This is a genomic window from Nonomuraea sp. SYSU D8015, assembly GCF_008065375.1.
Classification (GTDB): domain Bacteria; phylum Actinomycetota; class Actinomycetes; order Streptosporangiales; family Streptosporangiaceae; genus Nonomuraea.
The window spans coordinates 172,844-228,664 of sequence record NZ_VJYI01000008.1 but is presented as its reverse complement, the minus strand read 5'-3'; the positions used below and the strand labels follow the sequence as shown (position 1 = coordinate 228,664).

Here is a 55,821-nt window from a genome sequence, read left to right as displayed (position 1 = left end):
GCGCGATCGCCACGCTCGGCTTCCTGGGCGTCGTGCTCGCCCCCAACCAGCCTCTCGGCATCGTCGCGTTCGCCCTCACGGGGATGGGGCTGGCGGTCGTGGCGCCGCAGTCGTTCTCGGCGGCCGGCAAGCTCGACCCGGCCGGTACCGGAGTGGCCATCGCCCGGGTCAACCTCTTCAACTACGTCGGCTTCATCGTCGGCGCGGCGCTCGTCGGTGGCATCGCCGAGGCCGCCGACATGAGGGTGGCGTTCGCCGCGCCGCTGGTGCTGGCCGCCGTGATCATCGCGCTGGCCTCCGGCTTCCAGCCGAAGCCCGCCGTCGTGCCACACAAGATCTACTAGGCGGGCTGGAGCACGGAGACCGCCGCGGGCCGGCGGCGGTCTCCGGCTCGTCGAGACACCCCGTCCACCGTGTTCCTCCCGGAAGGCAGGGATGTCCCGGCTCGGTGTGGCGCTCGGTCATGACATTCTGATCTTCAGTCCCCGTACGGCCTCGGCGGCCTTGTGCGTGGGCAGCCGCGCGAACCCCACCACGACGGCCGGTGGTCCCGGCGACTCCCGCATGGGCCCCACCGGCTCGGCGGACAGCCCGAGGTCCTTCGCGGCCCGCACCACGTCCTGCTCCTCCCACCCGCTCGGCAGCTCCAGATACATGTGCAGCCCCGCCTCGATGCCCTTGACCTGCACCTTCGGCAGCTCCTCCGCCAGCGCGGCGACCAGGGCGTCCCTGCGGCGACGATATTCACGGCGCATCCGCCTCAGGTGCTTGTCATAGCCGCCGGTACGCAGGAAGTGGGCCAACGCGTACTGCTCGATGACCGGTGAGCCGAGGTCCAGCTCGCCCCGGGCGCGCCGGATCGCCTCGGCCAGGTCGGCCGGCGCCGCCACCCATCCCATCCGCAACCCCGGGGCGAGGGCCTTGCTGACGCTGCCGGAGAGGATCACCCGGTCCGGGGCCAGGCCCTGCAGGCACCCGACCGGGTCGCGGTCGAAGCGGAACTCGGCGTCGTAGTCGTCCTCCAGGATCGTGCGGTGGCCCGCGTGCGCCCACTCCATCAGCGCGGCGCGACGCCGCGGGGACAGGACCACACCCGTCGGGAACTGATGCGCCGGGGTGACCAGGACCGCGTCGCCGCTGAGCCGCCGCACGTCCAGGCCCTCCTCGTCCACGGGCACCCGGACGAGATGCGCGCCCGCCCGCCTGAGCAGTGGGAGCTGGCGGTGGCTGGTCGGGTCCTCGACCGCGAGGCGAAGCCCGCGATGCTGGGACAGCACGTGCAGGACCAGGCTGAGGCCCTGGGCCACGCCGCCGACGACGATCAGGTTCTCCGGGCGCACGTCGGCCGCCCTGACCCTCCTGAGATAGCCGGCCAGCTCCTCGCGCAGCTCGGGCACACCGCCAGGGTCGCCGTAGTCGAGCGCGTCGGAGGGGACGGTGGTGAGCACGTGCCGCACCGCCGCCAGCCAGCGTTCCCTGGGGAAGTGGGTGAGATCGGGAGAGGTGGGGCGGTGTCCGTAATAGGGGTTGGCCCCCGTGCGGCGCATCGGTCTCACGCGAGTGGGCGCTGCCGCTCTCGGGGGCTTGCGCGCGTTGTTCACGGCGTTCTTGGGAGTGACCTGGGTGCCGACGCCCACCCTGGAGACCAGGAAGCCTTCGGCGACGAGTTGCTCGTACGCCTCCACCACCACACCCCTGGAGACCTGGAGGTCGGTGGCGAGGTCGCGGGTGGCGGGCAGGCGCGTGCCGGGTGCGAGCCTGCCGCGGCGGATGGAGTCGCGCAGTTCGGACGCGATCTGCCCAGCTATCCCGCCCTTTTCACGATTTATCTGGATATGGAGGTCAGCCATATTGGTCCTGTCTTTCGGCGGGACATTGGACTGCTTGTGTGAACCATTCTCTCCTTAGCATCCTTCGCATGAGAAACGGCATCCTTGGCGCCGCCTCGGCCATGTTCCTGGTGGGGACGCTGGCCGGGGTGTCCGGACTCGTCGACGCGTACCCCATATACGGCGGACAGGCCGTCCGGTATCTCGTCGCGGCGGTCATCTTGCTTCTCATAACGAGGGTTCTCGGCCTGCGGTTCGTACGGCTGACGCTGCGCGAGAGCCTGTGCCTGGGCGGGCTCACCCTGCTCGGCCTGGTGTTCTTCAACGTGTGCGTGGTCGAGTCCACGCGTGCCTCGGGCCCCGCGTTGGTCGGGACCATCCTCGGCACGGTGCCGCTGTGGCTGGCGCTGGCCGGCGGGCGTCCCGCGCCCCGGCTGCTGATGGGGGCGAGCGTGGTCGTGGCGGGCGCGACGCTGGCCACGGGGCTCGGCAGCGGCAATCTGACGAGTCTGCTGTGGTCGCTCGGCGCGCTGGTGGGCGAGGTGGCCTTCTCCCTGCTGGCCATCCCGCTGCTGCCGAAGCTGGGGGCGATCCGGGTGTCGGCCTACTCGACGGCGCTCGCCGTGCCCATGCTGGTCGTGGTGGGGCTGGTGGAGGAGGGGACGGCCATGCTCAGGGAGCCGACGACGGCGGAGGCCCTCGGGTTCGCCTACCTGGCCGTCGTGATCACGGTGATGGCGTTCTTCCTCTGGTACACCGCGCTGCCCAAACTCGGACCCGGGCTGGCGGGGCTGTTCGCGGGTCTCATCCCGGTGGGGGCGATCGTCACGGGAGTGGTGCTCGGCGTCGCCACGCCCACCACGTACGACCTGCTGGGGGCGGGGCTGGTGATCGCGGGCATCGTCCTGGGCCTCACCGCGGGCCGGCCTTCCAGGGCCTCCGGTGGTACATCCGCGCGAACCGATGACGCCGCCGTGCCCGATCGCGCCCCGGCCGCCGAGGTCTCATGACATCGCGGAGCCAGCCGTCGACGACGATCGGGTGCTTCGGCGGGCCCTCCGCCAGGAGCGCCGCCGCCAACCGGGGCAGCCCGGCAGGTCGCACGACACCCGCCGTGGCGCTCAACTCGTCTGAGAGCCCACCAGCGGTGCCCCGCGATCGACCCTTTCTCGACGTATTGGAAGCCCGAGGTGTCGACCTCGAACGCGGGCATGCGGGCGTCTTCGCCACCAGCTTCTCCGAGACTCTCCCACCGTCCATGACAGATCCCAGCCGTGCGACCAGCGACAGCGGGCCCGCCGGACAAGGCTGATGCATGCCCTGGCACGCGCACGCCCCGTTGGATAGGGATATGACCTGCAATGATCATCGGGATAGCTCGCTGACCTGCGCGTTCATCATTGGGTCGCGTTGGTGAGAGTTGGGGGATGCGGACGTTCTGCGCACTGAGTGCGGACCGAATATCACGATCACGAGAGCACGAATGGTCCAGAGCCCTTCGACGTGACAGGCAATCGAGTTCGGCGAGTCCGCAGCCAACGACCCAACTAGTGCCGCAGGTTTGCCCCGTTGTGACGTACTGTCTGGTCGCCCCGGCGCACGCCGCCTGACACCACATGAAGCAGAGAAGATGACTACACAGAGCAATCACGTCGACCATGAACTGATCCAGGCTGCGGCGCATGTCGCGGCCACGCGCTGCCGGGGCGACAACCACACCATGGCGGCCGCCGCCCGCAACCAAGATGGCCGGATCGTCACGGCGGTGAACGCCTACCACTTCACCGGCGGCCCCTGCGCGGAGCTGGTCCTCATCGGTACGGCTGCCGCGCAGGGCGCTTACGACCTGGACACCCTCGTTGCCGTGGGCGACCGCGACCGAGGTGTTGTGCCCCCATGCGGCCGCTGCCGCCAGGTCCTTCTCGACTACTTCCCAGCCCTCAAGGTCATCGTCGGCACAAGTGACGGACCCCGCACTGTCTCAATCACTGACTTACTTCCCGAAAGCTACGTCTGGGCGGACCACCAGCTCGATGCCGAGGAGAAATGCACCACTTAGCACGAGCTGACACCCCCACGATTCCAGGGCCAAGGTTGCTTGACGCGGCGCTAGGTGCCGAGCTGGGATCGCTGTGGCTTTTCGAGTGCGGCGCGCAGCCGCTCCGCGTAGGCGCGGCGGCGGTCGGCGGGGAGCCAGTCGGGCTGCGGGGGCGTGCCGTACAGGTCGTCGCCGGGGTAGCGCGGGAAGAGGTGCTGGTGGAAGTGCCAGACATCTTGGTTGCCGGCGGGCTCGTTGTGCTGGCGGGTGGAGACGCCCGCGCAGTCGTAGGCGGTGCGCATGGCGCGGGCGAGCATCCGGGTGGCATCGAAGATCGCGTGGCCGTCGGCGGCGGGGAGGTCGTAGAGGTTCTCGTGATGGGCGACGGGGATGATCAGCAGATGTCCCGCGTTCCGCGGCCACCAGCGGGGGCAGATCATCGCGAAGACGCGCTCGTCGCGGTAGACCACGTCGGGTTCCCGGTCCGGGGTCAGGTGGCAGAACGGGCAGTGGTAGTCGGCGGGTTCATGGTTGTGCACGGGGCGCCTCCCTGGCTGCTTGTCGGCGTCCGTGGAGTCTAGTTTCGGCGAGGCTCGCCGCGGTTTGCGCCCTGAAGGGGGTGCGGGGAACTTCGCGGGTGACCGGCCACGAACCGCAGCCGGCGACCCACGGCACCTCCGCAAACCTTGGTCGGACGTCGCGCGAGGCGCTTAGGAACCGGTCGACGGCCACTCGGCGAGGTCATCGAGGATCGGTGGTTGGTAGCCGGGGCCTTTGAGTATCTTGCCGTCGGCTCGGCGGAGGACTCGGCCGTCCACGTCAAGCTGCTCATGTTGGACCGATGGACCTCGACGAAGACAGCCGGCAGGTCGATCCGCAGCGCATCTGCGGCGCCGTAGGTGACGTAGAGGACGTCGGCCAGTTCCTTGGCTACCGCCTTGTATGCGGTGAGCGGGTCGTCGCCGGTTTGCGCCGAAGATCGCACCCGCAACGCTCCAGCGGTCCTGCTCTCCGAAAGGCTCTCGCAAGAATCTGCGGACTGGACGTGGACCGCAGAGGGTGAACAACCCTCTGGCCTGCGTATCCGCACCTCGCTCAGACGTTGAAGCGGAACTCCACCACGTCGCCGTCGCGCATCACGTAGTCCTTGCCCTCGATGCGGGCCTTGCCGGCCGCGCGGGCGTTGGCGATCGAGCCGGCCTCGACCAGGTCGTCGAAGGAGACGATCTCGGCCTTGATGAAGCCGCGCTGGAAGTCGGTGTGGATCACGCCGGCCGCCTCGGGAGCGGTGGCGCCCTTGCGGATCGTCCAGGCCCGGGCTTCCTTGGGGCCGGCCGTGAGGTAGGTCTGCAGGCCCAGCGTCTCGAAGCCGACCCTGGCCAGCTGGCGCAGCCCCGACTCCTCCTGGCCGACCGACTGCAGGAGCTCCAGCGCCTCCTCCTCGTCGAGCTCGACCAGCTCGGACTCGATCTTGGCGTCGAGGAAGACCGCCTCGGCCGGGGCGACCAGCGACGACAACTGCTCCCTGAGCGCGGTGTCGGTCAGCTCGTCGGCGTCGAGGTTGAAGACGTACAGGAAGGGCTTGGCCGTCAGGAGATGGAAGTCACGCAGCTCGGTGCGGTCCAGGCCGCTCTCGAAGATGGTCTTGCCGGTCTCCAGGACCGCCTTCGCGGCCTCGGCGGCCTCGAGCATGGGCCGCTTGTCCTTGACGTTGCGCGCCTCCTTCTGCAGGCGCGGGATGGCCTTCTCGAGCGTCTGCAGGTCGGCCATGATCAACTCGAAGTTGATGGTCTCGATGTCGCGCTTGGGGGAGATGTCGCCGTCGACGTGCGTGACGTCGGGGTCGCTGAAGACCCGGATGACCTGGCAGATCGCGTCGGTGTTGCGGATGTTGGAGAGGAACTGGTTGCCCCTGCCCTGCCCCTCCGACGCCCCCTTGACCAGGCCCGCGATGTCGACGAACTCGACCTTGGCGGGCAGGATGCGGGCCGAGCCGAAGATCTCGGCCAGCACGGGCAGGCGGTCGTCGGGCACGCCCACGATGCCCACGTTGGGCTCGATGGTGGCGAACGGGTAGTTTGCGGCGAGCGCGTTGCCGGACTTGGTAAGCGCGTTGAACAGCGTGGACTTACCGACGTTCGGCAGACCGACGATTCCGATGGAGAGGCTCACGGAGCCCAAGTTTACGTGCTGAGCGTAACTAGCGTGTCGGGCGGGAACGGCGCGCCGGAGTCCTGCAATCATCGATTGAGTGGATGTCGTGTCGCTTCTCCTCGGTCTGGCCGTCGGTCTGCTCGTCGGGTTCCTGGTGGCCAGGACGCGGGCGGCGGTGCGGGTGGCCGAGGCCGACGCGCGGGCCAAGGCGGCCGCCGACAAGCTGGTCTACGTCGAGGAGCAGCTGGCCGAGCGCTTCCAGGCGCTGTCCACGCGCGCGCTCGACGTCAACAACGTGCGGTTCCTGGAGTTGGCCGAGACCAGGCTCGCGGCCAGCCGCGCCGAGGCCGCCGGCGATCTGGAGCAGCGCAAGCAGGCCGTCGAGCATCTGGTGGAGCCGCTGAAGGACGCCCTGGCGCGGGTCGAGGCGCAGCTGCGCGACACCGAGTCGGGCCAGCGGGCGGCGCGGGCGGAGCTCGTCAAGCAGATGGAGTTCGTCCGGCAGAGCAACGAGCAGCTGCGTTCCCAGACCACCGCCCTGGTCAGGGCGCTGCAGCGGCCCGAGGCCCGCGGCCGGTGGGGCGAGCTGCAGTTGCGCAGGGTCGCCGAGATCGCCGGGATGCAGCGCTACTGCGACTTCGACGAGCAGGTCACGGAGGGCTCGATGCGGCCCGACATGGTCGTGCGCCTGGCCGGCGGCAAGAACATCGTGGTCGACTCCAAGGTGTCGCTGGCGGCCTATCTGGAGGCCGCCGAGGCGTCGGACGAGTCGCTGGCCACGGTGCGCCTCGACGCGCACGCCAGGCACGTGCGCGAGCACATCGACCGGCTGGCCGCCAAGTCCTACTGGCAGGCATTCAACCCGTCGCCGGAGTTCGTGGTGCTGTTCATCCCCGGCGAGGCGTTCCTGGCGCCGGCGCTCGAACGCGACCCCGGGCTGCTGGAGTACGCGATGACGCGCCGCGTGCACATCGCCACCCCGACGACGCTGATCACGATGCTGCGCACCGCGCACTACGCCTGGCAGCAGGCCGCGCTCAGCGAGAACGCGCGGGCGGTGTTCGAGCTGGGCAAAGAGCTGTACGAGCGGCTGTCGTCCCTGGGCAGGAACGTCGATTCGCTGGGCAGGGCGCTGACGCGGGCCGTGGAGGCGTACAACAAGTCGGTCGGCTCGCTCGAGAGCCGCGTGCTGGTCACCGCGCGCAAGCTGCATGACCTGGGCGTGGTCGACGGCGATCTCGACTCTCCCGAGATGCTCGAAGACCTCCCGAGACCCCTCGCGTCCCCCGAACTACTCGAAACGTCGCCTCTGCTCTCCGGCTCGAACGGTAAGTTGGCCCACGGGTCGCAGTGAACGGGGGGTGGACCGGTGGGTGAGAGGGGCAGGCGCCCGGCTGTCAGGTTGACCGCTCGCGGCGCCATCGCGCTCGCCCTGGTCGCCACCCTGGCGGGCTACGTGCTGGCGGCGCTGCTCGACATCCAGCAGCTGGTGGGCGCGGTCTTCGTGGCGTCGAGCCTGCTGGGCATGCTGCTGGTCAACCGGCGCGAGCTGCTGTCACTGGTGGTGTCGCCGCCGCTGGTGTTCTTCTGCGCCACGTCGTTCGTGGAGCTCGGGCGGGCGTTCGGCTCGGTGTCGATCCTGCAGTCGCTGGCGCTGGGCCTCTACACGTCTCTGACGCAGGGCGCGCCGTGGCTGTTCGCCGGCTCGGCCGTCGTGCTGGGCGTGGCGTGGCGGCGCGGGCTGTGGGACAACGTACGCGAGCTGCGCGAAGAGCTGAAGGCGGGGGCGGCGGAGGCGCCGCGCCCGCGTCAGCCTTTCGTGCCCGAGCCCGAGGGCTACTTCGAGCCCAAGGTGTACGGGACGCCGCGTGGCGAGGACTAGGAGACGACCCTGAGCTGCCTGCGCAGCTCGTGGGGCAGTGCGAAGCGCATGCTCTCCTGCACCGGCTCGACCTCGGTCACGTCGCCGAAGCCGCGCTCGGCCAGGTGGGCGAGCACCTCCTCGACGAGCTCCTCGGGGACCGAGGCGCCGCTGGTCACGCCGACCGTGGTGACGCCTTCGAGCCACTCGTCCTTGATGAATCCGGCGTTGTCGACGAGGTAGGAGGCGTCGGCGCCGTAGTCTTTGGCCACCTCGACCAGGCGCTTGGAGTTGGAGGAGTTTTCCGAGCCGACCACGATGACCAGTTGCGCCTCGGCCGCGATCTCCTTGACCGCGGTCTGGCGGTTTTGCGTGGCGTAGCAGATGTCGTCGCTCGGCGGGTCGATCAGGTTGGGGAAACGCTGCTTGAGCCGGGCCACGGTCTCGGTGGTCTCGTCGACCGAGAGGGTGGTCTGCGACAGCCACACCAGCTTGCTCGGGTCTTTCACCTCCACCTTGTCGACAGAGTCGAGCCCGTCGACGAGCTTGATGTGCTCGGGGGCCTCGCCGGAGGTGCCCTCGACCTCCTCGTGACCCTCGTGCCCGATCAGCAGGATCTCGTAGTCCTGGCCGGCGAACCTCTTCGCCTCGTTGTGCACCTTGGTGACCAGCGGGCAGGTGGCGTCGATGGTGCGCAGTCCGCGTTGCCTGGCCTCGGCGTGCACGGCGGGCGACACGCCGTGGGCGGAGAACACCACGATCGCGCCCTCGGGGACCTCCTCGGTCTCCTCGACGAAAATGGCGCCCCGGGCCTCGAGCGTCTTGACGACGTGGGTGTTGTGGACGATCTGCTTGCGTACGTAGATCGGCGCGCCGTACTGCTCCAAAGCCTTCTCGACCGCGACCACGGCTCGATCGACTCCGGCACAGTAGCCCCGCGGCTTGGCTACGAGGACTCGGCGGGAAGAGGGGGTCTGGGGCTCCATACTTTCTATGCTACGTGGAGCGGCCATCAGGCCCGGCCGTGCGTGGTCGCCCGCGGTTTGCCAGACTGGCCGTCCATACTGACCTCCCAGGGAGACGTCATGTCCTTCAGCGACGTGATACGCAACATTGCTAAAACCGTCACGAACAAGGACGAGTTGAAGGAGAAGGCCAAGGACCTTCCGCTCCTCGTCGTCCAGACCACCCTGAGCGCCGCCGGCCAGGCGCTGCTCGTGGTGGACCGGGTGAAAAACTCGATCAAGGGTATAGGCAGGAAGGAAGAGCGGGAGGAGGAGGCGTACGACTCCCGTCCCTCCGCCGGCCAGGTGGCCGCGGCGCCGGCGGACGAGGAGGTCAAGCCGGCCCGCAAGGAGCCGGTCATCTTCGCGCCGCGCCCGGGCGCGTCCGAGCCCAACGGAGTCGCCAAGACCAAGCCGGACCCGGTCATCTTCGCTCCCGCGAAGACCGAGACGGCCCCGAAGCCCGCCGCCACGACCGAAGCCGCTCCGAAGCCGGAGGCGGTCGCCGAGCCCGCCGCCACCACCGAAGCGGCCCCGAAGCCGACCGCCGAGGCCACCGCGACGACCGAAGCGGCCCCGAAGCCCGCCGCCACGACCGAAGCCGCTCCGAAGCCGGAGGCGGTCGTCGAGCCCGAGGCCGCGGTCGCCGAGCCGGAGGCCGCTCCGAAGAAGGCCAAGGCCGCCGTCGCGGAGCCGAAGGCCGAGGAGGAGCCCGCTTCCGCCGCCGCTCCAGAAGCCGCTGTCGAGCCCGCTGTCGAGCCCGCTGTGGCCGAAAAGCCCGCCGCCGAGCCGGTCGTGGTGGAAGAGCCTGCCGCCGAGGCGGAGGCCGCGCCCACGGCCGCCGAGCCCGCGGCGAAGCCGAAGGCCAGGCGCACCCGCAAGGCCGCCCAGCCCGCGGCCGCGGAGGAGCCCGCCGCGACGCCGGAGCCCGCCGCCACTCCTGAGGCCGGTGAACTGGCGGAGCCGCTGCCCGGTTACTCCGAGATGACCGTCGCCTCCCTGCGCGCCAGGATGCGCGGCAAGAGCGCCGAGCAGATCGGCGCCTTCCTGGCCTACGAGCGGGCGACGAAGGCGCGGCCCGAGGTCATCAAGATGTTCGAGAACCGCCTCGCCAAGCTCCAGGCCGGGGAATAGCCGCACTCTCGCGGGGGCAAGCCCCCGCGTCCCCGAAAACCGGGAAGGAAGGGACGTTCGTCTTTCGGGGAAGCAGGCTTCCCCGCGTAGTCTTCCGCCATGACCTCGACGAAGACCTCGCCCGAGTCCCCCCTGCCGATCCGCACGGTCCTGCAGATGGTGGGGGGCTGGATCGCGAGACTCGGCACGGTCTGGGTCGAGGGCCAGATCACCGATCTGAGCGCGCGCGGCGGCACGGTGTTCCTGACCCTGCGTGACCCGGTCGCCAACGTGTCGGCCAGGGTCACCGCTCCGCGCGGCGTCTACGAGGCGGCCGTGCCGCGGCCGGTCGACGGCGCCAGGGTCGTGATGCAGGTGAAGCCGGACTTCTGGGTCAACAAGGGCTCCTTCGCCTTCACCGCCCTGGAGATCCGCCCGGTCGGCGTGGGCGAGCTGCTGGCCAGGCTGGAGCGGCTCAGGCAGCTGCTGGCCGCCGAGGGGCTGTTCAGCGCGGAAAGGAAGCGGCGGCTGCCGTTCCTGCCGGGCACGATCGGGCTCGTCTGCGGCCGCGACTCCGCGGCCGAGCGGGACGTGCTGGAAAACTCGCGCCGGCGCTGGCCCGCCGTGCGGTTCAAGGTCGAGGAAGTGGCCGTCCAGGGCCCGTACGCGGTGGGCGAGGTGACCGAGGCGCTGCGCAAGCTGGACGCGGACGCCGAGGTCGACGTGATCGTCATCGCCCGCGGCGGCGGCTCCCTGGAGGACCTGCTGCCGTTTTCCGACGAGACGCTGGTCCGCGCGGTGGCCGCCTGCCGCACGCCTGTCGTGAGCGCGATCGGCCACGAGCAGGACAGCCCACTGCTCGACCTGGTGGCGGACGTCCGCGCGTCCACTCCCACCGACGCGGCCAAGAAGATCGTGCCCGACGTCGGCGAGCAGCTGACGCTGGTGCGCCAGTTGCGCGACCGGGGCCGCAGGGTGGTGAGCGGCTGGCTCGACAGGGAGATGTCCTGGCTGACGTCGGTGCGCTCCCGGCCGTCGCTGGCCGACCCCGTACGCGAGCTCGAACGCCGGGCGGAGCAGGTGGAGGCCATGCGCGACCGGGCCAGGCGCTCGCTGTCCGGCTCTCTCGACAGGGCCGCCGACGACCTGGTCCACCTGCGGGCGCGCCTGGTCGCGCTGTCCCCGGCGGCCACGCTGGAGCGCGGCTACGCCATCGTGCAGCATCCGACGGGCGAGGTGGTGCGGCTGGCCAAGGACGTGGCGCCCGGCTCGCCGCTGACCATCCGCTTCTCCGACGACCGGCTGACCGTCCGGGTGGAAAACGAGGGCGCGTAGCGGGTCGGAGGTCTACGTTCGGCACATGAGAGGACTCGCGCAGGTCGCCCAGCACGCCGACGACCTCGACAGGGCCACGGCCTTCTACCGCGACGTGCTCGGCCTGCGGCACATCGCCACCTACCGGCCGCCCGGGCTGGCGTTCTTCGACCTCGACGGCGTCCGGCTGCTGATCGAGAAGGGCGCGCCCTCCGCGGTGCTCTACCTGGCCTCTGACGACATCGAGGCGGACGTGGCGCGGCTGCGCGCCCACGACGTCGCGATCGTCGAGAAGCCACATCTGATCTTCACTGACGACGGCACCTTCGGCACGCCGGGCAGGGAGATCCGCATGGCCGCGTTCAGGGACTCGGAGGGCAACCTGCTCTGCCTGATGACATGAGCCCTAGAGACGGATCACGGCCGCGGCGAGGTCCGTCAGCCCGGCCTTGATCTCCTCGATCGTCATGCCCCGCTCCTCGCGCTGGAACGCGATCAGGCGGGCGTTGACCGGCGCGAGCAGCGCGTCGGCCAGGTAGGCGGCGTTGACGTGCGGGCATGCCTGGCTGAGCAGGGTGGCCAGGTGGATGTGATGCACGCGGTACGGCCCGCTGTACGTGCTCGGCTTCCTGCCCTTCTCCAGCAGCAGGAACAGCCCCTCCTGCGCCACGATGCGGTCGACCAGCGCGCTCAGGAACGCGTCGATCCGATCGCAGGGCGGGGCACCGGGCCCGAGCGGCGGCGGCCCGGCGAAGAAGTCGGACTGGAAGCGTCGCTCCTGCTCGTCGAGCAGCGCGTAGACGAGGCCGGTCCGGTCGCCGAAGCGCCGGTAGACCGTGCCCACCCCGACGCCGGCCGCGCGGGCCACCTCGTCGAGCGACAGCCCGTCGGTGCCGTGCTCGGCGATCATCCTGGCCGCGACCTCGATGATCCGCTGCCGGTTCCGCGCGGCGTCGGCCCGCTCCGGCTGGGGTTGCCCGACGACGGGCAGGTATCTGCGTCCGCGCACGGTTGGAGCATACCGGTTGTATCCGGAGAGGTCTCCGGTTAGTCTGCCAACCGGAGGAATCTCCGATTAGAGGGAGCAGAGGATGCCCAACGACTTCAACCAGCAGGTCATCGAGGAGTTCCGCGCCAACGAGGGCCGGGTCGGCGGCATGTTCGAGGGCGCGCCGCTGGTACTGCTCACGACCACGGGGGCCAAGAGCGGCAGGCAGGTCACGACTCCGGTGATGTATCTGGCAGACGGCGAGCGCTATGTCGTGATCGCGTCCAACGCCGGCGCGGACAACCACCCGGCGTGGTACCACAACCTGCGTGCCACGCCGCAGGCGACGGTGGAGGTCGGGACGGAGAAGTTCACGGCCAAGGCCGAGTTCGTCGAGGACGGGGAGCGCGACCGGCTCTACGCCAGAATGGTGGAGCAGGCGCCGGGCTTCGCGGAGTACGAGGCCAGGACGAGCCGCCGCATCCCCGTGGTGGCGCTGCTGCGCCAGGACGCCTGACCTGAGGACCCGCGGAAGCCGCCGTGCGTCAGGGTCTAAGGACCGCCGGTCCGGCGGTCGCCCGCGTATGCGGACCTTCAGAGGCGTCCTGCGGCTGCTCAGAAGGGTGCGTCGTCGGCATGGCCCGAGCCTGGCTCCGAGCGGCGGGCCATGGCGGCGGCCAGCTTGACCCTGGCCCCCTGAAGCCACTCCTCGCAGACCGCCGCCAGTTTCTCGCCGCGCTCCCAGAGCTCGATCGACTGCTCGAGGGTGAGCCCGCCCGTCTCCAGACGGCGCACGACCTCGGTCAACTCCTCGCGGGCCTGCTCGTATGAGGGCGTCTTCTCGTCTGCTGCCACGTTCACCACCCTAGACGCGCCGGCCGCCATCCGCCGCGCACCGCCGATCCGACTACTCGCCGCATATCTTCGCTACGCTGAGTCACCGACGGTCGGACGGCGGTGACGCCCGCTACGGCGTCCGGCGTCCCGGATCCCTCTGACGTCTGATCCGCGGACAACTGATGCGTCAACCACTTGGGGCCCCCGCGCGTCGAATCGTCACGGCGTTCACGCTGAATCGGGAGGCCCTCATGATCCGTCGCATCATCCGGAAACGACGCCCCGCGCCCACGCTCGCGGGCATCAGCCTCGAAGAGGAGCTCGCCCTGATCAGGGTCGAACTCATGTACGGCCTGCGCGTCAACCGGGAGGCCTACCTGCGCAGGAAGGTCGACGAGCGCAACGAGATGGCGAGCCGGATGCGTGATCGTGACACCGCCGGGATGCTGGCCGACCTGCGGGGCTCGCTCGAACGATCGGTGCGCCCCACGGTCGTCGACCTCCAGAGCCGGACCGGCGTCGTCGACCTCCAGAGCCGGACCGGCGTCGTGGACCTCCAAAGCCGCCGTCAGTCACGGTCCACGCAGGACCCCGAACCCGCCTGACGCGCCCCTCCGCTCGCTCCTCCGTACGCGAGCCGCCGATGAGAAATCCGTATGGATCGCCGCCGCGGCCGTGACGTGGCGCGACAACAGGGCGGCGGGCCGGCGAGCAGGTTTCCCGTCGGTGCGCCGCCCTGCGCGTGCCGTGAGAGTCCATGCCTATTTTGGTCAGGAATCCGTGGCCGCCACGCTAGGCGTTTTTAGGTGTTTGGCCTGGTCAAAAGGCGTTTCCACCGGGAAGTGACAGGAATCGGCACTGGAGCCTGTCATATGGGCCCGGTTTGCCGTGAGGGCGGTCGTGCCTGCAGCATGGGCGTGGCTTTCCTGGAACAATGGCGGAGACCGGATAGGGTGACTACTTCACCGCGGATGATGGGGATCGGCAACGGACGACACCGCGCCAGCCGGGGGGATCGGCGCGAGCGGAGGCGTGATGGCTCGTAGGTCTACCGTCCACGATCCTCGGATCGCTGACGGCCCCGGGCTTTCCGCAACCCTGGACACGGCTGACTTCGACGCGCCGCCACCCCGCAGGCCGCGCCGTGGTGGCTGGTCCGGTGGCGGTGGACGGTGGCTTGTGTGGACGGGCCGCATCATTCTGTGGGCCCTAATCGTGGTTATCGTGGTGAATGGGATTCGTGCCCCATTTGAGCGGTTTACCCAGCAAGACGCCGCAACGCCCAATGGCGCAGCGGTGGCCCGCAGCGGATTCCCCGCTGAGCAGGGCATGGCTTTCGCGGCCCAGTTCGCAGGGGTCTATCTCAATTTCACTCCCGAGGATGCGGACAGCAGGCAGCGCAAGCTGGCGGCGTTCCTGCCCGACGCCTCGTCCCCGCAGTTCGGCTGGGACGGCAACGGCAGGCTGGCCGCCGTCGCCATCCAGCCGTACGACATCGAGACGACCGACTCCAACAACGCCGTGGCCAGCGTGGCCTTCCAGTCCGGCCCCCGCAGGATGATGCTGTCGGTCCCGATCTACTACTCCGGCGCCGAGGCCGGAAAGAGGTTCGTCGTCTCCGGCCGCCCGGCGATCCTGCCCGCCCCCGCCCCGGCCGAGCTGCCCCAGGTGGCGCCGCCGGAGACCGACGAGGCGGCCGCCGCAGAGCTGAAGCCGCAGTTGGAGGGCTTCTTCAAGGAATACTCCTCCGGCAACGCCGCCGGATTGCAGCGCTACGTCGCCGCGGGCAAGAGCCTGCCGAGCTTCGATGGCCTGTTCACGTTCTCAGAGCTCCAGAAAGTCGTGGTGCCTGTGGGGGGTGCCACCCGAGAGATTCAGGCGGTCGTCGTGTGGGTCGTGTCGAACGGCGAGACCCCGCCCTCCCCGAACGCCACCGACCCCGCCGCGGTCGGCGCGCGCTTGGAGCAGGCCTACCGGCTCACCGTCGAGAAGCAGGGCGACAAGTGGTTCGTCGCCGACATCCGCGGCGCGGGCCGGGTCGTTGACTAGAGGCGCGGACGCACTGCTGATCGGTACCCCCCGGGAGGACGAGAAGTGACCTTGAAGACCCTAGTGCTCACCTTGATCGAAATGACGCCGACGCCCACGTCGACCGGCATCGACACCGGAGGGCTGGCCGACTTCCTGCGCGCGTTCTTCGCCCCGTTGTTCCTCGTTGTCGTCTCCGTGGTCGCGCTCTTCTTCCTCTTCACCCGCGAGATCACGCGATTCGTGCAATTCCTGATACTGGCCGTGGCCATCGGAGTGATCTTCTACGTTCCCAACATCATCGAGGTGACGGCGAAGGCGATCGCGGGCGCACTGGGCATCAAGTAAGGGTTGAGACCGTCCGGCGGCGGTCATACACGAGCGGGTGGAGAGGAGGACCGGGTGGACCTGCCCACGTATACGAACATCTGGCGCATCGAGAAGCGGCTCTACAAGCTGTACGACCTACGGCTGCCGATGCCGCTGCCCATCGTCTGGATCGGCGTCTTCGTCGGGGTGTTCGTCCCGTGGTCCCTCCTGCTGATCCTGGTGGGCGTGCCGGTCGCGATGCCGTGGCACGTGCTCTTCCTGGTGCCGCCTGGGATCGTGACCTGGCTGTCGACCCGGCCCGTCATCGAGGGCAAACGGCTCACCGAGCTCCTCGAGTCCCACCTGCGCTACCTGGGCGAGCCCAAGGCGTGGTACCGCCTCGCGCCCTTGGCCGAGCCCGAGACGATCACCTTCTCGGCGCGCGTCTGGCGCACCGCTCCCGCCCGTGCCAAGTCGCGGCGGCCGGGCAAGGCCCGCCATCCGCAGCGCAGGCGTGAGGACCAGCGGATCGCCGGCCCCCGCCAGGTGCGCCCCGCCGTCGCGGCCGCCGCCGCCGCGGCCGGCCAGGCTCCTGTCGCCGAGCCGGCGACCGGCGGCACCGGCTGGGGCGCCCGCCGCGGCACGGCCGCGCCCGCCCTGAAGGCCCAGGTACGCCAGGGCGCCCCTGCCCCTGCCACTGGAGGACCGGCGGGGGCTGTACGGCGCCAGGAGGGGCTCTCAGGGGGCTCTGGGCGCCGCCAGGACCTGCCGCTGGTCGTCGTCCACGGGGACGACGCGCCAGGCCCGGCATCGACGTCCGCACCGGTCGAGCGCCAGCCCACGGCCCTGAGAGCCGACGGTCGGACGGACCGGGGTCGTACGGACGGTGCCCGGACGGACCGCGATCGTGCGGACGGTGGCCGGACGGACCGCGGCCGTGCGGACGACGGGCGCAAGGACGACGGCCGGAGAGGCGGCGGCAAGAGGGGCGGCGGATGGCGGCTGCCCGGCCGCGAGCGCGCCCTCAGCGATGGCGAGGCCCAGCGGTCCGCGACCCAGCAGTCCGCGACCCAGCAGTCCGCGACGCAGCAGTCCGCGACTGGGCAGTCCGCTACTCGGCAGGCCGCCGGGAGCGGCGAGCCGACACACGGCGACCGTGGGAGCGACGGCGAAGGGATCGCCGCTCGCCGAGCCCAGGGCCTCGGGGTAGAGGGGCGCCGGGTCGAGGGCCGCGGGGCCGAGGGGCGTGAGATCGCCGCCGAAGAGTTGGCCCTCCGCGAGATGGGCGCCGCTCCGGTGCGTGCGACCCGAAGTGGTGCCGAGGACACAAGCAGTCGAGACGACGCCGGGAGCGCGGGCAGAGGAGGCGATGCCGAGCGCAGGGCCGGGCACGGAGCGCCGGGTGAGGCGGAGACCGCGCGCGGAACGGTCGTGCCGATCAAGACGGCGCAAAGCCGCAGGCCCGCAGCGGGGAAGCCGATCGACACGGAGGCACTGCGACGGCTGAGGAGACTCGCCGCCAGCGCCGACGCACCGGCCGACCCGGCCGGGCGCGTGGACGTGGCGGGCCGGTTGGAGAGCGAGCGGCACGAGGAAGAAGTCGCGCGGGACCAGCACAGGAAGGGGCAGCCGCCCAGGCTGGGCCCTGCGTCGGCGCCGGCGGGCACGCGACGGGTCTGGCCGCCGCTCAACCCGGACGCCAAGCCCTCGCCCCGCCCAGACATTCCCCGCCCTGGCTCCCAGACAACGGACCTCCCCGCCGCAGGCAGCGCGGCCCCGGCGCCCGGCGACACCGACACGCCGGCCCCGCCGCCGGTCGCCGAGGGCCTGGACAAGCTGGAGCCGGTACGCGACGTCCCGGGCGAGCAGCCTGCGGCGCGTGACGGACGGACCGAGTCGGGCCCCGTGGGCGAGATCCCCGGAGGAACGACCACGCCGATCGACGAGCCGAACGAACCGGCCGCCACGGTTGACCTGCCGGAGGACGGTGCTTCGCGGCCTGACGCGACTGCGGTGGCGCAGAGTGCGGCGACTGGCGACGCGTCGGTGGAGCCCGGCGGGACGGGCGGCAACACGTCCGAGGCGTCCATGGACGCGGATGGTCGGCCGGGACCGGAGCCGAGCCCCGTCGATCGACCGGCGGCATCCGCGCACGGTCGTCCAGGAGCTTCTGCGCTCGACCAGGCGGTGGCGTCCGTCCACGACCAGGCGGCGGCGTCCGTGCGGGACGAGACGGGCATTTCCGCCCAAAGCCAGGTGGCGGGGTCGGTCCGCGAGGCCGGGTCGGTCCACGAGTTCGGGGCCGACCACGAGCAGGCGGTGTCCGGGCAAGACGAACCGGGGGCGCAAGCGTCCGGCGAGGCGGCGGTGTCCGGACAGGGCGAGACGGATGCGGATGCGCCCGGCGAGGCGGCGGCATCCGCGCGCGACGGCGCCTTGCCTACGCGCGACGGGACCTTGCCTGTACGCGAGGGGGCCTTGCCTGCGCGCGACGGGGCCTTGCCTGCGCGCGAGGGGGAGACCTTCGCGCGCGAGGAGGCCTCCGAACGCGCCGGGTCCTTCACGCAGGATGCGACCAGCGAGCGGCGCGAGACCGCCGGGGAGCGGCGTGAGGCGGCCGGCCGCGGAGTGGTTGAGGAGCGGAGAGAGGCCGCCCGGCGGGAGGCGGTCGAGGAGCGGCGCGGGGTCGCCGGGCGGGAGGCCGGCGAGCGGTCTGGTGTGCGGACCGGGGAGTTGGTGGCGCCCGTGCCGGTGCCGAGGCCCGGTGAGGGGCGGGTGCGCAGGGTCGAGTCCGTCGTGGGGCGGGACTCCGGCGGGTGGCGGCGGATCGCGCAGGTGGTCGTCGGCGGGAGCGGGGTGCGGACCGACGGGTCGGAGATCGACGAGGCCAGGGCCAGGGCCGTGTTCAGCGGCAGCCGGAGGATCGTCGTGCTGGGCTGCACCGGCGGGGCCGGGCAGAGCACCACGGCGCTCATGCTCGGCCACACCTTCGCCCAATACCGCGACGACAGGATCGTGGCCGTCGACGCCAACACCGGCGGCAGCACCCTGACCAGCAGGATCCAGCCCGAGACCCCCGAGACCCTCACCTCGCTGCTGTCCGGGCTCGACCGGGTCAGCGGCTACCTGACGATGCGCGGCTACACCACGAGGACGGCCACCGGCCTCGAGGTGATCAGCGCGGACACCGACGCGGGCGCCGAGCAGCGCCTGGCGGACCGGTCGTTCTTCTCCGACCACCGGCTGGGCGAGTCCATGCGGCTGCTCGACCGCCACTACAAGCTGGCCGTGATCGACCCGGCCGCCGCGCTGGCGGCGCGGCTGCTGCCGTACGCGGACCAGCTCGTCCTGGTGGTCCCGGCGAGCGAGGAGGCGTCCGAGGCGGTGGCGATGACATACGAGTGGCTCGACGGGCACGGCTGCGCGGAGCTGCGCAGGCGTGCGGTGATGGTGGTCAACGGCGTGAGCAGGCGTTCGATGGCCGACGTCGAGCAGGCGGAGGCGGTGGCCAGGGGCAGGTGCCGGGCCATCGTCAGGGTCCCCTGGGAGGACGACCTGGCGCCGGGCGGTGCGGAGGTCGTCGATCCCGGGCAGTTGCGCGCGGCCGGGCGGCGGGCCTACCTCGCCCTCGCCGGTGTCGTGGTCGCGGGCTTCGCGGCACAGACCGTACGACCGAGCGAAGAGGAGTTGGCGAGTGACCCCCCGGGCACGAGAATCGGTGAGCGATAAGTGAACAAGCGAGCAGGTCTGGCCCGTTCATGCGCCGAGGGGGCGGCATGAGCAGGGCGTCCCGAGCGCACCAGCGCCTCGCGGTCCGCTATTTCGACGACCGCATCCTGCTCACAGACTCCTCCGCATGGGCGTACTTCCGCCTCCCGACGGTCAGCTACGAGTTCGTCACGCCGGAGGAGCGCGAGGCACTGGCCACCAACATCACGATCGCGCTGGCCGCGATCAGGATGCCCGACGCCGAGGTCCACCTGAGGGTCGCGCACCGCACGTACCCGGCTGCGGAGTGGGCCATGGCGCTCAACGCCACGTCCGACGAGGGGCCCGGCTGGCGCGACTACCTCGAGGAGATGTACCGGCACGTCTGGGCGAAGGACTTCTGGACGAAGGAGGTCTATCTCGGCGTTCGGCTGGGCCCGCGGGGCAAGCAGCTCGGCAGCGGCGTGCTCGCCCAGCTCTTCGGCTTCTACCAGAAGACGGAGAAGGCGCTCGGCATGGAGGACGATCACGTGCCCGACAGCGAGATCGGGCGGTGGACGGAGCAGTCCGAACGCTTGGGCCGAGCGCTCGCATCGAGCGCGCTCTACGCCCGTCACGCCACCTCCGTCGAGGTGGCGTGGTTGTTCCAGCACGCGGCCGCGGGCGCGCTCGGCGACCCGCCGCCGTCGGCCAGCCCGCGCCGGCGCTGGGGCAGGGGCGAGATCGAGTCGCTGGTCGAGGGCGAGATCCACAACGGCAGGTCGCTGCTGCGGATCGTGCAGCCGCAGGGCGACTCGTACGTGGCTCACCTGTCGTTCGCCCGCTTCCCCGACCTCATGCCGTTCCCGGACGGCGAGCCGTGGATGCACTTCGCCGACCAACTGCCGTTCCCGGTGGAGATCTCGTCGCGGATGCGGCTGATCCCGCCGGTCAAGGCGTCGAAGGACGTGGCGCGCAAGCTGGCGCACGCCCGCGACATGGACCAGCACATCCGCGAGGCGGGCGCGGAGGCGCCCCTCGCGCTGGCCGAGCAGATCGACGCGGCCCGGATGCTGGAGCACGGCATCGCGAAGGAGCGGCTGCCCTTCGTGTACGGCTGGCACCGCTTGATCGTGTCGGCCCCGACCGAGGACATCTGCGTGCAGCGGGTGGAGGCGGTCGTCGAGCACTACCGCGACATGGGCATCGACGTGGTCAACTCGACCGGCGACCAGTTCTCGCTGTTCTGCGAGTCGCTGCCGGGCGAGAAGGTACGCGTCAACGCCTACGCGCAGCGCCAGCCGCTGCGGACGATCGCGGGCGGCATGGCCACGGCCACCGTCGACCTCGGCGACCGGCTCGGCGAGGGCAGCGAGGGCTGGCTGGGCCCGTACATCGGCGAGACCGTCGGCCGCGCCCGCAGCATCGTGCACTTCGACCCGCTGCTGGCGGCCACCCGCAACCGGCCCACCGCCATCGCGATCACCGGCGAGCCGGGCGGCGGCAAGACCACGCTCGCGCTGCTGATGATCTACCAGATGGCGTTGCGCGGCGTGACCGTCGCGGTGATCGACCCCAAGGGCGACGCCGAGTCGCTGGTGCGGCTGCTGGAGAAGCGCGGGCGCAAGGCGCGGATCATCCCGCTCGGCTCGGCGGCGCCGGGCCTGCTCGACCCGTTCTCGTTCGGCGACGACATCGCGGCCAAGAAGACCATGGCCACCGAGACGCTGCGGTTGCTGCTGCCGCGCATGTCGGAGGAGCGCGAGTCGGCGATGATCCAGGCGGTGGCCGCGGTCTCCAACCAGCCCGACCCGTCGCTCGGCAAGGTCGTGGACCACCTGGAGCAGGCCGAGGACCCGGCGTCGAAGAACCTCGGCGCCGTGCTGCGCTCGATGTCGGAGATGCACCTGGCCAGGCTCTGCTTCGACCCGTCGGGCGGCGACCAGATCGACACGGAGGGGTGGACGACCGTGTTCACGCTGGGCGGGCTGACGCTCCCCGACGTGACCACGACCAGGGAGGACTACTCCTACGAGCAGCGGCTGTCGGTGGCCCTGCTCTACCTGGTGTCACAGTTCGCGCGCAGGCTCATGAACGGCCTCGACCGGCGTGCCCCCAAGGCGATCTTCCTGGACGAGGCGTGGGCGATCACCTCCACGCCCGAGGGCGCCAAGCTGGTGCCCGAGGTCAGCCGGATGGGCCGCTCCCGCAACACCGCGCTCGTGCTGGTCTCGCAGAACGCGGGAGACCTGCTGAACGAGCAGGTGACCAACTGCCTGTCGTCCGTCTTCGCGTTCAGGTCCACCGAACGGGTGGAGGTGGACCACGTCATGTCCCTGCTCGGGGTGGAACCGTCGGAAGAGCACAAGGCAGTGCTGCGCTCGCTCGGAAACGGCGAATGCGTATTCCGCGATCTGGATGGCAGGGCAGGCCGTATCGGAGTAGACCTGATCTCCGAGGAGCTTCTCCGCTGGCTCGACACGAATCCAACACACGACAAACCCGACGGCGCCGGGCATGATGATCTTCAAGGGGGCGTGGGCAGGGCGCAGGAGGTACGGTCATGAAGATCCGGCTATCCCGACGACTCGCGCTGGCTCTTGCGCTGGTCACAGCCATCCTGGCAGTGCCGCTGGCCATCGGCGGCATGTCCGCCCCGGCCGCCGCGGCCCCCTGTGACCTGTCGGGCCCGCTCAATCCCGAGATGGTCGGCGGCGGCACCGACGGCCTGATCCAGGCGCCGAACCCGGCGAACGGGGCGCCGACCACCAACTACGGTCAGTTCGGCATGAGCGGCCAGTTCTGGCACACCCACGACCTGGGCTGCGCCGACTACGTCGCCGTGCTCGGCAACATGTGGGCCAACGGCGTCTTCACCGCGGCCAAGGCCATCGACCGGCTGACGATCACCACGTACCAGGCGGCGGCAACCGAAGGACCGCTCCAGTCGATCAAGGACGTGGTCGACGACATCGTCACGAACCTCTCCAAGGCGATGTACTGGCCGTACCTGCAGCCGGTCGTCATCCTCGGCGCGATCTGGCTGGCCTGGTACGGGCTGATCCGCAAGCGGGCCACCACGACCGCCGAGGGCGTGATCTGGATGGTGCTGGCGGTCACCGTGGCGGTCTGGTTCCTCAGCCGGCCCGGCGACTTCACCGGCCTGGGCAAGGTCGTCACCGACAAGACCGGCGAGGTCGTCAACTCGGCCTTCTCCGGTCTGCCCGGCGCGGGCGGCGCCTCCTGTCTGCCGCCGCCCGGCGGATCCGGCGCGGAGGTCAAGGCCGGCGGCTACGCCCAGACCGGCACGCCGGGCGTCGACCAGAACGCCGACGCGCTGTGGTCCACGCTGGTCTGCAAGCCGTGGCTCGTGGGCCTGTTCGGCACCGCCGACCCGCAGCAGCCCATCGTGCGCGACTGGGGCCGCAAGGTGCTGGAGATGCAGTCGATCCCGCCTGCCGTGGCCGGTCAGCCGGCTCCTGACGTGGGTGCCCGCCAGCAGGAATACGCCGCGCTCGCCGAGAAGCTCAGGAACGACCCCCGCTACACCGTCTTCTCCGGCCGTGACTGGTCCAACCGGCTCGGCGTGGCCGTCGGCGCGTTGATCGCCGCCGTCGTGGCCGGGCTGCTCATCTTCCTGGTGGCGGTGTCGCTGCTGGTGTTGAAGGTGGGCTTCCTGCTGTTGCTGATATTGGGGCCGGTGTTCCTGCTCATCGGCGTGCATCCGGGCAGCGGCCGCATCATCGCCATGCGCTGGGTGGAGATGCTCATCGGCACGCTGCTGAGACAGGCGGTGCTGACGCTCGTGCTGAGCGTCCTCGTGTACGGGTATGCCCTGATCATCTCCACGGCCATGCCATGGGGCATGCAGGTGCTGTTCATGGCCCTGCTGACGATCGCGGTGTTCTTCTACCGGCGCCCGTTCCAGCACCTGTTCGCCTCGATCAACGGCCACAACGTCACCACCCGCATGCTCGGCGAAGCCGCGAGCTCGTCCGTGCTCGAACGCTCGGCGGGCGTGCTGCCGCCGGTCGCCCAGGCCCGGATCGGCCGCTGGGGGCTGCGCAAGGCCGAGCCCCTCATCAGGGCGGCCGCTGCTGCCAACCCGGCCGCCGCGGCGGCGACCACGGCCGCGGCCGCGGGGCAGGTCCGGGTACGCGGCGAGGAGGGCGACGGCACGTCCTCCGGCTCCCGGGTCCCGGCCACGGCGGCGCCGCTCGACACCGACCAGCAGGGCGGCAAGGCGGGCGCCAGGGCCCCGATGGAGCCGCGCAGGGGCACCGCGCCACCGCTCAACCTGGGCGGCGGCTCGACCCGCACGCCGGGCGCCGGCGGTCCCCGGGTGGGCGGCACGGGCGGCGCCAGAGGGGCCGGGACGGGTGGCTCGACGGGCTCCAACGGTTCCTCGTCCGGTGGCGGCTGGTTCGGCGGCCGGTCGGGCGGCGGCTGGGCCCCGCGCGGCGGCTCGTCGGCGGGTCCGCGTACCGGCTCGTCCCGTGGGTCGAGGTTCGGCGGCTCGGGCGGCGGGGGCACGCGCTCGCGCGGCTCCAACGGTGGCGGCCTGTTCGGTGGTTCGGGTGGGGGCTCGCGCAACGGCGGTGGCGGCCTGTTCGGAGGCTCCGGGGGCGGAGGCTCGCGCAACGGCGGAGCCAGGCCCACAGGAGGCGCGCCCCGCGGCGGCGCCAGGGCGGGCGGACCCCGCATCTTCGGCTCCGACGAGCCCGCGTCGCGCGCGTCGGAAGCGCCGCCGCTGTGGCTGCAGAGCAGCCGTGACGGTGGCTCCGACGACCGCCCGTCCGTGCCCTTCTGGCTCAAGCCGAACAACCCGGACAAGGACTGAACATGGCCCAGCCAGGTGACAGGCGGGGGCTGGCCTTCGCCGCCATCGTCGTGGTCATCGCCGCGGTCGGCGTCTACGTCACCCTGTGGCCGGGATCCGCCGACCCGGCCGAGCCGGCGCCGCAGCAGAGCCGCCCCACCAGCGTGGCCGTCGCCTCGTCCACGCCGCTGGCGACCGCCAGCGACGCGCCGTTCGACGTCTACGACTACCTGCCGATGAAGAAGGAGCACCTTGCCGCGGCGGCGGACCTGGCCCAGCGGTTCACCGCCGTCTACGGCACGTTCCGGTACGACGAGGACCCGGCGGCCTACGCCGAGCGGCTGAAGGCGTACACCACGCCTGAGCTCGGCGAGATCCTGGGCCGCACGATGACGTCGGCGGGCACCGTCGAGCAGAACCGCGACGACGAGATCGTCTCCACGGCCACGGCCCGGTTGAAGGAGATCAGGCAGATCGACAAGACCTCCATCATCTTCGTCGTCACCGGCACCAGGAAGGTCTCCGCCAAGAGCGGCGACAAATTGCTCAACGAGGACTACGCGGTCACGGTCCGCCAGTCCGGGACGGATTGGCGGATCTTCGACATCCTGCCGGCGGCCGAGGGCCAGGAGGGAGACCCGGGGTGAACGTCTCACGCGCACGTCTCGCCCTCCTGATCGGCCTGGCGGGGATGCTCCTGCTGGTTCTGGTCATCGTGTCGCCGATGCTGCTGATCTCGATGCCGTCGTTCCTCAGCGAGGGCCGCACCACCATCGACTGCGAGGACACCGTCCAGGTGGAGGAGGCGTCCGACTCGGCCTCCACCGACATCCCCGCCAACTACCTGCAGCTGTACAAAGAGCACGGTGAGAAGATCGGCGTCCAGTGGAACATCCTGGCCGCCGTGGGCAAGCGCGAGACCGACCACGGCCGCTCCACGCTGCCCGGCGTCAAGAGCGGCACCAACTCCGCCGGCGCGGCCGGGCCGATGCAGTTCCTGATCTCCACCTGGGGCGGCAAGGCCAGGATCCCGATGTCGTCGCAGTTCAACGGGTACGCCTCCGACGGCGACGGCGACGGCGTCGGTGACGTGTACAACCCGGCCGACGCCATCCTCGGCGCCGCGAAGATGCTCAAGCGCAACGGGGCGCCCGAGAACGTGCGGCAGGCGCTGTTCGTCTACAACCGCGCCTGGTGGTACGTGGACCAGGTCGAGGCGATCGCCAGGAAGTACGCAAAGTCCGGCGACGTCAAGGTGCCGCCGCAGGCCGAGGAGGAGTGCGACGAGCCGCTGATCGAGGCCGCGCCGAGCGATGTCGTGGCCAAGATCCTCCAGTACGCCCTGGCGCAGCGCGGCAAGCCGTACCTGTGGGGCGGCACGGGGCCGGACGCGTTCGACTGCTCGGGCGTCATCTACGCGGCCTACAAAGAGGCGGGGCTGTTGATCCCGCGGACCACGTTCGGCCAGTGGCCGTTCGGGGTGAAGGTCTTAGAGGGTGAGGAGCAGCCAGGCGACCTGGTGTTCTTCAACTCCGGGCCGGGCACTTCGGCCAACAACCCGGGGCACGTCGGCCTGGTGGTGTCGAAGGGCAAGATGCTGGAGGCACGGTGCACGCGGTGCGGGCCGATCAAGGTGACCAGCTACTCGTCCCGGGCCAACCGTGTCGGCTTCACCCGCCCGCTGCAGAACCCCGATGTGCTGGAGCAGCTCAAGAAGCTGCAGAATGCAGCCCGATGAGGCATATGAGGGATCGGAACACATGAGCACGCGAGGGAGTGCCGTCGTCTGGAGGAGGAGCGACGAAGGAGCGACGGGGGAAGGCGGCGGCATATGGCGACTGAGCCGCCGAACGGGGTGAGGCAATGAGCAACATCGTGGTCGTGGCCGCGGTGATCGTCGCCGAGGGCGGCCGGGTGCTGGCCGCCCAGCGCGCGGCCCCCGCGGCGCACGCCGGCGGCTGGGAGTTCCCCGGTGGCAAGGTGGACCCGGGGGAGAGCGAGGTGGCGGCGCTGGTCCGGGAGTGCCGTGAGGAGCTCGGCGTGGAGATCGCGGTGGGCGAGCGCGTGGGCGGCGACTGGACGCTGTCCGAGGGGTACGTGCTGCGCGTCTGGCTGGCCACGCTGGCCTCCGGGACGCCGGAGCCCAGGGAGCATCTGGCGCTGAGATGGCTCGGGCCCGGCGAATACTACGACGTGGAGTGGCTCGGGGCCGATCTGCCGATCATGAAGACCGTTGAGGGGCTGATCCTGCCTGATTGACTGGTTCCTCTCTGTGACAGAATGATTACTAGGCGTTACTAGCTGGTGATCTGTCGCAACGGGGGAGTGGGAGTGATGCGTCGTGGCTGGATCCTGGCCGGAGCGGTGATCCTGGCGGCGGTGCCCTCCGTGCCCATGGCCGCGACCGGGGTCTCGCTGGTGCTGGAGCGGGTGAACGACTCCGGCGGCGAGGTCGGGAAGTGGACCAGGACCGGGGACGTGCAGCGGTTCCGGATACGGCTGAACGGGATGGGCGAGCGGGCCAGTGTGGCGGTGGCGGCCAGTCCGGTGGAGGCGCTGGCGGAGGTGACGTGCATGCCGTCGGCCCGCGCCGCCCTGGGGCTGTCTGCCACCCCGAGCCCGCCCGTCATCCAAGCGCCGCCGGCCACGGGCGCTGGTGCCATGGCGGTGCCTTCCCAAGACGCGCAGGACGTGACGCTCGCCGCCCAGGGGCTGGCCGTGCGGGCGCTGAAGGTCGCCGGGGCCTCCGCCGCTCTTCCTGATGGGGCGCAGGTGTGCAGGCTCGGGAGCGTCACCGGTGAACGCTCCGTGGACGTGACGCTCACGGCCCCCGATGGGGCTGGGACGGTGGTGCTGGCCGCGGCGGCCAACATGCGGGCCGCCGAGGGTGACGGCCTGACCACCATGCAGCGGACGGTCACCACCCGGGTGACGGACACAGTCCCGACGATCAGCGGCCCCGCCACGGCGAAGCACGGCTCGCAGGGCGCGGAGACGCCCGGAGACCCCTCGGCCGGTCCCGAGACACCTGTACAAGGCTGGGAGGGGCCGGAGCCCGCCACAGTCGGCTCGGGAGGCCCGGAGGGCGGTGGTGGTTCCACGGCGGCAGGGGGTCCCCTTGTGGAGGATTCCACGGGTGGCCGTCAGGCGCCGGACGCCTCCGCGACCGCCGGACGTGAGCAGGGCAAGGCCGAGGCGCGGCCGCGTCGCACAGGCATAGCCGAGGTGCGTGCGCATCCGACCGGCGAGGCGGCGACCTTGGCGCGTGGGCGGGACACGGCGGATGCGCGTAGGCCAGGCCCGGCCGATGAGGATCTGCCGAGCGTGGTCTACGGGGGCGGACAGGCGCTTCCTCATGCGTCCGCGTCGGCCGCCGGCCCCGATGCCGCCGCGAGCGCGTTCCCAGGCATGCCCGGAGAGGCCCCCGGCCTCCTGCCCCAGGCCTCGCCCGCGCCCGGTGCGGCCCCGCCCCCTCTGGCCGCCGCGCCCCCCGGGGCGCCGTTGCCGTGGGAAATGGCGGCTGCGACGAAGCGGGCGGCGCGGCCCGACGGACGGGTCAGCCCGCTCAAAGGGCCCGTGGGGCATACGCTGGCCGTTGGGGCCATTGCGACGCTGCTCGGAGCTCTTTGGGTCATTGTCACGGTACAAAAGCGCCAGAGGCGTAGAATGGTGTCGTAATTCGGTCTTTACTGTTACTTTGACCCGACTAGTATTCCCTTGACCATGGTTCCGGGACTACGCGGAGGGCAACGGTGGCACGCACCCGAGCGACAGCCGTGTCCGCGATCGTCCTGGCGCTGGGACTGACCGGCGCCGGAGCGACGCCGTTCATCGTGCAGAGCGCGAGCGCGTCGGTGTCGGCGTTCGACCCCGTCGAGCCGTGTGACGTCGATGACCCTTCGTGTGAGTCCGACCCCCAGACCACGGTCACGGTGACCACCACCTTAGGCACGCCGACGCCCACGGACCCGCCGGAGACCACGGTCACCAAGACCGTCACGGCGTCGCCGACGAAGAAGACCAAGAGCCCTTCGCCGACGAAGAGCTCCACCCCTCAGGCGAACACCCCGCCGCCGGCCACTCCGACCCAGAACCCCCAGCCGGTGATACCGCCCTCGCAGAACGTCGAGCCGCCGCCCACCACCAGCGTCTCACCCACGACCGAGGCGAGCGTCGAGATGCCCAGCATCGCGCCCACGCCGTCCACCCCGGTGACGACGCCGAGCGAGACGCAGCCCGCCTCGCAGGAGGAAGTGCCGCTGGAGCTGCGTAACGCGGCGCCGGAGTTCGACCAGGAGTCCCTGACGCGCAAGCTCAGCATCCCTGCGCTGGTGCTGGTCCTGCTCGCGCTCTTCGCCGTGCTGATCTTCGAGGGACGGCTGCGCCGCCTGGCCCACGCGGCGGCCGTGCGCAAGGCGGGGCCGCAGATGGGACGTCCGGACATGCCGCCGCCCCAGCCCGGCGCCGGCTACCCGCCGGGCGCCGGCTACCCGGCCGGTCCCGGATACGCTGCGGGCTTCCCCGGCTCGGCCGCCTACCCGGGCGGAACGGCGTACGCGCCGATCATCAGCTTCGTGCCCGTGCAGACCTACCCGAGCGGCCCGGTCTACCAGGACCCGGGACACCCGTACCCGCCGCAGGGTTACGCGCCGGAGCCCCCGCCGGCGGCTTCGGACGAGCCGCCCCCCGTCGTGCTGCACCCGGACGAGTTCGACTCCTACAGCCACGAGCCGCCGAAGGCCAAGGAGTATCGCGACCCGTTCGAGCCGCTGGTCCCGCCGTCGGACATCCCGCCGGGCGGCGCCGCCCCGTACGACGACGGCCGCGAGCACCCGCTCGGCCCTACCCCGACGGCTGAGCCGGGCGACTCCGAGCCGTGGCAGCAGCAGGGTCCGTCCCTGTTCGAACCCGCCTCGAAGCCCGCCGAGTACGAGCCGCCGCCGTACCTGCCGGTCGACGTGCCCGCCGACGGCGACGTGACGGCCGTGCAGCCCCTCCCGCCGCCGCAGCCGCAGGAGGAGCCGACCAAGGAGATGCCGGACTCCAAGCGCAAGCGCTTCCGCCGCGGGAAGTGAGCCGGGACGACAAGAAGGGGGCTGGATCATCCAGCCCCCTTCTGCGTCGGACTACTTGGCGCGCTTGAAGATCTTGTTGCCGAGCCACACCAGCGGGTCGTACTTCCGGTCGACCACGCGCTCCTTCATCGGGATCAGCGCGTTGTCGGTGATCTTGATGTGCTCGGGGCAGACCTCGGTGCAGCACTTGGTGATGTTGCAGTAGCCGAGCCCGTGCTGCTCCTGGGCCGCCTCTTGCCGGTCCGCCACGTCATACGGGTGCATGTCCAGCTCGGCGATCCGCATGAGGAAGCGCGGACCGGAGAAGTTGGTCTTGTTCTCCTCGTGGTCGCGGATCACGTGGCAGACGTTGTTGCACATGAAGCACTCGATGCACTTGCGGAACTCCTGGGACCGCTCGACGTCGACCTGCTTCATCCGGTATTCGCCCGGCCGCACGCCGGCCGGCGGCGTGAAGGAGGGGACCTCCCTGGCCTTCTGGTAGTTGTACGAGACGTCCGTGACGAGGTCCTTGATGACCGGGAACGTCCGCATCGGCGTGACCGTGATGGTCTCGTCCGGGTCGAAGGTCGACATGCGGGTCATGCAGCCGAGCCGCGGCTTGCCGTTGATCTCCATGCTGCACGAGCCGCACTTGCCCGCCTTGCAGTTCCACCGCACCGCCAGGTCCGGAGCCTGGGTGGCCTGCAGCCGGTGGATGATGTCGAGGACGACCTCGCCCTCGTTGACCTCCACGGTGAAGTCCTCGAGCTTGCCCTCGCCGCCCTCACCGCGCCAGACCTTGAACTTTGCCTTGTAGCTCATGACTTCGCTATCCCGTCGAACTCGGCCATCTCTTCGTCGGTGAGATATTTCTTCAGCTCGTCCCGGTCGAACAGGGTGATCAGGTCGTCGCGCATGGGCGGCTGGACCTTCTCCTCGACCTCGACGGTCGAGCCGTCAGGGGTGGAGCAGACGAGCAGTTTGCGGCGCCATTCCGGGTTCATCCCGGGGAAGTCGTCGCGGGTGTGCCCGCCGCGGCTCTCCTCGCGCAGCAGCGCCGCCTTGGCCACGCACTCCGACACCAGCACCATGTTGCGCAGGTCGATCGCGAGATGCCAACCGGGGTTGTAGATGCGGGAGCCGCCCGCCCCGACCATGCGCACCCGCTCCTTGAGCTTCTCCACGACCTGCAGCGCCTCGGAGATCTCCTCGGCCTTGCGGATGATGCCGACCAGGTCGTTCATCGTGCGCTGCAGCTCGTGGTGGACCTCGTAGGGGTTCTCGCCACTGCGCTCGAGCGGCGCCAGCGCCTCCTCGCGGGCCTCGTCCACGAGCTCCTGTGCGATCTTGGGCCGGTCGGGGAGCCCGTCCACGTACGCCGCCGCGCCCGCGCCCGCGCGGCGCCCGAAGACCAGCAGGTCGGACAGCGAGTTGCCGCCGAGCCGGTTGGAGCCGTGCATGCCGCCGGACACCTCGCCCGCCGCGAACAGCCCGGGCACGGCCGCCTGGCCGGTGTCGGCGTCCACCTCGACGCCGCCCATGATGTAGTGGCAGGTCGGGCCCACCTGCATGGGCTCGGCGGTGATGTCGACGTCGGCCAGCTCCTTGAACTGGTGGTGCATCGACGGCAGCCGCCTCTTGATCTCCTCGGCCGGGAGCCGGGTGGAGACGTCCAGGAACACGCCGCCCTGCGGTGACCCCCGGCCGGCCTTCACCTCGGCGTTGATCGCCCGGGCCACCTCGTCACGCGGCAGCAGCTCCGGCGGGCGCCGGTTGTTGGCCTGGTCGGTGTACCAGCGGTCGGCCTCCTCCTCGGTGGTGGCGTACTTGTCCTTGAACACCTCGGGGATGTAGTCGAACATGAAGCGCTTGCCCTCGGAGTTGCGCAGCACGCCGCCGTCGCCGCGGACGGACTCGGTGACGAGGATGCCGCGCACGGAGGGCGGCCAGACCATCCCGGTGGGGTGGAACTGGATGAACTCCATGTTGATCAGCTTCGCGCCGGCCAGGAGGGCCAGGGCGTGGCCGTCACCGGTGTACTCCCAGGAGTTGGAGGTGACGACGTACGACTTGCCGATGCCGCCGGTGGCGAGGACCACGGCCGGCGTGTCGAACAGGATGAAGTTGCCGGTCTCGCGCCAGTAGCCGAACGCGCCGGAGATCCGGTCGCCGTCCTTGAGCAGCCGCGTGACCGTGCACTCGGCGAAGACCTTGATGTAGGCCTCGTAGTCGCCGTGGTTCTCGTAGTCCTCCTGCTGCAGCGCCACCACGCGCTGCTGCAGCGTGCGGATCAGCTCCAGCCCGGTACGGTCGCCCACGTGTGCGAGCCGTGGGTACTCGTGCCCGCCGAAGTTCCGCTGGCTGATCTTGCCGTCCTTGGTGCGGTCGAACAGCGCGCCCCAGGCCTCCAGCTCCCACACCCGGTCGGGCGCCTCCTTGGCGTGCAGCTCGGCCATCCGCCAGTTGTTGAGGAACTTTCCGCCCCGCATGGTGTCACGGAAGTGCACCATCCAGTTGTCGTCGGGGTTGACGTTGCCCATCGCCGCGGCGGCGCCGCCCTCGGCCATGACCGTGTGCGCCTTGCCGAACAGCGACTTGCAGACGATCGCCGTCCTCTTGCCCTGCTGGCGGGCCTCGATCGCGGCCCGAAGCCCGGCGCCGCCCGCGCCGATGACGACGACGTCGTATTCGTGACGTTCGATTTCCACTGTTGATCCTTACGCGTACGGGAAGGCGATGATGCCCTTGGCGACCAGGCGGACGTACAGGTCGGCGCCCATGACCGAGAACATCGAGGCCCACGCGAGGGGCTGGTGCTTGGCGTTGAGCTTGGAGACGAACGTCCAGGCCCGGTAGCGCAGCGGGTGACGGGAGAAGTGGTTGAGCCGGCCCGCCGTGATGTGCCGGCAGGAGTGGCAGCCGAGCGTGTAGCCCCAGATGAGCACGACGTTGAGCGCCAGGATCCAGGAGCCCAGCCCGAGCGGCTTGTGGACGAGCGCGAGGATCGCGTCGTAGGTGAGGACGGAGCCGATGAGCAGGGCGGCGTAGAAGAAGTAGCGGTGGATGTTCTGGAAGATCAGCGGGAAGCGGGTCTCACCGGTGTACTTCCCGTGCGGCTCCTGCACGGCGCAGGCGGCCGGCGCCAGCCAGAACGACCGGTAATACGACTTCCGGTAGTAGTAGCAGGTCAACCGGAAGCCGCCGGGCAGGCCGAGGATCAGCAGCCCCGGTGGCAGCGCATACCAGTCACCGAAGGGTGCCAGGCCGAGGAATCTCGCCCCCTCGGGGCATGAGGTCGCCAGGCACGGCGACGAGAACGGGGCGATGTACTCCGACGCCGGCACGTAGTAGCTGGTATCGAAGATCGCCCACACGCCGTATATCAAGAAGGCGCTGAGCCCAAGAAAGGTCAGCAGCGGGGTCAGCCACCATCGGTCAGTACGCAGGGTGCGTACCTTGACTTGCGCACGCTGCCGTCTGACCGTGGCTTCGGGCGTCGTCTGGGTCATCGCGGACCTCTCCACCTCCCGCGGACCCTTTCGCGCGGCGGGTCCGTGGTTCGTTTCGCTGGGCGCGCGTACGTGCGGTATCCGCTCAAGCGCGCGTTGGTGGGGGATACGTTACGACGACCGCATCGACATTTGTGAGCGGGGTCACTCACTTTTTCGATGACTAGCTGTGATTCCTGTCACGTATGCCCGTCAGAGGCGCTGCCCCTGGGTCGGCAACTTAACCACGGTCACGAAAAAATCATCGATCTGCCGGACAACCCGGATAAATTGCTCAAAGTCCACCGGTTTCGAGACATAGGCGTTGGCGTGGAGCCGGTAGCTGTGGAGGATGTCCTCCTCCGCCTCCGACGTCGTCAGGATCACCACCGGGATCGTCCGCAGCGCGTTGTCGGCCTTCACCTCGCGCAGCACCTCCATGCCGCTCATCCGCGGCAGGTTGAGGTCGAGCAGGATGAGGTCGGGCCGGGGAGCGTCGGCGTAGCCGCCCTCCTGGCGCAGGTACGCCATGGCCTGCTCGCCGTCGTTCACCACGTTGAGGCGGTTGCGTACCTTGTTGAAGTCGAAGGCCTCCTTGGTGAGCAGGATGTCGCCCTGGTCGTCCTCCACCAGGAGCACCTCGATCGGGCGCCACTCAGTCATCGTCGTCTCCAGCCGCGGGTAGCGTCCAGCGGAACGTCGCGCCCTGGCCCTCCGCGCTGCCGTCGAGCCACAGTTGTCCGCCGTGGTACTCGACGATCTTGCGGCACAGTGCCAGGCCGATGCCAGTCCCTGGATACACGTCGCGGGCGTGGAGGCGCTGGAAGATGAGGAAGATCCGGTCGGCGTACTTCGCCTCGACCCCGATCCCGTTGTCCGAGCAGCTGAACTCCCACATGGCGCCGGAGCGCTTGACCCCGATGTGGATGCGCGGCGGCTCCTCGGAGCGGAACTTGACGGCGTTCTCGATCAGGTTCTGGAAGAGCTGGGTGAGCTGCAGCCGGTTGCCCTTGACCTTGGGCATGTCGTCCCTGGTGACCGTGGCCCCGGTGTCCTCGATCACGGCCGAGAGGTTCTCCAGCGCCTGGTTCAGCGCCTCGCCGGAGTCGGTCACCGTGCGCTCGCCGGTGACCCGGCCCACGCGGGAGAAGTCCAGCAGGTCGTTGATCAGCAGCTGCATGCGTTTGGCGCCGTCCACGGCGTAGTGGATGTACTGCTTGGCGCGTTCGTCGAGCTGCGGGCCGTAGCGCTGCTCCAGCATCTGGGTGAAGCTGGCGACCTTGCGCAGCGGCTCCTGCAGGTCGTGGCTGGCCACGTACGCGAACTGCTCCAGCTCGCCGTTGGACCTGCGCAGCTCCTCGGCCTGCTCGGAGGCCACCCGCCAGGCCGACACGATGCGGTCGCGCATGGAGTCGATGTGGCTGGACAGCTCAGCCAGCTCCGCCGGCCTGTCGACGTGCAGGGCGTGGTCGAAATCGCCGGCGGCGACCTTGCGTACCTGGTCGGTGAGCTGGTCGATGGGCTTCAGCACGGCGTAGCGCACGATGACCCCGAGCCCGACGCCGCAGACGAGCAGCACCGCGAACAGCACGATGAGCGCCGCGTTGAGCCGCCCGATCTGCGCGGCCACCTCGGGCTTCGGGTCCAGCGCCTGCGTCTGGGCGAGCATCACCATGGTGACCACGACCCCGGCCGCGAACGCCACGCCGGCCACCGCCCCGATGAACAGGAACCAGCGGGCGACCGGTAGCCTGCCGAGCCCGGTGGGCTCCCTGGGCGGCGGCAGCGGGTGGATGCTCATGCTCTCCTCCTGCTCACCAGAACCACGGCCAGGTCGTCGCTGAGCGTGCCCACGTGCCGGATGAGCCGGTCGAGGTCGACGGCGCCGTGCTCGCGCACCAGCCCGACCAGGCCCTCCACGCCCAGCAGTTCGTTGCGCTCGCCCACGGCCGCCTCGATCAGGCCGTCGGTGTAGAGCATCATCGACCACTTGTCACCCAGCGGCACGTCGAGCACCGACCACTCCGCGTCGGGGAAGATCCCGAGCGGCGGGCCGGACGGGGCGCCGTCGACCACCTCGACGGCGCCGTCGCGCACCAGCACCGGCGGCGGGTGCCCGACCACGCGCATCCTCGCGTACCTCAGGTCCGGTGTGATCGTCGCCATGCACAGGGTGGTGAAGATCTCCGGCGCCTTGCGCTCGGCCCGCAACAGCGCGTCGAGGGTGCGCAGCAGCGTGTCGCCGGTCTGCCCGGCCAGCACCAGCGTGCGCCAGGCGATGCGCATCGCCACGCCGAGCGCGGCCTCGTCCGGCCCGTGCCCGCACACGTCGCCCACCACGACGTGCACGGCGCCGTCCGGCGTCTGCACCGTGTCGAGGAAGTCACCGGCCAGCGTGCCGCCGCTGCCCGGCAGGTAGCGGGTCGTGTGCTCGATCTCGTCGGTGTGCAGCAGCGCGATGGGGAGCAGGTCCCGCTGCATCCTGGCGTTCTGGCCGGCGATCAGCTCGGCCTCGACCAGCCTCAGCTGCGCGAGGTCGGCCCGCTTGCGCTCCATCGCGTACCTGATGGCCCTGGCCAGCAGTCGCGCGTCGATGTCCTGCTTGACGAGGTAGTCCTGCGCGCCGGCCTGGACGGCGGCCACGCCCACGTGGGCGTCCCTGAGCCCGGTGAGCACGAGCACCGCCGCGTGCGGCGCCAGCGCCAGCACCTCTTCCAGGGCCTCCAGCCGGCTGGCGTCGGGCAGTGAGAGGTCGACGAGCACACACTGAATGGTGGAGGTCAGCTTGGACTTGGCCTCCTGGAGGCTCCGCGCCCGGAAGATCTTCGGCGGCGCCACGGCCTGCTCGAGCAGTTCCTCGACGAGGAAAGCGTCGCCGTCGTCGTCCTCGACGAGGAGCAGCGTCAGCGTTTCGGAGAGATTTGCCGTCACAGACCGCCTCACCGGGACGTCGGGAACGTTGCTGCTCATTCTGCGATGAGCTCCACCCCTTGTGGAAGCGTCCCCTCTTGTCCGGCCTCCACCACAAAAGTTAGCAAAGTTTCCCGGAACGCCTGCGCGGCCGTGGTCGGCTCGACGTCCTTGCGGTGGGCCAGCGCGATCGTCCGGCTCAGCCCCGGCGGCCTGAGCGGCGTGCCCGAGAGGCCCGGCCGCCCGTCGAGCACCATCGAGGGCACCACGGCCACCCCCAGCCCCGCCTCCACGAACCGCAGCACCGCGTCCATCTCGCCGCCCTGCACCGCGAACCGCGGCTCGAACCCGGCCTGCCGGCACGCCGCCAGCGTGGCCTCCCGCAGGTCGTAGCCGCGCCGGAACATCACCATCGGCCTGCCGCGCAGGTCCTCGATCTCCGCGAACGGGCGTTTGTGCTGCTCGTGGGAGGGTGTCACCACCACGAGGTTCTCCCGGAGGATCTCCTCGGTCACCAGCGACGGGTCGTCGCTCTGCAGCGGCATGATGATCAACGACAGGTCGAGCTGCCCCCGTGCCAGCGCCCTGACCAGGTCACGTGAGCCGCCCTCCTCGACCAGCAGCTCGATCCCCGGGTACGCGCGGTGGAAGCGGGCCAGGGCGTCCGCCACCAGCCCCGCGCAGAGCGACGGCGTGGCCCCGAGCCGCACCCGGCCCCTCCTGAGCCCCGCGAGCTGGGCCACCTCCTGCCTGGCGGTGTCGGCGTCGGCGAGGATCCGGCGCGCCAGCGGCAGCAGCGCCTCGCCGGCCGGGGTCAGCGTGACGTTGCCGCGCGCCCGGGAGAACAGCGGGGCGCCGAGGTCGGTCTCCAGCGCCTTGATCTGCTTGCTCAGCGACGGCTGCGCCACCCGCATGCGCTCGGCGGCCTGGGTGAAGTGCCTGGTCTCCGCGACGGCGACGAAGTAGGCGAGCTGTTGCAGCTGCATGTGATTTTCCTCGCATCAGCTCACCGGTTTGTCCGGAAAAAAGCCGCTTATACCAGCATCATAGCTTCCGGCTATGGAAACCAGACCGTCGATGACTTGGACGGGATCATCGCTGCGTATCTAGCGTCTGAAGACGTGACTGCGACGATTGAGCGCGGCGCCTCCACCGCGCCTGTTACACCTCCCAAGTCCACTCCAACGCGCAAGCCGAACGGCGGGTTCCTGACCTCGTCGAACGGCAAGAAGGTCGTCATGGCGGTCACGGGCGCCGTGATGGTGCTCTTCCTCGTCCTCCATATGCTGGGCAACCTCAAGATCTTCCTCGGCAAGGACTCGTTCAACGAGTACGCCCACGCGCTGCGGACGCTGCTCGAGCCGCTGCTGCCGTACCGGACGGTGCTGACGGTCCTGGAGGTCGTCCTCGTCGCCTCGGTCGTCCTGCACATGTGGGCCGCGATCTCGCTCTCCCGCCGCGCCGGCAAGGCGAGGCCGGTCAAGTACGTCGCCAAGAAGTCGCAGGCCGCCGGCTACACCACGCACATCATGCGGTGGGGCGGCGTGACGATCGCGCTCTTCGTGGTCTGGCACCTGCTCGACCTGACCTTCGGCGTCGTCAACCCCAAGGGCTTCGACTCCGCCCCCGCCGACCGGATGATCGCCGGCTTCGAGCCGTCGCGGTGGTGGGTGACGCTGATCTACATCGTGGCCGTGGTCATGGTCGGCCTGCACCTGCGGCACGGCGTCTGGAGCGCCGTCCAGACCCTGGGCTGGGCCAACAGCACCCGCAACAAGGTTCTGCGCCTGTCGGCGGGCCTGCTCTCCGCCGTTCTGGTCATCGGCTTCCTCGCCCCGCCCCTCGCGATCACGTTCGGAGTCGTCAAGTGAAGTACACCGAAGGTCCGGAGATCCGGGACGCCAAGGCTCCTTCCGGGCCCATCGAGGAGCGGTGGGAGAAGCGGAAGTTCAGCGCCAAGCTGGTCAACCCCGCCAACAAGCGCAAGCTCAACGTGATCGTGGTCGGCACCGGCCTCGCGGGCGGCTCGGCCGCCGCGACGCTGGGCGAGCTGGGCTACAACGTCAAGTCGTTCTGCTACCAGGACTCGCCGCGCCGCGCCCACTCCATCGCCGCGCAGGGCGGCATCAACGCCGCGAAGAACTACCGCGGCGACGGCGACAGCATCTACCGGCTGTTCTACGACACCGTGAAGGGCGGCGACTTCCGCGCCCGGGAGTCGAACGTCTACCGCCTCGCCCAGGTCTCGGTGAACATCATCGACCAGGCCGTCGCCCAGGGCGTGCCGTTCGCCCGCGAGTACGGCGGCCTGCTCGACACCCGCTCCTTCGGCGGCGCCCAGGTGTCGCGTACGTTCTACGCCCGCGGCCAGACGGGCCAGCAGCTGCTGCTGGGCGCGTACCAGGCGCTGGAGCGGCAGGTCGCGGCCGGGACCGTGACCATGCACACCCGGCACGAGATGCTCGACGTGATCGTCTCCGACGGGCGGGCGCGCGGCGTCATCGTGCGCGACATGGTGACCGGCGAGATCGAGCGCCACCTGGCCGACGCCGTGGTGCTGGCCACCGGCGGCTACGGCAACGTGTTCTTCCTGTCCACGAACGCCAAGGGCTGCAACACGACGGCGATCTGGCGGGCGCACGAGCGCGGCGCGTACTTCGCCAACCCCTGCTACACGCAGATCCATCCGACCTGCATCCCGGTGTCGGGCGAGTACCAGTCGAAGCTGACACTGATGTCGGAGTCGCTGCGCAACGACGGCCGCGTGTGGGTGCCGTTGCGCAAGAACGACACCCGGGCCCCGGGGGACATCCCGGACGACGAGCGCGACTACTACCTGGAGCGCATCTACCCGGCCTTCGGCAACCTGGTCCCGCGGGACATCGCCTCCCGCGCCGCCAAGAACGTCTGCGACGAGGGCCGCGGCGTCGGCCCCGGCGGGCTGGGCGTCTATCTGGACTTCCGGGACGCGATCAACCGGCTCGGCCGCGACGCCGTGGAGAAGAAGTACGGCAACCTCTTCGAGATGTACGAGCGCATCACCGGCGAGAACCCGTACGACGTGCCGATGCGCATCTACCCGGCCGTCCACTACACGATGGGCGGCCTGTGGGTGGACTACGACCTGCAGTCGACCATCCCCGGCCTGTTCGTCATCGGCGAGGCCAACTTCTCCGACCACGGCGCCAACCGCCTCGGCGCGTCCGCGCTGATGCAGGGCCTGGCCGACGGCTACTTCGTCCTGCCGACCACCATCGGCGACTACCTGGCGGCCGGCCCGTTCGGCGAGGTCGACGAGGCGGCGATCGCCGAGGCCGAGCTCAAGGTCCGGAACAAGATCGACCGGCTCCTGTCCGTGAACGGCACCCGCACCCCCGACTCCTTCCACCGCGAGCTCGGCAAGCTCATGTGGGACTACTGCGGCATGGAGCGCACCGAGGAGTCGCTGCGCAAGGCCCTGGAGCGCATCCCCGAGCTGCGCGAGGAGTTCTGGCAGAACGTCAAGGTGACCGGCACCGCCGAGGAGCTCAACCAGGTGCTGGAGCGCGCCGGCCGCGTCGCCGACTTCTTCGACCTGGCCGAGCTCATGTGCCTGGACGCCCTGGTCCGCACCGAGTCCTGCGGCGGCCACTTCCGCGCCGAGTCCCAGGACGCCGACGGCGAGGCCCTGCGCGACGACGAGAACTTCGCGCACGTGTCGGCCTGGGAGTGGGGCGCCGACGGCCCGATCCTGCACAAGGAACCGCTCGAGTACGAGTACGTCAAGATGACCCAGCGGAGCTACAAGTGAACCTGACCCTCAAGGTCTGGCGTCAGAGCGGCCCTTCTGACAAGGGACGCATGGTGACGTACAAGGTGGAGGACGTGTCTCCGGACATGTCCTTCCTCGAGATGCTCGACGTCCTGAATGAGCGCCTCATCCTCGAGGGCGACGACCCGATCGCCTTCGACCACGACTGCCGCGAGGGCATCTGCGGCATGTGCGGCATGGTGATCAACGGCGTCGCCCACGGCGAGCAGCGCGCCACGACCACCTGCCAGCTCCACATGCGCCACTTCGAGGACGGCGCCACGATCACCATCGAACCGTGGCGCGCGGCCCCGTTCCCGGTCGTCAAGGACCTGGTCGTGGACCGGAGCGCGTTCGACCGGATCATCCAGGCCGGCGGCTTCGTCTCGGTCCCGGCCGGCTCGGCCCCCGACGCCCACAGCATCCCGGTACGCAAGGAGGACGCGGACGCGGCCTTCGACGCGGCCACGTGCATCGGCTGCGGCGCCTGCGTCGCGGCCTGCCCGAACGGCTCGGCCTCGCTGTTCACCGCCGCCAAGATCACTCACCTGAGCCTGCTCCCGCAGGGCCAGCCGGAGCGCCTGTCGCGCGCGAAGGCCATGGTGGACCAGATGGACGCGGAGGGCTTCGGCGGCTGCACCAACACCGGCGAGTGCACGGCGGTGTGCCCGAAGGGCATCCCGCTGGACGCGATCGCCCGTATGAACGCCGACTACCTGAAGGCGAACGCCAAGTAGCCCGCTCGAGCGCAGCCCGAGCGGACCTCGCTACCGCTCGGGCTGCTTGCGGATCACCTGCGTCAGCAGCGTCAGCACCGCGAACGCCAGGACGGCGACGACCCCGGATAGAGCATGTCCAGGCGCGTGCCCGGCACGATCGCGGCGGTGACGACCGCGAGCCCGAAGGCCCCGCCGACCTGCAGCGAAAGGCCTTGTTGCGTTGCGGGCCCTCGGGGAACGTCGTGGTCAGCAGTGACATGGCCGCCGGCGCCGTGAAGGCCGCCGCCATGCCCTTGACGAAGCGCGAGACGATCAGCAGCCCCGCGTCGTCGATCACCGCGCCGAGCAGCGACAGGACGGCGAACACGGCCATGGCGGTCACCAGCACCCGCCGCCGGCCGAACAGGTCGGCGAACCGCCCGCCCAGCAGGAGGAAACGTTCTCGAGCCCGCCGAGCAGGATCACCCCGCTGAAGACGAGCAGCGCGATCCACAACCGCGGCGGCCAGCGTACGAGATCCCTCTGGGACGGCGAGGCGACAGTGCTCATGGATGTCTCCCCGGATCGTGGTCAGGCGCCCCGCCCATCGGGGCGCGGTGACTGAGCCTGCCGCGGCCGGCGGAGGTCTCCCAGAGCCCTGTCATGCTGACGACCAGTGGTCCTACTACTGACAGGGACAGGATCGTTTGCGGTGGTTTGCGTACGATCGGAGGCGATGAGCGATATCGACGACCGAAGCGTCCCTGAGCCGCTGACCCGCGGGCCGAGCTCGGCGAGTTCCTGCGCGGCCGCCCTGGACGCGATCTCGACCGCGCTGCGGCTGTCGGACGCCGAGCACGAGCACCTCACCCACCTGATCCGGTGCCGCCACCGCAAGCGGCAGGCGTCGCCGCCCCACCGGGAGCAGGCGCGGGGCACGCTCCGCGACATGCTGGCGGCCATGGAGGGGGTGCCGGCGTACGTGACGGGTGGCCGACGCGGTCGCCGCGCTGCGGTTGTGCGCGGGCTGCCGTCCGGACGATTGGTCGGCGAGCTCACGTTGTCCTTCGAGGCGTTCCGGCTCGGTTGGCCCGATGACAGCGAGCAGTGCCTGACCGTCTACCACGTCCGGCCCGGCTCCGCCGCGGCGGAGAACCTGCGCCTGCCGGCCAGCTGGGGCGCCGACGACGGCGATCAGGAACACTCCCGCATGATGCGCGCCAACTCCTCGGGACGCATGGGCGGCTCCGGCAGCGGGTGAGCCGCCGAGGCCCGGAACCCGTCCGGTATCAAGGCCAGGTGCCGCCGCCACGGTCGCGGCCGCACGCTCGCCGGCGCCTCGACCGTGCGCGCGATTCCCCCGGTCACGAAGGCCATTCTCCCAGGGGGCAGTCGTCGCGCACCGCCCCGGTCTCCCGTGCCCGCGCCACGATGCGCTGCATCTATCCCCGCGTGTGGCTCTCCGCCGGCGCGCGCCGCGAGACGAGGTCGTTGTAGCCGCGGTCGGCGGCCTGGAGCTCGCACACCCACTCCAGGACGTGGACCGCTTCCTGCTATCGGCCATCGCCCTGGTGCGGCGGGTCCTCAACCGGCATGGTGGAACGCGGCGACGGCGCCATCTTCTGGGACCTCGATGCCGAGCGGGATCGGGTGGAGGCTCTGGCCGGGAGCTTCGGGAGGTAGAGGAAGGCGACCGGGGCATCGCTCAGGGAGACCCAGACGAGAAAGATCGAACGAAACCCCGGCCGCCGTCGCCCAGCGTGACATTGCCGCTACAGATGTTAGTGAGTGCCGCCACCGCGTGTGGGCTACTTTCTCCAGAACACATGCCGCCGTGTAACAAGAGGTGGGCTCGGACCACTTCCTGGTGTCAGGAGAACGCATCCCCGAACGAAAGGGCTGGGCGGTGACGGATGATTCGCACCGGTTCACCGGCATGTACGACGAATGCCGACAACGTGTGTGGGCCTACGTGGTCAGCCGCGCGGGACGGCAGGTCGCGGACGAGGTGGTGAGCGAGACGTTCGCCATCGCCTGGCGGCGGCTGGACGACGTGCCGGAGCCGGCCCTGCCGTGGCTGCTCGGCGTGGCCAGGAACATTCTGCGCGACAACGTACGGGCCGAGGCACGCAGAGAGGCGCTGGCCGGGGAGCTGCGGTCCTGGACCGAGGGCGACGTGGCCGATCAGGTGACCGAGCGGATGGGGGTGCTGCGGGCGCTGGCCGCGTTGGCGGATGAGGATCGCGAGATCCTCGTCCTGGTCGCCTGGCACGACCTGTCGCCGAAGGAGGCGGCCAAGGTGGTCGGCTGCTCGTCGGCGGCCTTCCGGGTCCGCCTGCATCGGGCGCGCAAGCGGCTCAAGCAGGCGATGGAGGACGTCGCCGACCCGGCTCACGCGGCGCGGAGCCCGCGGGGCCGCGGCTCGTCGGCTCCTGTGCCGTCGGCTCAGCCGCCCCTGTCCAACGTTCGGAATCTCAGCGAGGAGTGGTCATGAACCCCATCGACGAACTCCGGGCCGCCCGGCCCGCGCATCTCGGTGACCGGCCGGTGGACGCACGCACCAGGGCCGCGGAGCTTTCCCACGCCATGTCCCAGCCGCGTCAGCCGCGGCGGCGCAGGATCGTCCGGCCGATGTGGGGGCTCGGCCTGGCGGGCGCCGCGGCCGCCGCGACCGCGGCGGTCGTCGTCATGGCGGGCAACGGGGTGGCGCCGACGCCGCGGGCGCCCGATGCCGGTGCAGACCCGGCCGTCGCCACGTCCCCGTACACGAGCCCTCCGAAGGTGAAGCTGTCGGCGCGGGACGTCCTGCTGGCCGCCGCCGAGAAGGCGGACCGGCAACCGGAGACGACGGCGGACTACTGGCACACCGCGACGGTGACCAGGACCGTCTTCACTGCGGCGGAGGGCGGCTACCGGGTCGCGACGGCGGACCGGCACGAGATGTGGACGCCGAGCGCCACCGGTGGCGAGCAGTGGAGCCGGAGCAGGTCGCTCGGCGCGTGGCCGGCCACCGAGGCGGACCGGAAGGCGTGGGAGGCGGCCGGGTCTCCGGCCGAGGTCGGGGTGCGGGTGCCGGGCAAGGGCAAAGGCGTGGCCATGAGGGTGCCCATGGCTCCCGGGAAGGTCCACACGAGCCGCAGCCCTCTCGTGGACGGGGACAAGGTGTTCTGGCTGGGCCGCAACGTGACCATGAAGGAACTGCGTGAGCTGCCCGACGACCCGGACGAGCTCAAGAAGTGGCTGCTGCGCTCGTACGAGGGGCACGACACCGAGTCGTCCAGCACGCCGATGGCCTCCGACGTGTGGCTGTTCAAGGTCAGCGCGGGCCTGATCACGGACATGCCGGTGACGCCGCAGGTGCGCGGCGCGGCGTTCCGCATGCTGGCCGAGCTCGACACCGTCGAGGTCGCGGGCGACGTGACCGACGCCGAGGGGCGCAACGGCACGGCCGTCTCCGTTGAGGAACCCGTCAAGGGCGGCGCCGTCCTGGAGAACCGGCTGATCTTCAACGAGGCGACCGGCCAGGCCCTCGCCAACGAGCACGTCGTGGTCAAGCCGGGCGGCATGCAGGCGGGCCTCGAGCCGGGCACGGTGTTGAGCTCGACCGCCGTCCTGGAGTCCGGCTGGACCGACGACAGGCCCTGACGCCGTGTGCGAGGCCCGCCGGACTCACCCGGTCTGGCGGGCCTCGTCGTTGGCGTTGGTGCGGATCTGCTGGATGCGCTGCTTGGTGAGGCCCAGCAGCTCGCCGATGTCCCCGTCCGACAGGCCCAGCTCGTGCATGTGCTTGACGCGTTTCTTCAGCGTGCGCGTGTAGTCCTCGGCGATCGCGGCGGCCTGGCGCTGGAGCGCGGCGAAGTCGTCGAGGTCCTGCTCCGACAGGCCGGGCAGGGTGTAGTGGTAGACGGGCGTCGGGGGCTGGGCGCGGTCGGCGAACAGGTACGGCAGACCTTCGGCGACGTCCCCGTGCAGCTCCTTCAGCGTACGGGCCGACATGCCGCCGGCCACGCCGTCCACCTCGGCCAGCCACAGGTTGCCGGCCATGGTGACGTGGACGTCAACGCGGTCTGCGGGGCTCATCGGTTCTCCAACCCAGGTCGTCAGTCCTCTAGCCAGTCGTCGCCGAACAGGTGCGCGAGCCCCTGTTCGAGGGAGTGCACCAGCTGCGGGGTCTCCCGAGGGTACAGCGGGACGATCGCCCGGGCCGCCACACGGCCCTCGGCATCCCATAGCAAGAGGAATCGCTGCCGCTTCGTCGTTTCCGCCCAGTCGCAGCGCAAGCCATGGAGATGGGAGAGCCCGATGATCCGATCGCGGATGGCCGCGTAGTCGTCTCGTTCCACCACACGCGGCAGACTATATCCCTTGCCTACCATCGACAATGGGTCTTGTCGCCATGATTGTCTAAGGTGTGTTGCGTTCGTCCGGCCCCCAGGCTCGGAGGAACGTGCGTACCGCGGTCCGGGCCAGCTCTCGCAAATCCGGATCCGCGATCGTACGGGTGCCCAGCTGGGAACGGGCCTCCAGGGGGCCGATGAGCAGGGCCATGAGCTGCTCGGCCGCCAGGTCGGGGTCGGTGGCGCGCAGGCGGCCCGTGAGTGTGAGCCTGGCCAGCCGGTCGGCCAGCGCCCGGTTGAGGCGATCGGGGCCGCTCTCTACGGCGATCTCCAGAAGGTCGGGAAATCTGGTGACTTCGGAGTAGAGGAGGCGGCGCAGCGCGCAGGAGCGGTCGTCGGTGTGCAGGCGCAGCAGTGCGTGGGCGACGTCTTCCAGTGTGGCGGGGAGATCGTCGCCGGGGCTCGCCAGCGGCTCCAGGGCCGTCAGGCGGTCGTCGAGCGCCGCCCGCGCCGCGGCCTCGACGGCGTGCCTGAACAGCGTGGCCTTGTCGGTGAGGTGGTTGTAGACCGTCGGCTTGGCCACCCCCGCCTCGTGGGCGATCTCCTGCACGCAGGCCTGGGCATAGCCCTGGCGGGCGAACACGGTGAACGCGCCTTCCAGGATCGCCTGCCTCTTGTCGATCCGCCCCCGTGAGGCGGCGCTGCTGCTCATGCCTTCGATTGTACCGGTGGGTTCAATGCGATTGACTTATGGGTTGTGTCATTACTGGATAGACAACTACTTTGAACCCATGAGTTCAAACGACCCTTTGGGGCCGCGGCTTCTGGGCGTGATCGCCGTGGTCCTGCTCGGTGGGCTGCTGGGCATCCTCAACAGCACGATGGCCGCCGTGGCCGCCGGCACGCTGGCCCGGGCCCTCGACACGTCACTGAGCACGATCGGCTGGACGTCCACCGGGTTCCTGCTGGCCGTCACCGCCACGATCCCGTTCACGACCTGGGCGGTCGACCGGTTCGGGGGCAAGCGGCTGTGGCTGGGCGGCCTGCTGCTGTTCCTGGCCGGATCGCTCGGGGCCGGGCTGGCCTGGAACGTCGGCAGCCTGATCGCCTTCCGCGTCCTGCAGGGCTTCGGGGCCGGGCTGCTCGATCCGCTCGTGCTGATCCTGCTGGCCAGGGCCGCCGGGCCGCAGCGTGCCGGGCGGGTGATGGGGCTGATGGGCGTGGTGCTGTCCCTCGGGCCGGTGCTGGGGCCGATCGCCGGCGGTGCCGTGCTCGACAGCCTGCCGTGGCGGTGGATGTTCCTGCTCAGCGTGCCCTTCGGGGCGATCGCGTACGTGCTCGCCCTGCGGGTGATACCGGCCGACGAGCCGCCTGGCGGACCGCGGGAGGCGAGGCTCGACGTGCTGGGGCTGGCGCTGCTGGGTCCCGGATTCGCGGCCGTCGTGCTGGCGCTGTCGCAGACGGCCGAGCACGGGACGTTCGCCACCTGGCAGTCGCTGCTCCCGCTGACCGCGGGCGTCGTGCTGCTGCTCGGCTACGCGGTCCACGCTCGCCGGAGCACCCGGCCCCTGATCGACCTGCGGCTGTTCGCGAGCCGGGGCTTCAGCGCCAGCGTCACGATCATGGGGCTCGGCGGGCTCGCGCTCTTCGCCGCCCTGTTCGTGCTGCCGCTGTACTACCAGCAGCTCCACGGCCACGGCGTGCTCGCCGCCGGACTGCTCATGGCCCCGCTCGGGCTCGGCGGCGCGCTCGCCATGCCGCTGGCCGGACGTCTGTCCGACCGGGTCGGCGCCCGCGGCCTGGCCGTCGGCGGCGCCCTCGTGTCGGCGATGAGCGGGCTCGCCCTCACCCGGGTCGGCGCGGACACGCCCGAGGTGTGGCCGGCGCTGGCGGCGTTCGCGTTCGGGCTGGGCAGCGGCTGCTTCAGCGCGCCGACGATGGGCTCCCTCTATCGCACGCTGCCCGGGCCGATGGTGGCGCAGGGCAGCTCGGTGCTGTACATGCTCAACCAGCTCGGCGCGGCCCTCGGCGTCGCGATCGTCACGCTCGTCCTGCAGACGGCAGGCGATCCCGTCGCCGGCTTCCACGGCGTCACCTGGTTCTCCCTCGCCGTGATCGTGATCATCCTGGCCGCCGTACCGCTCCTGCCCGGCAGGCCGCGGACGCCTGCCGGACAGCCCGTACCCGACCAGCTCACGAGGACCTCATGAAGACATTGGTGATCACCGGCGGGACTGACGGCATGGGCAGGGCGGTCGCCCGCGTCCATCTCGACCGGGGCGACACGGTGGTGGTCGTCGGCCGGGATGCACGCAAGGCGCCGCCCGGAGCGGTGTTCATCCCGGCGGACCTGAGCTTGGTGAGGGAGAACCGGCGGGTGATCGAGGAGATCAACGCCAAGTTCCCCGCCGTGGACGCGCTCGTGCTGTGCGCGCGGTACTTCCGGACGAACCGGTACGTGACCGTCGAACGGCTGGAGGGGACGTTCGCGCTCGACTACCTGAGTCGTTTCCTGCTCAGCCACGGCCTGCGGGAGCCGGGGCTCATCGTCAACGTGTCAGGCCCCGGCCAGCCGGACGGGCGCATTCATTGGGACGATCTCATGTTGGAGCGCGGGTACGACGGCGTGACGGCCCAGTTCCAGGCCGGCAAGGCGAACGACCTCCTGGGTGTCGCCTTCGCGGCACGCGCCCGCCGTACGCGATATGTCCTGATCCATCCTGGAGGCGTGTCCACAAGCGTGGCCGGCGAGTACGACGCGACCACCGCCCCGCATGCCGAGGCGCTCAAGCGGTACGGGATGCCGGTCGAGGAGGGGATCAAGCCGATCGTGGCCCGCATCGACGACCCACCCGCCGAGCCGCTCAGCGCGTTCGTACGGGATCGTCGGATCGGCCTGGACCTTCCGTCCTTCGACCGGCGAGCGGCGGAGCGGCTTCACGAGCTCACGTGGGAGCTGATTGGTTCGAGAGAAGGACCAATTTAGTGATATTGGCTCTGGAGAGGGTCCATTCGATGGCGATTTGATGCGGTCATAGACAAGCATCCGAGGAGGACGTCATGACGGTCGAATCGCCCGCCGCGGTGTCGATCGCGCAGGTCATCGGCACGCTGCCCGGCCCTTTCCAGCAGCGCGAGCTGGCCCGCGTGAACGACGCCGTCGTGCAGCTCGCCCAGCTGCACGGCGAGTTCCCCTGGCACGACCACCATGAGGACGAGCTCTTCCTGTGCTGGGACGGCACGTTCAGAATCGAACTCGAAGGCCGCGAGCCAGTCACCATGACCCCCGGTGACGTCTTCGTCGTGCCCAGGGGCGTGCGCCACCGGCCGGTGGCCGACGAGCCCGCGCATGTCCTGCTGGTGGAGCGTCCGGAGACCAAGCAGTACGGCAACGCGCGCTAATTCGGTTGCGGCGAGTACGCGGCCTCTGGCCTGATAGATCACGTTCGACGTCCGACGTCCGGGAAGGAGGCGACACGACGATGACGTACCACGAGGTGACCGGGACCAGGCATCCGATCAGGATGTGGGCGCAGCCGGAGACCGTGGATCCGCAGGCGATGCAGCAGCTGCGTAACGTCGCCAACCTGCCGTGGGTGCACGGTGTCGCCGTCATGCCCGACGTGCATCACGGCAAGGGAGCGACCGTCGGGTCGGTCATCGCGATGCGCGACGCGGTCTCCCCGGCCGCGGTCGGCGTGGACATCGGGTGCGGGATGACCGCGGTGAAGACCTCCTACAAGGCCTCGCAGCTGCCGGACAACCTGGCGTACCTGCGCGGGAAGCTGGAGCAGGCCGTTCCGGTCGGTTTCGCGCACCACAAGCGGCCGGTCGACCCGGACAAGGTGTCCGGGATGAAGTCGGCCGGGTGGGTGGAGTTCTGGAAGGGCTTCGACGAGCTGGCGCCGGCCGTGAAGGCGCGGCGTGAGCGGGCCGAGGCGCAGATGGGCACGCTCGGCGGCGGCAACCACTTCCTGGAGGTGTGCGCCGACGACGAGGGCGTGGTCTGGGTCGTGCTCCACTCCGGGTCGCGCAACATCGGCAAGGAACTGGCCGAGCACCACATCGGGATCGCCCGCGGGCTGTCGCACAACCAGGGGCTGGTGGACCGGGACCTGGCGGTGTTCCTCGGTGACACGCCGGAGATGGACGCCTACCGTCGCGACCTGTTCTGGGCCCAGGACTACGCGCGCCGCAACCGTTCCCTCATGATGGGCCTGGTCTGCGACGTCCTGCGCCGTCACCTGCCGGACATCACGTTCGAGCAGCCCATCTCCTGCCACCACAACTACGTGGCGGAGGAGCGCTACGACGGCGTGGACGTGCTCGTCACCCGCAAGGGCGCCATCCGGGCCGGCGCGGGCGAGCTGGGGATCATCCCGGGCTCGATGGCCACCGGCACGTACATCGTCAAGGGTCTGGGCAACCGCCAGGCGTTCAACTCGGCCTCGCACGGGGCCGGCCGGAAGATGAGCAGGAACAAGGCCAAGAAGACGTTCACGCTGAAGGATCTGGAGGAGCAGACGTTCGGCGTGGAGTGCCGCAAGGACGCCGGGGTGATCGACGAGATTCCGGGGGCGTACAAGGACCTTGAGTCGGTGATGGCCGCCCAGACCGACCTGGTGCAGGTCGTGGCACACCTGCGGCAGCTCATCTGCATCAAGGGCTAGAGCCTCCCGTAGGTTGGGCGCATGGAGATCGGCGAGCTCCTCGGGTCCGGGCGGAGCGCGGACGTGTACGCGATCGACGGCGACCGGGTGCTGCGCCGCTACCGCATGGCGGTCGACGCCCGCCAGGAGGCGGCCGTCATGGCGTACGTGGCGGCGCACGGGTTTCCGGTGCCCTCCGTCTACCCCGGGGTCGGCGGAGGGCGGTCCACCGATCTGGTGATGCGGCGGCTGTCCGGGCCGACGATGCTCGCGGCGGTGGTCGACGGGCAGATCACGCCCGAGGAGGTGGGGCGGGTCACGGCCCGGCTGCTCCGTCGGCTGCACGCGATCCCGGCCCGGGTGTCCGACGATCCCCAGGACCGGGTGCTCCACCTCGATCTCCATCCGGACAACGTGATGCTGACCGCGCGCGGGCCGTACGTGATCGACTGGTGCGACAGCCGGGAAGGTCCGCCGGGGCTGGACTGCGCGATGTCGGCCGTCATCGTCGCGCAGGGCGCGGTGGACGAGGAGAGCCCGCTCGCGGCGCCGGCGCGGGCGGCGCTGGCCGCGCTGCTCGATGAGCTCGGCGAGGCCATGGACTTCGGGGCGGGGCTCGACCGGGCCGGTGCCATGCGGAGCGTGAATCCGGGGCTCACCGCCCGCGAGGTGGGACTCGTCGACACGGCGGTGAGGCTGATCAGGGAACTAGGCGACGGCTGAGCCCGGGAGCTGGAGGCCCGCTGGCACCTCTGGTGGAGGGCTATGCGCGCCAGGCGCCGCTCGCGGCGGCCTCCTCGGCGTAGGTCTCGAAGGGCTTGGGCGGGCGGCCCGTCACGCGGTGGACGACGTCAGAGACCGGCTGGTCGCCGAGGGCGCGCAGCGCGGCGAATGCCTTGACCTCGGCCATCGCCTGCTCCGAGAAGCTCATCGCCGCCAGATAGTCCTCGTCGCTCCCGCGGTAGCGGACCTCGCGGCCGGCCGCCCGGCCGATGATCTCCACTGCCTCGTCGAACGTCAGCGAGCGCGGCCCCGTCACCTCGTACGTCTGCCCCGCGTGACCGTCCCGCGTGAGGGCCGCGGCGGCGACGGCCGCGATGTCACCGGCGTCCACGAACGCCTGCCGCACCTCTCCCACCGGCATGACCACCTCGCCCGCCATGACGGCGGGCTGGAAGAAGCCCTCGTCGAAATTCTGGTCGAACCAGCTCGGCCGCAGGATCGTCCACTCCGCGCCCGAGTCGCGCACCGTGCGCTCGGCGGCCATCAGCCGCTCGTCGCCCATGGCCTCGATGCCCCCGCTGGACAGCAGGACGAGGCGCCGGACGCCCCGCTCGACCGCCAGCGACACGAACGCGGGATCGATCGGCGTGCCATCGGGGGCCATGACGTAGACACTCGAGACGCCGGCCACCGCCGGCTCCCAGGTCGCGGGCACAGACCAGTCGAACCTGGTCTCTCCCGCCCTGGACGCCGCGCGGACCACATGACCGGTGGCACGCAGCAGGCCGGTCAGGCGCCGCCCGGTGGAGCCGGTCGCGCCGAGAACGAGAATCGCATGCTGAGCCATGTCCCCGAGTCAAGCAAAGCCCACCGACAGAAAGCCCACCGACAGAAAAGCCCGCTGACAGAGCCGTCGGTCAGAGGCGGCCGGCGGCACGCAGGACGCGGAGCGCCAGGGCCGGCCACGCGCCGCCGGGCCACTGCCAGGAGATCAGCCACTCGGCGGGCGCGGGGTCGGTGGCCAGGCAGGGGACGCCAGGCCCGGAGGGCTAAAGATCGGTGAGGAGGTAGAGCAGAGCGTTCATGCTCGTGCTGCTGACGATGTCGCGCTTGTCGATCAGGCGGCGAACGTCCGTGAGGGGTATCCACTCGATGCGCTCGGCTTCCCAAGCATCGGCGGGCGGGCCGATGTACTGGGCGCTGTCGGCGCGGAAGACGTGGTGCTCGGAGTCGGAGATGCCGTTGGAGGGCTGGGTGTAGAGAAGGGGACGCAAGGGCCCGGGCCGCCAGCCGGTCTCCTCCTCGACCTCGCGGGCGGCGGCTGCGATCGCCTCCTCCCCTTCGTCGATCCTGCCGAAGGGGATCTCCCAGCCCCAGGCGTCGGTGATGAAGCGATGCCGCCAGATGAGCAGCACGCGGCCCTGCTCGTCGACGAGGACCGCCCCGGCTCCTGGCGCGGTGCGGATGAGCCGATGATCGAGATGCGTTCCGTCCGGAAGCTCGACGTCGGCCATCCGGACGTCGAGCCAGGGGTCGGTGTAGAGCGGTTCTTCCGAGTGGACCTGCCAGCGCATGCGGCTGCTCCCAGGGTGGACGCCTGAATCGGCACCACGCTACAAGGGGATGCCACCCGCGAGTGATCACTCCGTCCAGGAGGCCGTGGTTTCGAGGCGTTTGCGCCAGAGTTTCTCGCCGTCGCCGCCCGGTTCCCAGCGGGCGCAGAAGTCGAGGAGGTCGCGGCAGCGGGCCAGCATGGCCGCGTGGCGCTCCGGCCATTCGGGCACCGGGCCGTCGTAGGCGGCGAAGAAGTGCGGGAGCAGGTGCACGTGCTCGGGGTGGTGGCTGCGGATGATCCACTCGCACCAGGCGAGGTCCTCGACCGGGCGCCCCGGGTGGGCCCACTCCCAGTCGAGTATCGCGGTCGTCTCGAACGTGGCCGGGTCGAAGAGCATGTTCTGTGGCCCGTAGTCGCCGTGCACGATGCCCAGCCGGTGGATCCCGCCCAGGATCCGGCCGCACTCCGTGAGCACCTCCACGGCGCGGCCCTCGTCCAGGAGGTCCTGGCCGTGGGCGCCGGAGACGAAGCGGGTGGTCAGGCTCGTCGAGGTGATCTTGTGAACGCGCGGGACCGGGATGCGGCCACGCAGACGGCGCAGGTATCTGCTCTCCGTGCTCAGCCTGAACGCCGCCTCCGGACCCTCGTAACACTTCACGACCAGGGCGCCGTCGCCGAACGTGCTGTTGGTGTACCCGTGCTTCACAAGGGTCGATTCTGGCGCACCGAGACCCCTCCCGGGACCCGCGGCACGCTACCTCGCCCGCCTCCGATACACGATGTAAGGACGGAACAAATAGCCCAACGGGGCGGAAAGCGCATGCACCAGGCGGCTGAACGGGAAAAGTACGACCAGCGCCATCCCGATCAGCGTGTGCACCTTGTAAAGACCGCTCGCGTGCCCCATCGCGGCGGCGTCCGGCTGCAGCATGAGGACGCCGCGGAACCAGGGGGCGACCGTGGTCCGGTAATTCGCCTCGCTCGGCACGAACCCCGCCGCCGTCGTCACCACGCCCGAGACGATCGCCGCCGCCAGGACCGCGTACATGGTCTTGTCGTTGGCCGTGGTCGCCAGGAACACCGGGCCGTGGGTGCGCCGGCGGTAGATCAGCAGGGCCAGCCCCACGAGCGTGCCCAGGCCGGCCAGGCCGCCCCAGACGAGCGCGTTCACGTGGTACGCCTCGTCGGACACGCCGATGGCGTCGGTCCACCGCATGGGGATCAGCAGCCCGATCACATGCCAGACGATCACGACGAGCAGCGCGTAGTGGAACAGCGGGCTGGCCACCCGCAGCAGCGGGCTCTCGTAGAGCTCGGAGGAGCGCGTGGTCCAGCCGAACCGGTCGTAGCGGTAGCGCCAGATCAGACCGCCGACGAAGACCATGATGGTGACGTAGGGCCCGACGACCCAGAGCATGCTCTCGCCCCAGGTCATGCGTATCCTCCCAGGCCCACGGTCTCGGCCGGCGGCCCGCCCGCGGCCAGCCGCCTGGCCCGCCTCCGCTGGGCGGCCGTGATCGGCGGGAGCGCGGCGCACACCGTGCCGATGACGTGCGCGTACGGTGACTGGCGCTCGGTCAGTGCGGCCAGCAGCAGCTCCAGCCCCGCCCGGTGCTCTCCGAGCATCGTGACCCCCGCCGGGTCGAGCGCGGCGAACTCCAGCACGACCGGGAGGAAGTCGGGCAGTTCATCGTCCATCAGCTCCCACCCGGCGGCCCGGTAGCGGCGTTTCAGCGCCGCCAGGGACTCGCCGCGGCGGCGGGTGTCGCCGTCGGTGTAGTAGGTCACGTAGAGGCAGCAGCGCCGGTCCAGGTCGAACGTCTCCACGTAATGCGCGGCCAGCTCGCCCGGCCCCAGCTCCTCGGCCCGGCCGAGGAACTCGGCGAAGTGCGGCTCCGCCGCGTCCCTGATCAGCGGCAGGCGCCGCCAGAAGCGCTCGTCGGGGTAGGCCAGCAGGTGCGCGGCGGCCTGCCAGACGACCGGTTTGGTCATGCCCGCCTCCTCTTGGGAGGGAACAGCCCGGCCGGGGTGCCGCGGCCGTCCCAGTTGAGGAGGTTGATCCGGTCGTGGGTGACCTCGTCGCCGGTCTGGCGATCCTTCAGGCTGTGGAAGTTCTCGATCGACACGGGGACCGGACGCCCTGACGCCTCGCCGAAGGGCGACAGCATGCCGGGCCCGGCGTCGTAGTCGAGGCTGCAGCCGGCCTCCTCCACGACGCCGGGCGGGTTGCCGTACGCGGTCGGGATCACGTAGCGCTCCTCGTACCTGGCCAGCGCCAGCAACCGGTACATGTCGCGGAGCTCCTCCTCGGACAGGCCCGTGTCCGGCAGGACCGGCTGCTCGCCCAGGTTGACGGCGCGCATGTACGAGCGCATCGCGGCCAGGCGGCGCAGCGCGGCGGTCACCGGCGCCGGGTCGCCCGCGGTGAACAGCTCCGCCAGGTAGCCGACCGGAATGCGCAGCGCCTCGATGGCGGCGAACAGGTTGACCGCGTCCTCGCCGTCGTGGCCGGTGCCGGCGAGCGCGTCCACGACGGGGGAGAGCGGCGGGACGTACCAGACCATGGGCAGGGTCCGGTATTCCGGGTGCAGGGGGAGAGCGATCCGATATTTCTTGATCAGGTCGTACACGGGCGAGCTGCGGGCGGCCTCCAGCCAGTCGGACGGCAGGCCGGCGGTCTCGGCGGCCGGGTCCTCCGGGTCGACGAAGACGTCGAGCTGGGCCTCGTACAGGTCGCGCTCGTCGGCGACAGAGGCCGCCTCCGACACGCGGTCGGCGTCGTACAGCAGGACCCCGAGGTAGCGCAGTCGGCCGACGCACGTCTCCGAGCAGACCGTCGGCAGGCCGACCTCGACCCGCGGGAAGCAGAACGTGCACTTCTCCGCCTTGCCGGTCTTGTGGTTGAAGTACACCTTCTTGTACGGGCAGCCCGTCACGCACATGCGCCAGCCGCGGCAGCGGTCCTGGTCCACGAGCACGATGCCGTCCTCCTCGCGCTTGTACAGCGCACCGGACGGGCAGGAGGCCACGCACGACGGGTTGAGGCAGTGCTCGCAGATGCGCGGCAGGTAGAACATGAACGCCTCCTCGAACGCCAGCCTGACCTGCTCCGACACCTTGGCCAGCACGGGGTCGGGCGCGGGGTCGCCGGCGAGGTCGTCGTCCCAGTTGGCGCTCCAATGGATCTTCGTGGGCTCGTCGCTGATCAGCGACCTGGGCGGGGCGACGGGGACGTCGTCGGAGAGCGGGGCGTTCGTGAGGTTCTCGTAGTCGTAGGTCCAGGGCTCGTAATAGTCCTGTATGGAGGGCATGACCGGTTCGGTGAAGATGGAGAGCAGCTTGTGGAGGCGTCCGCCGGACCGAAGCTGCAGCTTGCCCTTGCGGGTCAGGGTCCAGCCGCCGCGCCAGCGGTCCTGGTCCTCGTACCGCCGGGGATAGCCCTGGCCGGGGCGGGTCTCGACGTTCTGCCACCAGACGTACTCGACGCCGGGCCGGTTGGTCCAGGTCTGCTTGCAGGTGACGGAGCAGGTGTGGCAGCCGATGCACTTGTCCAGGTTCATCACCATGGCGATCTGGCCCATGATCCGCATCAGTACCGCACCTCCTGGGATCTGCGCCGGATGGTGGTGATCTCGTCGCGCTGGTTGCCGGTGGGGCCGAGGTAGTTGAAGGCGTACGAGAGCTGGGCGTGGCCGCCGATCAGGTGGGTCGGCTTGATGAGGACCCTGGTCAGGGCGTTGTGGATGCCGCCGCGGCGGCCGGTCGCCTCCGACTTCGGCACGTCGACCAGGCGGTCAGGGGAGTGATACATGTACACCGTGCCCGGCGGCATGCGGTGCGAGACGATCGCCCTGGCCACGACCACGCCGTTGCGGTTGACCGCCTCCACCCAGTCGTTGTCGGCGATCTCGAGGCCGGCCGCGTCCTCGACGGACATCCAGATCGTGGGCCCGCCGCGGGAGAGCGACAGCATGAGCAGGTTGTCGTGGTATTCGGAGAAAAGGGACCACTTGCTGTGGGGGGTGAGGAAGCGCAGCGTGCCGGTCTCGCCCAGTAGTGCTGTGAGGTCCAGTGGGGGACGGTAGACCGGCAGGGCCTCGCCGTACTCGTGCATCCAGTCGTGGTCGAGGAAGAAGTGCATGCGGCCGGTGAGGGTGTGCCAGGGCTTGCCGTGCTCGACGTTGATCGTGAAGGGGGAGTAGCGGCGGTCGTACGACTCCTTGCCGGACCATTCGGGGCTGGTGGCGACGTGGAGGGGCCCGGCCTGGGCGTAGGAGAAGATGATCCGGCGTCCCCTGCGGGCCAGGCCGGCGAGGTCGGCGGCGCCGGTGCGCTCGGCGAGCCGGCGGAAGCCCTGGGCGGCCAGGCGGGGGTTGCTCACGCCCGACAGGGCCAGGATCGTCTCGCAGGCCTTGGCCTCGGTGTCGAGCTCAGGCCTGCCTTTGGCCACGCCGCGGGGGACGAGGCCGGAGCGCTGGCCGAGCCAGGTGATCTCCTCGTCCGGGGAGAAGGTGAGGCCTTTGACCGGGACACCGAGCTGCTCGGTGAGCGGGCCGAGAGCGGCCAGTTTGTCGGCGATCGCGCCGAAGTCGCGTTCGACCACGTGGAGGGCCGGCTCCCGGGCGTGGGAGAT

At 70.3% G+C, this 55,821-nt stretch carries 56 protein-coding genes and 1 pseudogene (2 of these 57 only partly in view); 31 read left to right on the top strand and 26 right to left on the bottom strand.

Translation table 11 applies throughout. From position 1 onward, the window contains the following. Positions 1-344: the end of an MFS transporter gene (locus tag ID574_RS31165; RefSeq protein ID WP_188192555.1), read on the top strand. Its footprint begins 826 nt before the window's first position; 344 of the gene's 1,170 nt are visible here — the last part of the coding sequence; its start codon lies off the left edge, out of view; its stop codon occupies positions 342-344. A 117-nt stretch (positions 345-461) separates the two neighbouring features. Here ID574_RS31165 and pdxR read toward each other — a convergent pair whose 3' ends face one another. Continuing rightward, the gene (gene pdxR, locus ID574_RS31160; protein WP_188192554.1) at positions 462-1,850 is read right to left on the bottom strand and encodes a MocR-like pyridoxine biosynthesis transcription factor PdxR; all 1,389 of its coding nucleotides are present in this window, start codon (positions 1,848-1,850) and stop codon (positions 462-464) included. A gap of 68 nt (positions 1,851-1,918) precedes the next feature. Between pdxR and ID574_RS31155 the strand changes: the two genes are divergently transcribed. Then, entirely contained in the window at positions 1,919-2,839 is a 921-nt protein-coding gene (locus ID574_RS31155) for a DMT family transporter (protein ID WP_188192553.1), read from the top strand. Positions 2,840-3,459: 620 nt separating this feature from the next. Next, entirely contained in the window at positions 3,460-3,888 is a 429-nt protein-coding gene (locus tag ID574_RS31150; protein WP_188192552.1) for a cytidine deaminase family protein, read from the top strand. A 50-nt stretch (positions 3,889-3,938) separates the two neighbouring features. Here the strand turns inward: ID574_RS31150 and ID574_RS31145 are convergent, their stop codons facing one another. The 3 genes from ID574_RS31145 to ychF all read right to left on the bottom strand — a co-directional run bounded on the left by ID574_RS31145 (position 3,939) and on the right by ychF (position 6,039). Beyond that, a complete protein-coding gene (locus tag ID574_RS31145) occupies positions 3,939-4,406 on the bottom strand; it encodes an HIT family protein (protein ID WP_188192551.1) in 468 nt (155 codons plus the stop codon). Positions 4,407-4,444: 38 nt separating this feature from the next. Then, positions 4,445-4,852 (bottom strand): nucleoside triphosphate pyrophosphohydrolase family protein, encoded by a 408-nt coding sequence (locus tag ID574_RS62960; RefSeq protein WP_442939337.1) that lies wholly within the window; start codon positions 4,850-4,852, stop codon positions 4,445-4,447. A gap of 110 nt (positions 4,853-4,962) precedes the next feature. Next, positions 4,963-6,039 carry a redox-regulated ATPase YchF gene (gene ychF, locus ID574_RS31135; RefSeq protein ID WP_188192550.1) on the bottom strand — a complete coding sequence of 359 codons (1,077 nt, stop codon included), beginning with the start codon at positions 6,037-6,039 and terminating at the stop codon, positions 4,963-4,965. A gap of 79 nt (positions 6,040-6,118) precedes the next feature. Here ychF and ID574_RS31130 point away from each other — a divergent pair, with 79 nt between their 5' ends. Both ID574_RS31130 and ID574_RS31125 read left to right on the top strand, forming a co-directional pair. Next, positions 6,119-7,375, top strand: coding sequence for a DNA recombination protein RmuC (locus tag ID574_RS31130; protein WP_188192549.1), 1,257 nt, complete (start codon positions 6,119-6,121; stop codon positions 7,373-7,375). A 48-nt stretch (positions 7,376-7,423) separates the two neighbouring features. Further along, positions 7,424-7,903 (top strand): DUF6542 domain-containing protein, encoded by a 480-nt coding sequence (locus ID574_RS31125; protein ID WP_223167246.1) that lies wholly within the window; start codon positions 7,424-7,426, stop codon positions 7,901-7,903. Here ID574_RS31125 and ID574_RS31120 read toward each other — a convergent pair. Next, positions 7,900-8,868, bottom strand: a complete 969-nt coding sequence (locus ID574_RS31120; RefSeq protein WP_188192547.1) for a 4-hydroxy-3-methylbut-2-enyl diphosphate reductase — start codon at positions 8,866-8,868, stop codon at positions 7,900-7,902. The two genes, ID574_RS31125 and ID574_RS31120, sit on opposite strands and share 4 nt — an antisense overlap. Positions 8,869-8,967: 99 nt before the next feature. On the opposite strand from ID574_RS31120, the gene ID574_RS31115 reads away from it, so the two are divergent. The 3 genes from ID574_RS31115 to ID574_RS31105 all read left to right on the top strand — a co-directional run bounded on the left by ID574_RS31115 (position 8,968) and on the right by ID574_RS31105 (position 11,716). Then, complete coding sequence (locus tag ID574_RS31115) at positions 8,968-10,020, top strand: hypothetical protein (RefSeq protein ID WP_188192546.1); 1,053 nt, start codon at positions 8,968-8,970, stop codon at positions 10,018-10,020. A gap of 99 nt (positions 10,021-10,119) precedes the next feature. Beyond that, positions 10,120-11,334 (top strand): exodeoxyribonuclease VII large subunit, encoded by a 1,215-nt coding sequence (gene xseA / locus ID574_RS31110; RefSeq protein WP_188192545.1) that lies wholly within the window; start codon positions 10,120-10,122, stop codon positions 11,332-11,334. Positions 11,335-11,359: 25 nt separating this feature from the next. Further along, positions 11,360-11,716: a VOC family protein gene (locus ID574_RS31105; RefSeq protein WP_188192544.1), complete on the top strand. Its 357-nt coding sequence runs from the start codon at positions 11,360-11,362 to the stop codon at positions 11,714-11,716. Between the two features lie 3 nt (positions 11,717-11,719). Here ID574_RS31105 and ID574_RS31100 read toward each other — a convergent pair whose 3' ends face one another. Beyond that, entirely contained in the window at positions 11,720-12,322 is a 603-nt protein-coding gene (locus tag ID574_RS31100) for a TetR/AcrR family transcriptional regulator (RefSeq protein ID WP_188192543.1), read from the bottom strand. Between the two features lie 82 nt (positions 12,323-12,404). Here ID574_RS31100 and ID574_RS31095 point away from each other — a divergent pair, with 82 nt between their 5' ends. Continuing rightward, positions 12,405-12,818 carry a nitroreductase family deazaflavin-dependent oxidoreductase gene (locus ID574_RS31095; protein WP_188192542.1) on the top strand — a complete coding sequence of 138 codons (414 nt, stop codon included), beginning with the start codon at positions 12,405-12,407 and terminating at the stop codon, positions 12,816-12,818. 98 nt (positions 12,819-12,916) lie between these two features. Here the strand turns inward: ID574_RS31095 and ID574_RS31090 are convergent, their stop codons facing one another. Further along, the gene (locus tag ID574_RS31090; RefSeq protein WP_188192541.1) at positions 12,917-13,186 is read right to left on the bottom strand and encodes an exodeoxyribonuclease VII small subunit; all 270 of its coding nucleotides are present in this window, start codon (positions 13,184-13,186) and stop codon (positions 12,917-12,919) included. A gap of 203 nt (positions 13,187-13,389) precedes the next feature. Between ID574_RS31090 and ID574_RS31085 the strand changes: the two genes are divergently transcribed. The 11 genes from ID574_RS31085 to ID574_RS31035 all read left to right on the top strand — a co-directional run bounded on the left by ID574_RS31085 (position 13,390) and on the right by ID574_RS31035 (position 29,056). Continuing rightward, complete coding sequence (locus tag ID574_RS31085; RefSeq protein WP_188192540.1) at positions 13,390-13,743, top strand: hypothetical protein; 354 nt, start codon at positions 13,390-13,392, stop codon at positions 13,741-13,743. A 691-nt stretch (positions 13,744-14,434) separates the two neighbouring features. Further along, complete coding sequence (locus ID574_RS31080; protein ID WP_223167245.1) at positions 14,435-15,187, top strand: conjugal transfer protein; 753 nt, start codon at positions 14,435-14,437, stop codon at positions 15,185-15,187. Between the two features lie 81 nt (positions 15,188-15,268). Then, complete coding sequence (locus tag ID574_RS31075; protein WP_223167281.1) at positions 15,269-15,514, top strand: hypothetical protein; 246 nt, start codon at positions 15,269-15,271, stop codon at positions 15,512-15,514. A gap of 54 nt (positions 15,515-15,568) precedes the next feature. Further along, entirely contained in the window at positions 15,569-19,204 is a 3,636-nt protein-coding gene (locus ID574_RS31070) for a TcpE family conjugal transfer membrane protein (RefSeq protein ID WP_188192538.1), read from the top strand. A gap of 47 nt (positions 19,205-19,251) precedes the next feature. Then, entirely contained in the window at positions 19,252-21,729 is a 2,478-nt protein-coding gene (locus ID574_RS31065; protein ID WP_188192537.1) for an ATP-binding protein, read from the top strand. Then, positions 21,726-24,002 (top strand): type IV secretion system protein, encoded by a 2,277-nt coding sequence (locus tag ID574_RS61840; protein WP_188192536.1) that lies wholly within the window; start codon positions 21,726-21,728, stop codon positions 24,000-24,002. Before ID574_RS31065 ends, ID574_RS61840 begins: the two co-directional genes overlap by 4 nt. 2 nt (positions 24,003-24,004) lie before the next feature. Further along, positions 24,005-24,628 carry a hypothetical protein gene (locus ID574_RS31055; RefSeq protein WP_188192535.1) on the top strand — a complete coding sequence of 208 codons (624 nt, stop codon included), beginning with the start codon at positions 24,005-24,007 and terminating at the stop codon, positions 24,626-24,628. Next, complete coding sequence (locus tag ID574_RS31050) at positions 24,625-25,719, top strand: C40 family peptidase (protein WP_188192534.1); 1,095 nt, start codon at positions 24,625-24,627, stop codon at positions 25,717-25,719. The genes ID574_RS31055 and ID574_RS31050 overlap by 4 nt, the downstream gene beginning before the upstream one ends. A gap of 125 nt (positions 25,720-25,844) precedes the next feature. Beyond that, on the top strand, positions 25,845-26,240 hold the full coding sequence (locus ID574_RS31045) for a (deoxy)nucleoside triphosphate pyrophosphohydrolase (RefSeq protein WP_188192533.1): 396 nt from the start codon (positions 25,845-25,847) through the stop codon (positions 26,238-26,240). Between the two features lie 75 nt (positions 26,241-26,315). Beyond that, a complete protein-coding gene (locus ID574_RS31040) occupies positions 26,316-27,659 on the top strand; it encodes a hypothetical protein (RefSeq protein ID WP_188192532.1) in 1,344 nt (447 codons plus the stop codon). 74 nt (positions 27,660-27,733) lie between these two features. Continuing rightward, a complete protein-coding gene (locus ID574_RS31035) occupies positions 27,734-29,056 on the top strand; it encodes a hypothetical protein (RefSeq protein WP_188192531.1) in 1,323 nt (440 codons plus the stop codon). Between the two features lie 51 nt (positions 29,057-29,107). Here ID574_RS31035 and ID574_RS31030 read toward each other — a convergent pair whose 3' ends face one another. The 7 genes from ID574_RS31030 to ID574_RS31000 all read right to left on the bottom strand — a co-directional run bounded on the left by ID574_RS31030 (position 29,108) and on the right by ID574_RS31000 (position 36,422). Next, positions 29,108-29,860, bottom strand: coding sequence for a succinate dehydrogenase/fumarate reductase iron-sulfur subunit (locus ID574_RS31030; protein WP_188192530.1), 753 nt, complete (start codon positions 29,858-29,860; stop codon positions 29,108-29,110). Next, complete coding sequence (locus ID574_RS31025) at positions 29,857-31,746, bottom strand: fumarate reductase/succinate dehydrogenase flavoprotein subunit (protein WP_188192529.1); 1,890 nt, start codon at positions 31,744-31,746, stop codon at positions 29,857-29,859. The genes ID574_RS31030 and ID574_RS31025 overlap by 4 nt, the downstream gene beginning before the upstream one ends. A 9-nt stretch (positions 31,747-31,755) precedes the next feature. Beyond that, positions 31,756-32,547 carry a hypothetical protein gene (locus tag ID574_RS31020; RefSeq protein WP_188192528.1) on the bottom strand — a complete coding sequence of 264 codons (792 nt, stop codon included), beginning with the start codon at positions 32,545-32,547 and terminating at the stop codon, positions 31,756-31,758. 192 nt (positions 32,548-32,739) lie between these two features. Beyond that, a complete protein-coding gene (locus tag ID574_RS31015; RefSeq protein WP_188192527.1) occupies positions 32,740-33,189 on the bottom strand; it encodes a response regulator in 450 nt (149 codons plus the stop codon). Next, the gene (locus tag ID574_RS31010; protein ID WP_188192526.1) at positions 33,182-34,327 is read right to left on the bottom strand and encodes an ATP-binding protein; all 1,146 of its coding nucleotides are present in this window, start codon (positions 34,325-34,327) and stop codon (positions 33,182-33,184) included. The genes ID574_RS31015 and ID574_RS31010 overlap by 8 nt, the downstream gene beginning before the upstream one ends. Then, positions 34,324-35,457 carry a PP2C family protein-serine/threonine phosphatase gene (locus tag ID574_RS31005; protein ID WP_188192525.1) on the bottom strand — a complete coding sequence of 378 codons (1,134 nt, stop codon included), beginning with the start codon at positions 35,455-35,457 and terminating at the stop codon, positions 34,324-34,326. Before ID574_RS31005 ends, ID574_RS31010 begins: the two co-directional genes overlap by 4 nt. A gap of 35 nt (positions 35,458-35,492) precedes the next feature. Continuing rightward, the gene (locus ID574_RS31000) at positions 35,493-36,422 is read right to left on the bottom strand and encodes a LysR family transcriptional regulator (RefSeq protein WP_188192524.1); all 930 of its coding nucleotides are present in this window, start codon (positions 36,420-36,422) and stop codon (positions 35,493-35,495) included. 135 nt (positions 36,423-36,557) lie between these two features. On the opposite strand from ID574_RS31000, the gene ID574_RS30995 reads away from it, so the two are divergent. The 3 genes from ID574_RS30995 to ID574_RS30985 are packed head-to-tail and all read left to right on the top strand — an operon-like array spanning position 36,558 to position 39,963. Then, complete coding sequence (locus ID574_RS30995) at positions 36,558-37,307, top strand: succinate dehydrogenase cytochrome b subunit (RefSeq protein ID WP_188192523.1); 750 nt, start codon at positions 36,558-36,560, stop codon at positions 37,305-37,307. After that, a complete protein-coding gene (locus ID574_RS30990; RefSeq protein WP_188192522.1) occupies positions 37,304-39,226 on the top strand; it encodes a fumarate reductase/succinate dehydrogenase flavoprotein subunit in 1,923 nt (640 codons plus the stop codon). Before ID574_RS30995 ends, ID574_RS30990 begins: the two co-directional genes overlap by 4 nt. Continuing rightward, on the top strand, positions 39,223-39,963 hold the full coding sequence (locus ID574_RS30985; protein WP_188192521.1) for a succinate dehydrogenase/fumarate reductase iron-sulfur subunit: 741 nt from the start codon (positions 39,223-39,225) through the stop codon (positions 39,961-39,963). Before ID574_RS30990 ends, ID574_RS30985 begins: the two co-directional genes overlap by 4 nt. A gap of 247 nt (positions 39,964-40,210) precedes the next feature. Here ID574_RS30985 and ID574_RS61835 read toward each other — a convergent pair. Both ID574_RS61835 and ID574_RS60285 read right to left on the bottom strand, forming a co-directional pair. After that, positions 40,211-40,318, bottom strand: a pseudogene (locus ID574_RS61835) (hypothetical protein); the annotation flags it as partial. Between the two features lie 5 nt (positions 40,319-40,323). Next, positions 40,324-40,494: a hypothetical protein gene (locus ID574_RS60285; RefSeq protein ID WP_223167284.1), complete on the bottom strand. Its 171-nt coding sequence runs from the start codon at positions 40,492-40,494 to the stop codon at positions 40,324-40,326. A gap of 166 nt (positions 40,495-40,660) precedes the next feature. Here ID574_RS60285 and ID574_RS30975 point away from each other — a divergent pair, with 166 nt between their 5' ends. The 3 genes from ID574_RS30975 (at position 40,661) to ID574_RS30965 (ending at position 43,569) form a co-directional block, all read left to right on the top strand. After that, positions 40,661-41,185: a hypothetical protein gene (locus ID574_RS30975; RefSeq protein ID WP_188192520.1), complete on the top strand. Its 525-nt coding sequence runs from the start codon at positions 40,661-40,663 to the stop codon at positions 41,183-41,185. A gap of 645 nt (positions 41,186-41,830) precedes the next feature. Then, complete coding sequence (locus ID574_RS30970; protein ID WP_223167244.1) at positions 41,831-42,418, top strand: RNA polymerase sigma factor; 588 nt, start codon at positions 41,831-41,833, stop codon at positions 42,416-42,418. After that, positions 42,415-43,569: a CU044_5270 family protein gene (locus tag ID574_RS30965; protein WP_188192519.1), complete on the top strand. Its 1,155-nt coding sequence runs from the start codon at positions 42,415-42,417 to the stop codon at positions 43,567-43,569. Before ID574_RS30970 ends, ID574_RS30965 begins: the two co-directional genes overlap by 4 nt. A gap of 24 nt (positions 43,570-43,593) precedes the next feature. Here ID574_RS30965 and ID574_RS30960 read toward each other — a convergent pair whose 3' ends face one another. From ID574_RS30960 to ID574_RS30950, 3 genes are read right to left on the bottom strand one after another with little or no spacing between them, the layout of a single operon-like run. Further along, positions 43,594-44,004: a hypothetical protein gene (locus ID574_RS30960; RefSeq protein ID WP_188192518.1), complete on the bottom strand. Its 411-nt coding sequence runs from the start codon at positions 44,002-44,004 to the stop codon at positions 43,594-43,596. A 20-nt stretch (positions 44,005-44,024) separates the two neighbouring features. After that, complete coding sequence (locus ID574_RS30955; protein WP_188192517.1) at positions 44,025-44,270, bottom strand: hypothetical protein; 246 nt, start codon at positions 44,268-44,270, stop codon at positions 44,025-44,027. Between the two features lie 58 nt (positions 44,271-44,328). After that, positions 44,329-44,973: a TetR/AcrR family transcriptional regulator gene (locus ID574_RS30950; protein ID WP_188192516.1), complete on the bottom strand. Its 645-nt coding sequence runs from the start codon at positions 44,971-44,973 to the stop codon at positions 44,329-44,331. Positions 44,974-45,052: 79 nt separating this feature from the next. Between ID574_RS30950 and ID574_RS30945 the strand changes: the two genes are divergently transcribed. The 5 genes from ID574_RS30945 to ID574_RS30925 all read left to right on the top strand — a co-directional run bounded on the left by ID574_RS30945 (position 45,053) and on the right by ID574_RS30925 (position 49,633). Next, complete coding sequence (locus tag ID574_RS30945; protein ID WP_188192515.1) at positions 45,053-46,471, top strand: DHA2 family efflux MFS transporter permease subunit; 1,419 nt, start codon at positions 45,053-45,055, stop codon at positions 46,469-46,471. Next, complete coding sequence (locus tag ID574_RS30940; RefSeq protein ID WP_188192514.1) at positions 46,468-47,247, top strand: SDR family NAD(P)-dependent oxidoreductase; 780 nt, start codon at positions 46,468-46,470, stop codon at positions 47,245-47,247. The genes ID574_RS30945 and ID574_RS30940 overlap by 4 nt, the downstream gene beginning before the upstream one ends. 74 nt (positions 47,248-47,321) lie before the next feature. Next, complete coding sequence (locus tag ID574_RS30935; RefSeq protein ID WP_188192513.1) at positions 47,322-47,663, top strand: cupin domain-containing protein; 342 nt, start codon at positions 47,322-47,324, stop codon at positions 47,661-47,663. 80 nt (positions 47,664-47,743) lie between these two features. After that, positions 47,744-48,931, top strand: coding sequence for an RtcB family protein (locus tag ID574_RS30930; protein ID WP_188192512.1), 1,188 nt, complete (start codon positions 47,744-47,746; stop codon positions 48,929-48,931). Positions 48,932-48,952: 21 nt separating this feature from the next. After that, positions 48,953-49,633, top strand: coding sequence for a phosphotransferase (locus ID574_RS30925; RefSeq protein WP_188192511.1), 681 nt, complete (start codon positions 48,953-48,955; stop codon positions 49,631-49,633). 40 nt (positions 49,634-49,673) lie between these two features. On the opposite strand, the gene ID574_RS30920 is transcribed toward ID574_RS30925, so the two are convergent. The 7 genes from ID574_RS30920 to ID574_RS30890 all read right to left on the bottom strand — a co-directional run. Next, positions 49,674-50,480, bottom strand: coding sequence for an NAD(P)H-binding protein (locus tag ID574_RS30920; protein WP_188192510.1), 807 nt, complete (start codon positions 50,478-50,480; stop codon positions 49,674-49,676). A gap of 202 nt (positions 50,481-50,682) precedes the next feature. Next, positions 50,683-51,207: an NUDIX domain-containing protein gene (locus ID574_RS30915; protein WP_188192509.1), complete on the bottom strand. Its 525-nt coding sequence runs from the start codon at positions 51,205-51,207 to the stop codon at positions 50,683-50,685. A 66-nt stretch (positions 51,208-51,273) separates the two neighbouring features. Continuing rightward, positions 51,274-51,894, bottom strand: a complete 621-nt coding sequence (locus ID574_RS30910) for a phosphotransferase (protein ID WP_188192508.1) — start codon at positions 51,892-51,894, stop codon at positions 51,274-51,276. Between the two features lie 48 nt (positions 51,895-51,942). Next, a complete protein-coding gene (gene narI, locus ID574_RS30905) occupies positions 51,943-52,623 on the bottom strand; it encodes a respiratory nitrate reductase subunit gamma (protein ID WP_188192507.1) in 681 nt (226 codons plus the stop codon). Continuing rightward, a complete protein-coding gene (gene narJ, locus ID574_RS30900) occupies positions 52,620-53,180 on the bottom strand; it encodes a nitrate reductase molybdenum cofactor assembly chaperone (protein ID WP_188192506.1) in 561 nt (186 codons plus the stop codon). The genes narI and narJ overlap by 4 nt, the downstream gene beginning before the upstream one ends. Then, the gene (narH, locus tag ID574_RS30895; protein WP_188192505.1) at positions 53,177-54,778 is read right to left on the bottom strand and encodes a nitrate reductase subunit beta; all 1,602 of its coding nucleotides are present in this window, start codon (positions 54,776-54,778) and stop codon (positions 53,177-53,179) included. Before narH ends, narJ begins: the two co-directional genes overlap by 4 nt. Further along, positions 54,778-55,821, bottom strand: the 3' end of a protein-coding gene (locus ID574_RS30890) for a nitrate reductase subunit alpha (protein ID WP_188192504.1). Its footprint extends 2,451 nt past the window's final position; the window shows 1,044 of its 3,495 coding nt (coding positions 2,452-3,495); its start codon lies beyond the right edge, outside the window; it ends in the stop codon at positions 54,778-54,780. The genes narH and ID574_RS30890 overlap by 1 nt, the downstream gene beginning before the upstream one ends.

Bases quoted from the DNA above. Each gene is read 5' to 3' on its own strand.
- pdxR (WP_188192554.1), bottom strand. From the start codon at position 1,850: ATGGCTGACCTCCATATCCAGATAAATCGTGAAAAGGGCGGGATAGCT.
- ID574_RS31155 (WP_188192553.1), top strand. From the start codon at position 1,919: ATGAGAAACGGCATCCTTGGCGCCGCCTCGGCCATGTTCCTGGTGGGG.
- ID574_RS31150 (WP_188192552.1), top strand. From the start codon at position 3,460: ATGACTACACAGAGCAATCACGTCGACCATGAACTGATCCAGGCTGCG.
- ID574_RS31120 (WP_188192547.1), bottom strand. From the start codon at position 8,868: ATGGAGCCCCAGACCCCCTCTTCCCGCCGAGTCCTCGTAGCCAAGCCG.
- ID574_RS31115 (WP_188192546.1), top strand. From the start codon at position 8,968: ATGTCCTTCAGCGACGTGATACGCAACATTGCTAAAACCGTCACGAAC.
- xseA (WP_188192545.1), top strand. From the start codon at position 10,120: ATGACCTCGACGAAGACCTCGCCCGAGTCCCCCCTGCCGATCCGCACG.
- ID574_RS31105 (WP_188192544.1), top strand. From the start codon at position 11,360: ATGAGAGGACTCGCGCAGGTCGCCCAGCACGCCGACGACCTCGACAGG.
- ID574_RS31095 (WP_188192542.1), top strand. From the start codon at position 12,405: ATGCCCAACGACTTCAACCAGCAGGTCATCGAGGAGTTCCGCGCCAAC.
- ID574_RS31090 (WP_188192541.1), bottom strand. From the start codon at position 13,186: ATGGCGGCCGGCGCGTCTAGGGTGGTGAACGTGGCAGCAGACGAGAAG.
- ID574_RS31085 (WP_188192540.1), top strand. From the start codon at position 13,390: ATGATCCGTCGCATCATCCGGAAACGACGCCCCGCGCCCACGCTCGCG.
- ID574_RS31075 (WP_223167281.1), top strand. From the start codon at position 15,269: ATGACGCCGACGCCCACGTCGACCGGCATCGACACCGGAGGGCTGGCC.
- ID574_RS31065 (WP_188192537.1), top strand. From the start codon at position 19,252: ATGAGCAGGGCGTCCCGAGCGCACCAGCGCCTCGCGGTCCGCTATTTC.
- ID574_RS61840 (WP_188192536.1), top strand. From the start codon at position 21,726: ATGAAGATCCGGCTATCCCGACGACTCGCGCTGGCTCTTGCGCTGGTC.
- ID574_RS31055 (WP_188192535.1), top strand. From the start codon at position 24,005: ATGGCCCAGCCAGGTGACAGGCGGGGGCTGGCCTTCGCCGCCATCGTC.
- ID574_RS31045 (WP_188192533.1), top strand. From the start codon at position 25,845: ATGAGCAACATCGTGGTCGTGGCCGCGGTGATCGTCGCCGAGGGCGGC.
- ID574_RS31040 (WP_188192532.1), top strand. From the start codon at position 26,316: ATGCGTCGTGGCTGGATCCTGGCCGGAGCGGTGATCCTGGCGGCGGTG.
- ID574_RS31030 (WP_188192530.1), bottom strand. From the start codon at position 29,860: ATGAGCTACAAGGCAAAGTTCAAGGTCTGGCGCGGTGAGGGCGGCGAG.
- ID574_RS31020 (WP_188192528.1), bottom strand. From the start codon at position 32,547: ATGACCCAGACGACGCCCGAAGCCACGGTCAGACGGCAGCGTGCGCAA.
- ID574_RS31015 (WP_188192527.1), bottom strand. From the start codon at position 33,189: ATGACTGAGTGGCGCCCGATCGAGGTGCTCCTGGTGGAGGACGACCAG.
- ID574_RS31010 (WP_188192526.1), bottom strand. From the start codon at position 34,327: ATGAGCATCCACCCGCTGCCGCCGCCCAGGGAGCCCACCGGGCTCGGC.
- ID574_RS31000 (WP_188192524.1), bottom strand. From the start codon at position 36,422: ATGCAGCTGCAACAGCTCGCCTACTTCGTCGCCGTCGCGGAGACCAGG.
- ID574_RS60285 (WP_223167284.1), bottom strand. From the start codon at position 40,494: ATGAGCACTGTCGCCTCGCCGTCCCAGAGGGATCTCGTACGCTGGCCG.
- ID574_RS30975 (WP_188192520.1), top strand. From the start codon at position 40,661: ATGAGCGATATCGACGACCGAAGCGTCCCTGAGCCGCTGACCCGCGGG.
- ID574_RS30965 (WP_188192519.1), top strand. From the start codon at position 42,415: ATGAACCCCATCGACGAACTCCGGGCCGCCCGGCCCGCGCATCTCGGT.
- ID574_RS30960 (WP_188192518.1), bottom strand. From the start codon at position 44,004: ATGAGCCCCGCAGACCGCGTTGACGTCCACGTCACCATGGCCGGCAAC.
- ID574_RS30950 (WP_188192516.1), bottom strand. From the start codon at position 44,973: ATGAGCAGCAGCGCCGCCTCACGGGGGCGGATCGACAAGAGGCAGGCG.
- ID574_RS30945 (WP_188192515.1), top strand. From the start codon at position 45,053: ATGAGTTCAAACGACCCTTTGGGGCCGCGGCTTCTGGGCGTGATCGCC.
- ID574_RS30940 (WP_188192514.1), top strand. From the start codon at position 46,468: ATGAAGACATTGGTGATCACCGGCGGGACTGACGGCATGGGCAGGGCG.
- ID574_RS30935 (WP_188192513.1), top strand. From the start codon at position 47,322: ATGACGGTCGAATCGCCCGCCGCGGTGTCGATCGCGCAGGTCATCGGC.
- ID574_RS30930 (WP_188192512.1), top strand. From the start codon at position 47,744: ATGACGTACCACGAGGTGACCGGGACCAGGCATCCGATCAGGATGTGG.
- ID574_RS30925 (WP_188192511.1), top strand. From the start codon at position 48,953: ATGGAGATCGGCGAGCTCCTCGGGTCCGGGCGGAGCGCGGACGTGTAC.
- ID574_RS30920 (WP_188192510.1), bottom strand. From the start codon at position 50,480: ATGGCTCAGCATGCGATTCTCGTTCTCGGCGCGACCGGCTCCACCGGG.
- ID574_RS30915 (WP_188192509.1), bottom strand. From the start codon at position 51,207: ATGCGCTGGCAGGTCCACTCGGAAGAACCGCTCTACACCGACCCCTGG.
- narI (WP_188192507.1), bottom strand. From the start codon at position 52,623: ATGACCTGGGGCGAGAGCATGCTCTGGGTCGTCGGGCCCTACGTCACC.
- narJ (WP_188192506.1), bottom strand. From the start codon at position 53,180: ATGACCAAACCGGTCGTCTGGCAGGCCGCCGCGCACCTGCTGGCCTAC.
- narH (WP_188192505.1), bottom strand. From the start codon at position 54,778: ATGCGGATCATGGGCCAGATCGCCATGGTGATGAACCTGGACAAGTGC.